This window comes from Rhodococcus sp. PAMC28707 (assembly GCF_004795915.1).
Taxonomy (GTDB): Bacteria; Actinomycetota; Actinomycetes; order Mycobacteriales; family Mycobacteriaceae; genus Rhodococcoides.
This window is the reverse complement of record NZ_CP039253.1, coordinates 1,037,229-1,094,022: the sequence shown is the minus strand read 5'-3', so window position 1 is coordinate 1,094,022 and position 56,794 is coordinate 1,037,229. Positions and strand designations below refer to the sequence as shown.

Below are 56,794 nucleotides of genomic sequence, written 5' to 3'. Positions count from 1 at the left end.
AGCTCCGGCGGCAGCGAGTACGGACACGGGTGACCTTCCCTGGAATGGTACTAAGTTCGGTACGCCTGCCCTTCTGTAGGGTAGGCGACCCTCATCTATTCACTATTACAGCAACATACACCCCGATAGCCGGAGCAAAAACACCGACAAACGAGCTCTTACATAGAGCTTTAGGTTTCTATTACCTTTGATGTGCAGGATGGGTGGTGTGAACCATCGACCCCGCCGAGTCGCGATCTTGCTGTCCACAGCCGTGGCAGTGGCGATCATGGCCAGCGCATGCGGTTCCTCCGAACCTCCGCGAGTCATCCCCGAGGGCATACCGCCCGGCCCAGGGGCTCCGGTTCCGGACATCGACTTCAACGCACCCGGACGCACGGCGGATCTGTTGCTCGCGTGGGCTACCCCGCAGTCGGACGCGCTGAATATCTCCGGACCGGCGCTCGCGGCATACGCGCACGCCGCCGCCGTCATGTCCGCCACGGCACCCGACTGCGGGATCGCCTGGACCACCCTCGCCGGCATCGGATTCATCGAGAGCCGCCACGGGACTTACCAAGGCTCTGCCGTCGCGCAGGATGGCACCGTTGCACCGACCATTCGCGGAATCCCGCTCGACGGTGCTCCCGGCATCGCCGAAATCCCTGATACCGACCGAGGTGTCCTCGACGGCGACGACATTTACGACCGGGCCATGGGACCGATGCAGTTCATTCCCGAGACGTGGAAGAAGTGGGGCGTCGACGCCAACGGCGACGGTGTTCCGAATCCGGACAACCTGGACGACGCGTCCCTGACCGCCGCCCGGTACCTGTGCGCGCGCGGTGGCGACTTGCGCACCGCGGAAGGGTGGGAGCGGGCCTTGATGGCATACAACCAATCGGGCGTCTATCTCCGTGATGTCCGCGATGCTGCCGCGGCCTATTCGGTAGGAGCAGGCGCCTAGCCAAGAGTCGTATGCGGGTGGGTGAGCGAAGCGGCTAGTCTGACACACGGCACAGTCCGCAACTCGGTCGTGGCGTCGTACACAGCGGCGTTGTCGGTCCCCGTTTATAGGAGAAGCATTCGTGGCCATCATTGAGCAGGTCGGAGCGCGCGAGATCCTCGACTCCCGTGGCAACCCCACGGTCGAGGTCGAGGTCGCATTGGACGACGGAACACTTTGCCGTGCGGCAGTTCCCTCCGGTGCATCCACCGGCGAGCACGAGGCCGTCGAGCTTCGTGACGGCGGGGAGCGTTATGGCGGCAAGGGCGTGGAGAAGGCAGTCAACGCTGTGCTCGACGAGATCGCACCGGCCGTCATCGGCCTCGACGCCATCGAGCAGCGCACCATCGATCAGGCCCTGCTGGATCTCGACGGCACCCCGGACAAATCCCGACTCGGCGCGAACTCGCTGCTGGGTGTCTCCCTCGCTGTAGCGAAGGCTGCTGCAGAGTCGGCAGGCCTCGAACTGTTCCGCTACCTCGGCGGACCGAACGCATACATTCTGCCCGTCCCGATGATGAACATCATCAATGGCGGCGCGCATGCGGACAGTGGCGTCGATGTCCAAGAGTTCATGATCGCTCCGATCGGTGCACCGACGTTCAAGGAATCCCTGCGTTGGGGCGCCGAGGTCTACCACGCGCTCAAGTCGGTTCTCAAGGCCAAGGGCCTGTCCACCGGACTTGGTGACGAGGGTGGATTCGCTCCTGACCTCGCCGGCACCAAAGAAGCACTCGATCTCATCCTCGAAGCCATCAAGAAGACCGGACTCGAGCCGGGACGCGATATCGGCTTGGCTCTCGACGTTGCGGCCACCGAGTTCTACACCGCGGGCACCGGCTACGCCTTCGAGCGTGACACCAAGACAGCCGAGCAGCTCTCAGCGTTCTACGGCGAACTCGTCGACGCTTACCCACTCGTGTCCATCGAGGATCCGCTGGACGAGAACGACTGGGACGGTTGGGTTGCACTCACCGAGTCCATCGGCGACAAGGTGCAGCTCGTCGGCGACGATCTCTTCGTCACCAACCCTGAGCGGCTGGAAGACGGCATCGTTCGCGGCGCCGCCAACGCACTGTTGGTCAAGGTCAACCAGATCGGCACCCTCACCGAGACCCTCGACGCAGTCGAGCTGGCCCATCGCAACGGTTACAAGACCATGATGAGCCATCGCAGCGGCGAAACCGAGGACACCACCATCGCTGACCTGGCAGTTGCCGTCGGAAGCGGTCAGATCAAGACAGGCGCCCCCGCTCGAAGCGAGCGAGTCGCCAAGTACAACCAGTTGCTGAGAATCGAAGAAGCTCTTGGCGACGCGGCGCGTTACGCAGGCGAGCTGGCCTTCCCCCGGTTCAATTACGAGGGATAGTTTTCGTACGCAAGCGTTGAAGGTGGGTCATGGCGGCAGGACGAGGTAGACCGGGGACAAGTCCAGGTGGGCGTGATCCTCGGCCTCGCGGCCGCTCGGCTTCGCCTCGTGGCAGGCAGACCGAAGCTGCGCGCGGCGACGCGCGCAGCACCGGCCAGTTGCCGCCCGAGCCGTCCGATCAGGCACGCGACGCCGTCGTGGCGGGTCGGGCAGCACCACGACGCGTCGGCGTCCAGGCTTCGACGCGTCCGGATCGAAGTTTTTTCGGACTCTCCACCGGTCGCGCTGTGATTTTGGCGATCGTGGTGTGTGCGTTGGCGTTGACGCTCGCGATGCCGCTGCGGACGTACTTTTCGCAGCGGACCGAGCTCGCTTCGGTCCTTGCGGATCGTAAGGGGCTCGAAGACGACGTAAAAAATCTCGAACGTGAGAAGTCGCAACTGAACGAACCAGCACGCATCGATGCCGAGGCACGCAGTCGGCTGCGGTGGGTGATGCCGGGGGAGACGCCCTATCAGGTGCAGCTTCCCGGTGACATGGCAAAGTCCGATGCAGAAGCGAAATCGATCCAACAATCCGAGGGCCCGTGGTATCGGGATCTTTGGGAATCAGCAGTGCAGCCGCAGCAGAGCGACGAGCCGGAGCAGCAACCACTGCCCGCACTCGCGCCTGCGCCTGTGCCGGAACTAGAAGGAGGACCTGTCGGGTGACCGGTGCAGGAGAATCGGCAGTCTCGCCGGAGGATCTCGAGGCGGTTGCGACCCAGCTGGGGCGTGAGCCTCGCGGGGTTCTCGAGATCGCCTACCGATCCCCGGACGGCAGGCCCGGTGTGGTGAAAACTGCACCCAAACTTCCCGACGGCACGCCCTTCCCGACCCTGTATTACCTGACTGATCCGCGGCTCACCGCGGAGGCGAGCAGGCAAGAATCTGCAGGTGTCATGCGTGAGATGACCGAAAGGCTGGGGACCGATACGGAGTTGGCAGCCGGATATCGGCGGGCCCACGAGTCCTACTTGGCCGAACGCAACGAAATCGAATCGTTGGGAACAGACTTCACCGGCGGAGGCATGCCGGACCGAGTGAAATGCCTGCACGTCCTCATCGCGCATTCGCTCGCCAAGGGCCCAGGTTTCAATCCACTCGGCGACGAGGCAGTTGCCCTCGCCGCCGAAAACCATATGCGCGGCAAGGCCATTCCAGCGGACTGGCCGACCGTCGCAGAACTTCGCGGGGAGACACAATGACCAGAGTTGCCGCCATCGATTGCGGAACCAACTCGATTCGGCTGCTCGTCGCCGACGTCAAGGACGGTGTCCTCACCGACGTCGCCCGTGAAATGCGCATCGTGAGGCTCGGCCAAGGCGTCGACGCGACGGGTGCGTTTGCGCCCGAAGCCATCGAGCGAACCCGAGATGCTTTGCAGGAGTATGCCGGAATCATCCGTGAGAGCGGAGCGTCGGCGCTACGCATGGTGGCCACCTCTGCTACACGCGACGCGTCGAACCGCGAGGATTTCTTCGCGATGACGCGCGAAATACTCGATCCGATCGTCGCTGGCTCGGTCGCCGAGGTCATCACCGGTGACGAGGAAGCCAGACTCTCCTTTGCCGGAGCCGTCGGTGAACTCAACGCTGCCGGTGCACCTTTCCTGGTCGTCGACCTCGGAGGCGGCTCCACCGAGCTGGTACTCGGAGACAACAAAGGCGTCAAGGCTGCGTTCTCGGCGAACATCGGCTGTGTCCGGCTGACCGAACGGTTCCTGCACAGTGATCCGCCCACCGCAGACGAGATCGCCAGTGCCCGTGAATATGTGCGCGCAAAGCTGGAAGAAGCCTTCGAGGAAGTGTCGATCGGAAACGCGACGAGCTGGGTCGGCGTCGCGGGCACCATGACCACCATTGCCGCCATAGCTTCCGGACTCACGGAATACGACGCCGAGAAGGTGCACCTGACCCGGGTGCCGTTCGCGGACCTGTTCGAGGTGTGCGACCGGCTGGTCAACATGACGCGTGCAGAACGAAGCAAGTTGGGCCCCATGCATCCAGGGCGGGTCGACGTCATCGGCGGCGGTTCCATCGTCTGCAGCGTCTTGGCCGAGGAATTCGAGCGACGCGGAGCCGTCAGCACACTGATCGTCAGTGAACACGACATTCTCGACGGGATTGCTCTCTCGGTGAAGGTCTAGGCACGTAGAACTCCCCGGTGGTGCGGGTATATTTCCGTGTTGCTGTTCGATCGGATGAGCTTGCGGTAGTTCATCTTCCATCTTCAGCTGCGAAGAGATCCCGCGATCGTGGCGCCGGTGATTCCAGGGCGGATACAGCCTTATAAGATGATCGACGCGGACCTGCACGTCCGCGGTGGCCCCTATAGCCCAATTGGCAGAGGCAACGGACTTAAAATCCGTACAGTGTCGGTTCGAGTCCGACTGGGGGCACCAGGTTTCCGCAGGTCAGGTTCGTACCTCTAGGGATCGCAAGAAGTTGGAAACGTCGCCGATGATGGGTTTGTCGCCCCTCTCTCATGGGGTCCGTACGAACGGGGAGTGAGCCGGTGCCGAGAGCGATGCAGTTTCGTGGCACGCGATGAATGCAACGCCGGTCGGTCAACTTATGGCGGGCGCCCGTCCGTAACGATCTTGATCGGAGTCGGCCAAAACGGCACGAAGTGCGGCAGTTGCCGTTGATACTGCTCCCGTGACTTCGACCAAACGAACCTGTTTGTCCGCGATCTCTACGGCGCTACTTGTTTTCGCAGCCACACTGGTTGCAGGCCCAGGAAACGGTGCTGCGCAGCCGGCCTCGCGATACACGATGGTGGCGTTCAGCAACGCCAGCGATCGCGATATGGATGTCTACGAGTCGGGAGACGCTACGTCGTTCCAACTCGTCCAACATTCGGCTTATCGGCCACCGTCAGGGCTTGTGCGTGACCCGTCCATCTTCAAGAACACAGACGGGCTGTATTACGTCACCTACACAACGGCCAACGGGGCGAATATCGGCTTCGCTCGCAGTCCTGACCGCATCAACTGGACCTCCATGGGAACGTATCCGGTTCCGTTTTGTTGCGCCTTCATGCCAGGTACGGGAGACGGTGTCGGTTTCGTGAATCTACCGGGCACCGGATCGGCCGGGTCTTCGGACGGCCCGTCGTTGTCGCCGTTCGTCACCAAAGCGTGGGCGCCCGAATGGTTCGTGGACGGCGACCGCGTCAACGTCATCCTTTCGCTGTCGACCGGCGGAGGGTTCGTGCCGTACATGATGACGGCGCTCGATCCGTCGCTCAAGATGTGGAGCATGCCTGTTCCGCTCGCCGGGATCGGCGCAGACCATATCGACACCACTGTGGTGAAGGTCGGATCCACCTATCATGCGTTCACCAAAAACGAGACGAAGAAGGTAATCGAGCACGCGGTCGCCTCGTCGGCGACGGGACCTTATTCCTTTGTCCCATCTGGAGATTGGGGCACGATGCTGGAGGGGCCGGCCCTGGCGCAGTTGCCGAACGGCGCCTGGCGGATATATCTCGATGCATACACCGAAAACAAGTATCTCTATTCCGACAGCACGGATGGCTTACAAACGTGGTCGACCACGCAAGAGCTTCCAGGACTTTCGGGGACGGTGCGCCATCTGGGCGTGATGAGTGAGCCGGCATAGCGATTACATGTTGGACAGCGTCGATATGGCAACGTCGATACCTACCCACACGCAGAAGGGCCAAGTCACGCTCGAGACCGCGAGAGCATGTCGTTCCGCCCCGCCCTGGTGGGTACCGTGAAACTCGTGGCCATCAAACTCGAGAATGTTGGTATCGCAGTCCGTGACCTCGAAGCGGCGATCGAATTCTTCACCGATCTCGGTCTGACCGTCCTCGGCCGCGACACGGTCAGTGGGGAATGGACGGATACGGCGGTGGGTCTCGATGGCAATCACGCCAAGATTGCCATGCTCGCGACCCCCGACGGCAACGGTCGCCTCGAGCTTTTCGAGTACATCTACCCTGACGCGATCGAGACGGAGCCCACCGTCCCGAACGAGATCGGCATGCATCGCGTCGCTTTCTCGGTCGACGATCTCGACGCGGCCCTCGAGATCGCTGCGAGGCATGGCTGCTACCCGCTGCGCGGGGTTGCGAGGTACGAGGACGTTTACAAGCTCACCTATGTTCGTGGCCCCAGCGGCATCATCGTGATGCTCGCCGAGGAGTTGAACAAGACCTGACGCACCTTCTCGGTGGTTGACGGCAGGCCCCTGGTGAAGCCTGCCGTCGCGTAAGTCGTTTCTCGATGGCGCTTGCGCTCTATGTGTCAGACCGGCAACGGCGTTCGCAATTCCCGTCGTGCTGCGTATTGGAGCGCGGTCAGTGCTGCGACGGCGAGTGCCTGGGCCAGAACGAACAGCACACCCCAGCCGGTGAGGCCGCCCCAGCCGCCGATGGCGAAGGTGATGCTCGCGGCAACCCAGACCAAGTTGAGGACAAAGACTTCCCTCACCAGGGCGGGAGTCGGATGGGCCGAGACCCAGGTGACGAACCCGGTCCATGCCAGCAGGCCTAGGCCGACTACGACGGACAGCGTCACGGCCAGTCCCAGTGGGTCTTCCAATACTTCAGCGAGAGCGACCAATACGACTCCGAGGCCGCCCGAAGCCACGGCGTCGAGTCGAAGGAGGGTGCGGATCTGGTTCATGGCTTACTCCTGAAGAATGTCGGGTCGACGGCCGGTCCGACGACCATGACGACAACCGTGCCTCCCGCAATGAGCGGAGTCGATTACCTACGAGGTCATGGTGATTACGTCGATCCGTTGTCAGACTGGTCCGATGACGACCACTACTGCTCCGGTCACGTTCGGCGCTCTGTTGCGGCAGTGGCGATCTCATCGACGAGTGAGTCAGCTCGAACTGTCGAGTAAGGCCGAGGTGTCGACCCGACATCTGAGCTTCGTCGAAACCGGCCGATCTCAACCCAGCCGTGAGATGGTGCTGCGGATGTGTGTGCACCTCGATGTGCCTCTGCGTGAGCGCAACCGGCTTCTGCTCGCCGCTGGATTCGCGCCGGTGTATCCCGAGAACGACTTGGCCTCAACGCAGATGGAGCCGGCTCGCATCGCAGTGCGTGAGGTTCTCGCAGCACACTCGCCCTATCCCGCGGTGGCAGTGGATCGAACCTGGAACATCGTCGACGCGAATGCCGCGGTCGCTGTCCTCACTCAGGTCGTGTCACCGGCCCTGCTTGCCGATCAACCGCTCAACGCGCTGCGGCTTACCCTGCATCCCGACGGCATGGCGCCGCACATCACCAATCTCGGCCAGTGGCGCGCTGCGGTACTAGCTGCGCTGCTGCGTAGTGCCCATGCCCGAGCCGACGCCGAGATGCTCGCGCTGCACGACGAACTTCTCACTTACCCAGGGGGCGAATCGGATAGCGATCACATGGTCACCGACCCGGGTGCCGTGTACGTGCCGCTGAAACTTCGTGTCGGAGATACCGATCTGTCGTTTCTGGCGATCATCGCCACCTTCGGAACCGCATTGGACATCACTTTGTCCGAGCTCGCCATCGAGTCGTTCTTTCCTGGAGACCCCGTCACCTCGGAGTATCTACGCGGGTTCGATCAGCAAAACGACCGGCCCCAGCCAGCGCTGTAGGTAGCGCCGCAGGTCTTCCTCACTGCGGGGCGGGTTTCCCGGGGAGATGAAGAAAGACTGCATGGTTCGAAGTTGATGTTCGACGAGTTCGCGGAGGGCCTGCTCGTCGTAACCGTGGTGTTCCCAATCGACGTCGAAGCGTCTGATCATGGTCATCCCGAAAGCCATGGCCTCGTCCGAGGCGATGCCTTCGGTGTGTGAGTGCGCGCCCGACAGCATGATGGCCAGGTGGGGGGTCCTGGGGACGTCGCCGAGTGCGAACATGACGGCTTCGATGACTGCCTCGGCCGGATCGTCGATGCCGCGCACATGTTCGGTGAGGCGATCGAGGAAGGCGCCGACGGAGGCTATGGCAGCGGCCCGGAAGAGAGCATCGGCGCTGGGGAAGTAGCGGTAGACAGTTTGCCGGATGACACCGAGAGACTCCGCGACGTCGGCGATGGTGACTTCACCCTCCGTGCTGCCGATGAGTTCGACGGCAGTATCGACGATCCGCCGCGCGGCGTCTTCGTCGCTCTCGGGTGGTGCCCCACCCCACCCGCGCCTGCGTGCCACTTTTGGTGTGTCCTCGTTTCGCCTGTCGGGTCGTCAGCGTTCGTTGCCGGATTCCCGAGGGTATCGCGAATGACTGCGCCTCTGTGGCACCTCGTTACTCGTGCCCAACCTGGATTCGGGGGATTCCCCCAACCTCAACATACGTAGCGACACGGTGATGTATGTTCGTCGCACTACGTCAGCAACAGAGAGGTGTCGTACATGACCGACCTTCATCCCCGGAAGATGGATTTCGGATTCGAGGACGCGGACGTCCCATTCGTGTGGAACCCGGAGAACCCGGCATGGTCGAGCATGTCGAACGCGGTGTCGTTCCTGGCAATCGGTTTCGAAAAGATGATCGTGAAAGCAATCATCCAGTCCAAGCCGTTGATGACCGACCCTGTGGTCGCGGAAGAGGCCATGGCGTTCATGCGTCAGGAAGGTCATCACTCGACCGCTCATCGGCAGCACGTGAAGGCCCTGATCAGGCGGTATCCCGGACTGCAGAACACGCTCGATGCAGTACTCGGTGAGTACGACGTACTTACCGAGGCGACCTCGTTGAACTATCGACTCGCCTACACCGCGGACCTCGAGGCGACGTTCACCCCGGTGTTCAAATTGATGCTCGACAACGAAGCCACCTTGTTCGCACCGGGCGACGACCGTGTTGCGTCACTGTTCCTGTGGCACTTCGTAGAGGAAGTCGAGCACCGCAGTTCTGCGCTCATCATCTTCGATGCCCTCGTGGGCAATGAGGGCTATCGCGTGCGGATGGCGCCGTCGATCTTCGCCCACGTGATGAAGGTGATTCGGATTGCCTGCGCTGGGTTCAACCAGCATGTTCCGCTCAAGGATCGGCAGGTCGACTCGTTGTCGATGTTCGCCTCCCACCGCGCGAAGCAGAAAGTGCTCACCCTTTTCGTTCCCTACCTGAGCAAGGGGACGATGCCGCGAGCTTTCGACGGCCTGCCCCTCAAAGAACAGCTCACTGCCCTCGCAGGGGCCGCCCGGAGTCAAATGCCCCGGCACAAGCCTGAACACGAGAAGCTCCCGGCGCTCGCAGACGAGTGGTTCAAACGCTACGACGAGGGTTACGACTGCACACGCTGGTACAGCGCAGCGTCGTCCGCTCAGTCGGTCGGATCGGGGGCCAACTGATGGCAGGTTCATGTTCCCCTACCTTCGATCAGCTCTCCACGGCGTTGGGATTCTCCTGCGGGGAAGCCGGTGGACTGTTCGAGCTTCGCAGTCCATTCGGGTTGGAGAACTGGACTCTGCCGGTGCTCGAGGTGATGATCGTGCTCGGGTCGGTGCTCGCGCTCGTCTACGCGTTCGTGCGACTGCGTCGTCACGGTGATCCCACCAACCTGGTGGTGTGGTTCGGTGCGACGGCCTTCCTGTTCATCATCGAGCCTCCGCTGTATTTTCCGGCAGCGTTTGGGATCGAGGAACATGTCGACACGATGTTCGCGCACAACCTGTTCACCGTCGAATTCATGTGGGGACGACTTCCGCTCTACATCGTCGCCATCTATCCGCTGATGGCGACGCTCGCTTTCGAAATCGTCCGGATGCTCGGCGTGTTCCGAAAGTATGGCGTGATCCTCGGTGCTGTGTGTGTCGGATTCGTCCACCACGCGTTCTACGAGATCTTCGATCACCTCGGCCCCCAGTTGCGGTGGTGGGAATGGTCGACCGAGAACCCGATCAACCAGCCCATGTTCGATGCCGTCCCGATACCGAGTGTCGTGGTGTTCGCCGCGCTGTGGCCGATGTCGCTGGCGCTGTGCGCGCAGTTCTTCGTGGGCCGTCACGTCGATCAGGGTCGACGCTTCACCGGTCTTGAATTGGTTTGGCGCACCGTGGTAATCGGATTGCTGGCATCGGTCGGCACGTTCGTCCTGCCACTTCCGGCGACGGTTTTCGGGATGGGTAGCGATACCGTTCGGGGCATTCTTTACGCGGCCGAGCTTGTAATTTTGGCGCTCGTGGCGATCCCCATCCTGATCCGCCAGTGGCGCGCATTGCGGGTTGGGCAACCTCGCGAGCCGGCGTATTCGAACGGCTTCGTCCGTATCTACAGCCTCGTCTACCTCGGCGTTATGGCAGCACTGTGGGCGAGCGCGCTGCCGGACTACTTCGCCGCCGTCGACGGTGTCACCGCCAATGGCGATCCGGTCGGCAACCTTTGGTACACGCTCGGATGCTTTGTCGTCGCAATAGCATGTGTTGCAGCAATATTCACCATCCCGCGGACAAGCTCGAACGTCCTCAGCGCTGAATTGAACTCCGCAACCCAGCCGCGAATCGACGCGAAGTAGGCCGTGCCCTGCGAAACCACCTATCACGAAGGACTCCCGCTGGCTTTCGATATGCGATTACATGGTGGGTGTACCCGATCGACGTGCCGTTCCCGGCGTCGGTCTCGATGTACTCACAGTTCACGGACGGAGATTCTCGATGAAAATCGTTCGCAGTTCGATCAAGACGGTCAAGGGCCCACAGGAATGGTTCACCGGTGATGTCTACATGGATGCGGTCGCGGCTGCTCCACCGCCGTCGCGAGTATCGGCTAATATGGTGCACTTCATGCCGGGCGCGCGTACACATTGGCATCGGCACTCGCTCGGTCAGACCGTGTTCGTCACCGAGGGTGTCGGACTGTGCCAACGCCGCGGCGGCCCGGTAGAAGTGATCAGGCCAGGCGATCGGGTGCTGTTCGAGGCAGATGAAGAGCATTGGCACGGTGCGTCGCCGGATCGTCTGATGGTGCATCTGGCAATCAACGAGGGTGACGACAACCACGATGCAGTTCAGTGGCTGACCCCGGTATCCGACGACGAATACGCAGCGGCCGGCAGTGCCGAGTGATCTCGGATCGGCAGGCGAAGGGGAGACTCTCCAATATCGTCGGTGGATAGGGACTTTCAGGGCCTCGTGGGAATCCATGAGGCGATACCCGTCGGCGATGTCGCCGACGGGTAGTTCCGGACCGAAGACGGCTGTACACCCCTCGTACTCGATCACCCGCGTGTGCAGGCGGTCGGGCTCTCAGCCTCCCTTCCGATAGTGAGACGGCTGCGAGATGTACGGGTACGGCAGGTCCGTGTCGACGTTGTCGTCGACGACCAGGGGGCGTCCCAACTGGGGGAACGCGCGTTGGGCGCACGAGGTGCGTTCGCACACTTTGCATCCCGGACCGATCGGGGTCGACGCGCTGGGGGAGTCCAGTGGGAGGCCGTCGGCGTAGACGAGTTCGTTCGCGTAGGCGATATCGCATCCGAGGCCGATGGCGAAACTCTTTCGTGGTGACCGGTATCCGAGCCCACCGCTGTCGGTCGTGCGCGCTATCCAGAGGTAGGACCGGTCATCGGGCATCGTCGCGATCTGGGTGAGAATGCGGCCCGAAGCGGCGAAAGCATCGTGTACCACCCACAGCGGACAGCTGCCGCCCACGCGTGAGAAGTGAAATGCGGTGGCGGACTGTCGTTTCGAGATGTTGCCGGCGCGGTCGGTGCGGACGAAGAAGAAGGGGACACCTTTGGCGCCCGGCCGTTGCAGGGTGGAGAGCCGATGGCATACGGTTTCGAAACCGACCTCGAACGTCAACGACAGCATCTCGATGTCGTAGCGCAGTGATTCCGCTGCCGCCAGAAACTGTCGGTACGGCAGCAGTAATGCGCCGGCGAAGTAGTTGGCCAGGCCCACGCGGGCCAATTCGCGTGACTGGGTACTCATCGCCGTATCGGAATCCACTACTGCGGCGATCGTCGACGAATGCGAGACGAAGGCCAACTGTGTAGCTATCTGATACGCGCGCTGTCCCGCCGTCAACCGTCGCGCAAGGGTCAGTGTTCGTGTCGATTCGTCGAAGACTCGTTTGGGTCCGAGAGCGCCGGGATCGTCGTCGCGGATCGCAACCGCAATGCCGTGATCCTCGTAAATAAGCTGTGCGAGTTGCAGATCCAGTGCGCCGATGGTCAATCGGGCACGGAAGAACAACTCTTCTGCGGCTAAGTCGAGTTCCGGGATGTGGTTGCGGCGGTCGTAGAAGAAGTCTCGGACCTCCTCGTAGGGCATCGGTGCTCGGCTGTCCAAAGCAATGTCGGGCCCGCTGCCATCGAGTCCCGCTGACAATCGCTCCACCTGGTCTGTCGCAGCATGCAGGCGCCGATGCAGCGCGACAAGAGTTCGGCCGATATCGGGCATACGCGAGACGAGTTCGTGTACTTCGGACATCGAGACTTCACCGCGATCGGAGGTCTCGGTGAGAACATCGTGAAGGTCCGCGACCAGTCGAGCATCGGTGTCGGTAGCGAAGAACGCTGGATCGAGGTCGAACATCGTGTTCAACTTCAGCAGTACCTGGACCGTGAGCGGACGCTGATCGTTCTCGAGCTGATTGAGATAGCTCGGCGATAGTTCGAGCGTCTTCGCCAATGCCAACTGTGTCAGATTTCGACTCTCTCGCAGGCGACGCAGACGACTGCCGGCGTAAATTTTCCGCACCTCGATCACTTCCTCTCGACGAGAGCACACTGTACTCGGACCGCATTCGCAAGATTCGCTGATTTGCAACAAAAGCCTCGCAAAAATAGGCAATTGCAAGACCTTCTGCAGCTCCGAGCGTGTACGTAAGGTTGCGAATCAAGCGTAGTCACCACCAGCACGGAGGATTTTGTGAAGACTCATCTCGTTCGTACCCATCGATCCGCCGAGGATTTTCCGCAGTCCGGTCACCTCGCATGGAAGATCGCCGAGGTAGCTACCGATGCGGTCGAGGTCCCCGCCTCCACCTCCGAGATGATCGTCAACCGCATCATCGACAACGCCTCCGTCGCGGCCGCCTCACTGGTGCGACGCCCGGTGACGAGCGCCCGCGCACAGGCGATGTCGCATCCATACAGCCCCGGTGCGACGGTGTTCGGTGTCGATGGAAAGTACTCGCCGGAGTGGGCAGCGTGGGCCAACGGCGTGGCAGTGCGTGAACTCGACTTCCACGACACCTTCCTCGCTGCCGAATACTCTCACCCTGGCGACAACATTCCGCCGATCCTCGCTGTCGCGCAGCATGCGGGCCGTAGCGGGCGCGATCTGATTCGCGGCCTCGCCACCGGCTATGAAGTTCAGATCGATCTGGTACGCGCAATCTCGTTGCACGAGCACAAGATCGACCACGTGGCCCATCTGGGGCCGTCGGCGGCTGCCGGAATCGGAACGCTGCTCGGTCTCGACACCGAGACCATCTACCAGGCGATCGGCCAAGCACTTCACACCACCACTGCTACACGCCAGTCACGCAAGGGGCAGATCTCGAGCTGGAAGGCCTATGCCCCAGCACTCGCGGGCAAAGTAGCAGTCGAAGCAGTCGACCGTGCCCTGCGCGGCGAAGGTGCACCGTCGCCGATCTGGGAAGGCGAGGATGGCGTCATCGCCTGGCTGCTCGGCGGGCCCGACGCGGAATACCATGTGTCACTGCCCGGACCTGGCGAGTCCAAGCGCGCGATCCTCGACAGTTACACCAAAGAGCATTCCGCCGAGTACCAGAGTCAGGCGCCGATCGACCTCGCGCGCCGGATGCGCGAGAAGATCTCCGATTTCGAACAGATCGAGAAGATCGTCCTGCACACCAGCCACCACACGCACTACGTCATCGGCACGGGATCGAACGATCCGCAGAAGTTCGATCCGACGGCATCACGCGAGACTCTCGATCACTCGGTCATGTACATCTTCGCTGTCGCGCTCGAGGACGGAGATTGGCACCACGAGTATTCGTACGCCCCCGAGCGTGCGCAACGACCTGACACGATTGCACTGTGGAACAAGATCTCCACGGCCGAGGACCCGGAGTGGACACGTCGTTATCACTCGACCGACCCCGATGAGAAGGCCTTCGGAGCGCGTGCCGAGATCACTTTGAAGGATGGCACTGTGATCACCGACGAACTCGCCGTCGCCGACGCACATCCGTTGGGAGCGCGGCCGTTTGCTCGCGAGCAGTACATCGCCAAGTTCCGGACTCTCGCCGACGGAGTCATCGAGCCGGCCGAGCAAGACCGCTTTCTTGCTGCTGTTGAAAACACACCGAATCTCGCTGCCGGAGAACTCGACCAGCTGACCTTCACCGTCACCGACGATGTCCTCTCGCGAGCACCGAAAACCCCGAAGGGGATCTTCTGATGGCGGGCTTGATCGCAGCGTCGACACCGGCGGTCGACAAACGCGTCGCTTTCCGGGCGAGCCTGATATCGGACAAGATCACCCGGCTCCCCGGCGCGATCAACCCGTTGACCGCCAAACTGATTCAAGAAATCGGTTTCGAGGGTGTGTACATATCGGGCGGCGCGTTCTCGGCCGGACTCGGTCTGCCGGATATCGGGCTCACCACCTTGACAGAGGTTGTTTCGCACAGTGCGCAGATTGCCGGCGTCACCGATCTTCCGGTCTTCATCGACGCCGACACCGGATTCGGTGAGCCGATGTCCGCGGCACGCACGGTCCTAGCGGCCGAGGACGCAGGCGTCGCCGGTCTTCACCTCGAAGACCAGGTCAACCCGAAGAGATGTGGGCACCTCGACGGTAAGTCGATCATCCCGACCGAGGAGATGGTGCGACGACTTCGTGCAGCCGTCGCCGCTCGTCGTGACCCAAATTTTGTAATCTGTGCTCGGACCGATGCCGCGGGAATCGATGGCATCGATGCCGCGATCGAGCGCGCGAAAGCATATGCCGACGCCGGTGCCGACTTGATCTTCACCGAGGCTCTGCACACCGAGGAAGACTTCACCAACTTCCGGGCAGCCGTGCAGACGCCGCTGCTCGCGAACATGACCGAGTTCGGGAAGTCGAATCTGATTCCGGCGCAGACGTTGCAAGATATCGGTTACAACGCCGTGATCTACCCGGTCACCATCCTGCGGCTTGCCATGGGTGCGATCGAGTCCGGTCTGCGAGAGATCCACGCGAAAGGTACTCAGGAAGCCTTGCTCGACCAAATGCAGACGCGGTCGCGACTGTACGAGCTGCTCGAATACGAGAAGTACAACGAGTTCGACACCGGTATCTTCAACTTCAGCCTGGGAGCGCAATCATGACCGATTCGATTCCTGATTCCCGACCGGCCTCCGGCCTGCCCACAGCGATCTACAAGGGTCTTGCCGGTGTCGTCGTCGACACCACAGCGATCTCCAAGGTTGTGCCCGAGACGAATTCGCTGACCTACCGCGGATACGCCGTTCAGGATCTGGCCGCGCACTGCAGTTTCGAACAGGTGGCTTACCTGTTGTGGAACGGAGAGATCCCCTCGGTGCAGCAACTCGAGTCGTTCACCCAACGTGAACGAGCGCTGCGCCGGGCGGACCGGTCTCTGTTGTCCCTGGTGACGAAGATGCCCGACAACTGCCATCCGATGGATGTCGTCCGCACAGCGATCAGCTACCTCGGTGCCGAGGATCCAGCCGAGGACGACAGCAGTCCGCTGGCCAACCTTCAAAAGGCATTGCGGATGACCGCGGTACTGCCGACGATCGTGGCTGCCGATCATCGCAGGCGCCACGGCCTCGATCCGATTGCACCGCACTCACATCTCGGATTCGCCGAGAACTTTCTGAACATGTGTTTCGGGAAGGTTCCTGAGCCGGAGATAGTGAAAGCGTTCGAAGTCTCGCTGATTCTGTACGCGGAACACAGCTTCAACGCGTCCACGTTCGCAGCCAGGGTCGTCACCTCGACACTGTCGGACATCTACAGTGCCGTGACCGCTGCCATCGGAGCGTTGAAGGGGCCGTTGCACGGTGGCGCGAACGAGGCTGTCATGCGAGACATGCTCGAGATCGACGACCCGGATCTCGCGGAAGCGTGGCTGAAGAACAAGCTCGCCGCGAAGGACAAGGTCATGGGATTCGGCCACCGTGTCTACAAGCACGGTGACTCCCGCGTCCCGACGATGAATGCGGCGTTCCGCGATGTAGCTGCTGTCACCGGTGGCGAGAAGTGGGTCCGCATGTACGACGTCCTCGAGAAGACGATGGGCGACGCAACCGGAATCAAGCCCAACCTCGACTTCCCGACTGGCCCTGCCTACTACCTGATGGGCTTCGACATCGACGTCTTCACACCGATTTTCGTGATGAGCCGGATCACGGGGTGGACCGCCCACATCATCGAACAAGGCGCATCGAATGCACTGATCCGTCCGCTCAGCGAATATTCGGGAGTGCCGCAGCGCGCTGTCGTGGTGTGACTCTCGGCAGGGCAAGTGAAGGTCGACGGACATCGTTGGCCCTCGTTGCGGTCGAGAGTCCCGACGGCGTGGTTAGGCTCTAGTGCGTGACGCCCCCCGCCGACGACCCCCCTGAGAAGCGTCGATGGTTCGTAGACGCCGCGAAGTTGACTCCGGTTCGTTTCGTTTCACTGGGATTTGCGGTTGCTATCGCGGTCGGGACGGGTCTTCTCAGCATCCCTTGGGCCAGTCAGCCAGGATCGGGCGCAAGTCCACTGCAGGCATTGTTCACCGCGACGTCGGCGATGTGCCTTACCGGTCTCGTCGTAGTGGACACACCGACGCAGTGGTCGGGTTTCGGGCAAGGCATCATTCTGGCGCTGATCCAACTGGGCGGGCTCGGCATCATGACCATGGCCTCGTTGGTGGGGTTGATTCTCGCCGATCGAATCGGTCTGCGGAGTCGGCTCAACACGGCCGTGGAATTGCGCGCTACGGGACTGACCGACATCCGCAGTGTCGTGACCGGAGTCGTACGCACCAGCTTCGTCATCGAAGCCGTCATAGCCGTATGTCTCGGACTACGTTTCTGGTCGGGATACGACGAACCACCGCTTCGTGCGGTGTGGTTGGGCGTTTTTCATTCGATATCGTCGTTCAACAATGCTGGGTTCGTCCTCTTCGAGGGCAATATCATCGGCTTCGCCACCGACCCTTGGATTTGTATACCCCTGATAGTCGCCGTCGTGCTGGGAGGACTGGGCTTCCCGGTGCTCTTCGAGGTGATCCGGCAGATTCGTCGCCGCCCGTCACAATTGCCGCGTCGTTGGTCCCTGCATTCTCGACTGACACTGTCGGTCACCGGAGTGCTTCTGATTGTCGGACCCGCGCTGGTACTGGTACTCGAATGGTCTCGGACCCTCGCGCCCTTCGGAGTCGCTGACAAAGTACTGGTCGGCAGTTTCCAAGGAATCATGTCGAGATCTGCGGGCTTGAACAGCATCGACTGGGCAGAGGCCGACCAGGCGACTCTCCTTGTCACCGATGTGCTGATGTTCATCGGCGGCGGAAGCGGCGGCACGGCCGGCGGAATCAAGGTCACGACGTTCGCAGTGCTGTTGTTCGTCATCATCGCCGAAATCCGTGGAGATCGGACAGTGACGGCCTTCGATCGACAGATCAATACACGGGTGCAGCGGCAGGCCTTGACCGTCGCATTGTTCGGTATCGCATTGGTGGTGGTTCCGACCGTGGTCCTCTTGGCAGGCACACCTTTCGGCCTCGACGCGCTGTTGTTCGAGGTCGTCTCGGCTTCGGCGACTGTCGGACTGTCGACCGGGATCACCGGCCAGCTTCCGCCTTGGGGGCAGTTGATCCTGATTCTGCTCATGTACGTCGGCCGTATCGGATCGATCACCTTGGTCAGTGCACTTGCAGCGCGTGATCGTGGGCGCCGCTACACTCTCCCCGAAGAAAGGCCGTTCATTGGTTAAGAAACCTTCCTCCAACGTGGTCGTCGTCCTCGGGCTCGGTCGATTCGGCAATTCCCTTGCACTCGAGCTCATGTCGCAAGGTACCGAAGTCCTCGGAATCGACTCCGACGAAACACTCGTACAGCGGATGTCGGATCGCCTGACTCACGCAGCCGTTGCCGACACCACCGACGAGCAGGCTCTCCGGCAGCTCTCGGTGCACGAGTTCGACCGCGCGGTCGTGGCCATCGGTTCGAAACTCGAAGCGAGTCTGCTCACCGCGTCGGCCCTGATCAATTTGTCGGTCACCAACATCTGGGCCAAAGCCACCACCAACGCGCACGCAAAGATCTTGACGCAGATCGGTGTCCACCACGTGGTTCGACCCGAACACGACATGGGCAAGCGGGTAGCGCACCTCGTTCGTGGACGAATGATGGACTACATCGAGTTCGACGACGAATTTGCCATGGCCAAGACCTCGCCACCGAAATTCGTCATCGGAATTCAATTGGGTGACAGTGCTGTTCGTACCAAACACAAGGTGACAGTGGTGGCGATCAAACGGCAGGGCGAGGGTTTCACCTACGCTGCCGCTGACACGATCGTCGCCGCGGGCGACACCATCATCGTCTCGGGCAAGGTCCGCGACATCGAGCGATTCAGTGAGTTGCTCTGAAAGCGCGCCGACATACTGTGGACCAGTCCAGTAGAGGTGTCGTGGATCGAAGGAGTCGCGGATGAGTACAACTAGTTTTCCCGGTGAGAGTCCGTGGTGAGCGCTCTACGTGTCCGGCTCCTCCGGGCACGCGAATCGTTCTGGTTTCTTCCCACGCTCCTCGGTATCGTGGCTATTGTTCTGGCGCAACTTCTGATCACGCTCGACCGTCGTCTCGACGGTACAGATTTCGGAGCCTGGGGTTTTCTGCTCTACCGGGTCGGAGCCAGCGGAAGCCGGGACATCCTCGGTGCCATCGGTGGCTCGATGCTGGCGGTGGCTGCGACATCATTTTCCATCACCATCTCGGTACTTGCGACCGCAAGCTCAACCTATGGTCCGCGGCTCGTGCGAAATTTCATGTCCGACAGAGGGAATCAGTTCGTACTCGGAATTTTCGGAGCGACTTTCCTATACGCGTTGATGGTGTTGCGTTCGATCCGTTCCGAATCGAACGACGGGGTTTCCTTTGTTCCCGATATCGCCGTCAATGTCGCAGTCCTACTGGCGGTACTCGACGTCGCGGTATTGGTGTATTTCATTCACCATATCGCGAATTCGATTCAGGTCTCCACACTCTCCGCACGGGTTCGCGGTGAGTTGGTTGCGGTGGTCGATTCGTTGTATCCGCAGGCCTTGCCCGAGGACGCGGTCGCCGCACGTTCTCTGCCCGAGCCTTCGGTGAACGTGCTGGCGCAGTCCTCGGGTTTCGTGGTCGGCGTCGACGAACAGGCATTGCTCTCAGCGGCCTGCAACGGTGATTGCGTCATCGAACTGCGGATCGGACCGGGCGACCACCTGATCGCGGGCGAGCCTATCGCTGTGATGAGTCGTGGCACGGATTCGGATACCGAAGATGCGGTCAGGGCAGCAGTGAACCTGGGGGACACCCGAACCCCGAATCAAGACATCCAGTTCGCGGTACAGCAGCTTACGGAGATGGCGGTGCGGGCAATGTCGCCGAGCACCAACGATCCTTACACTGCCCGGAACGCGCTAGCCGAACTCGCCGTTGGACTGGTTCCGCTCAGCACGCGGCCAACACCCCTTCTAGGACGCGTCGACGGCGCGGGGAACTATCGAGCCACCGTGACTCGCTCGACAGCGACGGATCTGATCGACCAAGTCTTCGACGCCATGCGCCACTACAGTCTCGGTAATCCGCTTGCAGTGATTGCAACTGCGGAGTTGGGTCAGCGAATCGGGACCACCACAGTGCATTCCGACATCCGAGAGACGATTCTGCGTCAGTTGGCGGCCCTCAACCGCGCCTACAGCGGCAGTGACAGCGACCCGATCGATATCGAGGCCGCTCGAACACGCATCGTCGCGGCAACCACCGCGATCACCGCCCAGCGTTGATCTCCTCCGGTGGCAGCAAATACGCTGGTGAAGAATTCGGTCACGAAAGAAAGAGATACATGTCGACACGCGCATTTGTCATCGCAGGGTCTGAGGCCACGGGTGGCGCCGGGCTGCAGGCCGATCTCAAAACTTTCGAAAAGCTCGGTGTTTACGGCGTCGGGACCATTACCTGCATCGTGTCGTTCGATCCCGCGTCGGGTTGGGGGCACCGATTCGTTCCGATTGCAGGCTCGGTCATTGCCGATCAGATCGAAGCAGCAACCGCCGCACACGACCTCGACGTCGTCAAGATCGGCATGCTGGGCACACCGGAGACCGTTGCCACCGTCGCGAAGTCCCTCAGCAGACAGCCTTGGCGTCACGTCGTCGTAGATCCGGTTCTGATCTGCAAGGGTCAGGAACCGGGTGCTGCCCTGGACACGGACACCGCGCTGCGTACCGACATACTGCCGCTGGCCACTGTCGTTACTCCCAACCTGTTCGAAGCCCGAACACTCGCCGGGATGGATGCTGTCGAGACTGCCGAAGACCTAGCCGAGGCGGCAAAGAGAATTGCCGACCTAGGGCCTCGGTATGTCGTCGTCAAAGGTGGTACCGGCCTGCCCGGTGACGACGCTGTGGACGTGCTCTACGACGGGCAGGACATCACCTTCTTTCGGGCGCCGAAGATCGGAAACGAGCGAGTATCCGGTGCGGGATGCGTCTTCGCGGCCGCCATTACCGCTGAGCTTGCCAAAGGCGCGAGTGTCCTCGAAGCAGTGTCTACGGCGAAGGACTTCGCGCATGCGGGCATCGTCGGCCGAATCACGACGAATGCTCCGTTCGACGCTGTCGGTTGGCATGACTGAGGACGGCCGAAAAGCTTCTTTCAACCACTCGTGATTGCCGAGTCGACCGGATCGGGGTGGATTGCGAAGTAGGGTCGGACAAACGCCAGGCGGCTCAGGGCAAGTTCAGGCGATGGGTGGGGACGATGAGTTTGGAGTCATCCGATCAGCGGGCGCTCGACGGAGCGCTGAGTCGAGGGATGTCGGAGATGGCGCGTGTCTTGCAGCAGAACTACGCGAGTATCGAAGACACGCTGGTCTCGATCACCACCATGGCAGTCGGGATGGTCCCAGGTACTGATCACGCTGGAATTACTCTGGTCACCGGACGCCTCACGGTCGAGTCGAGGGCCGCGACGGGTGAGTTACCGCGTCGACTCGACTCCCTGCAACAGCAATGTGGACAGGGGCCATGCCTGGACGCCGTGTGGGAGCAGCGGACGGTCCATGTCGAAGACATGAGATCGGAACATCGTTGGCCGCAGTTCGCTTCTGAGGCGTGGGAAATGGGTGTGCGTTCGATGCTGGCATTTCAGCTCTACACCGGACGTGACAATTTGGGAGCCCTCAATCTGTACTCCGAGAGGGCCAACGGGTTCGATTCTGCAAGCGAGGAACTCGGCTTGTTGTTGGCCACTCAAGCTGCCGTTGCTTTGATCGCTGCTCAACACGAGGATCAGATGCAGTCCGCGCTGGCCTCGCGTGACCTTATCGGCCAGGCCAAGGGCATGATCATGGAAAGATACGGCATCGACGCGGTCCAGGCGTTCGACCTACTCAGCAGGCTCTCGCAGGACTGGAATACCAGTGTCGCCGAACTGGCCGGCCGAGTGACGCAGCGGCGGTGAACGTCGAGATTGCGCCGTGAATTTTCGGTAGTGGCCGCCGTGCTTCGTTCGAGAACCAGGGTGCGCTCGATGCCTCCGCGGCCCAGTGTCAGAATGTGCTGGTGAACGTGCGCGTGAAGAACAATGTGAGGATCGTCGGAGCTTCGGACGGTCCGGTAGTGATGCTCGCGCACGGCTTCGGTTGCGATCAAAATTTGTGGGGGTCGGTCACTGAGCGCTTAGTGGCTTCCTTCAAGGTAGTTCTGTTCGATCACGTGGGTGCCGGCGGATCGAACCTGGACGCATGGGATGCTTCCAAGTACGCTGACCTCGAACAATATGCCCGCGACGTACTCGACATCGTCGAGGAACTCGATCTACGTGATGTCGTGTTCGTCGGTCACTCGGTCGCGTCGATGATCGGGGTACTGGCTGTCGCCGAGGCGCCCGAACGATTCGCGAAGTTGATTTTGTTGACGCCGTCGCCGTGCTATATCGACGATGGCGATTACCGAGGTGGGTTCACCAAGGCAGACATCGACGAGTTGCTCGATTCCCTCGACAGCAACTATCTGGGTTGGTCAGCGGTGATGGCTCCGACCGTCATGGGTACACCGGATCGACCCGAACTCGAGGAGCAACTGACCGATAGCTTCTGTCGAACGGATCCGGCGGCTGCCAAAGTGTTCGCGATGGCGACGTTTCTTTCGGACAATCGCGCCGATCTGAAGCGCGTGACCGTGCCGACGCTGGTGGTCGACTGCGCACGCGACACCCTTGCTCCGCCCGAAGTCGGCCGATACGTGCACGAGAACATCGCCGGCAGTACGTTGCAGACACTCGACGTCAGCGGACACTGTCCGCAGGTCAGTGCTCCCGAACTAACTTCCGCCGCGATAGCTGGGTTTGCGGCGCGGTCATGAGCGCGCCGAAGGAACCCGCTTCTGGCGATGCACTCGAAGAGAGCCTGCTCGATCTGTACGAGAACGCGCCGTGCGGGTACCTCTCATTGTGGCCGGACGGCACCATCGCGAAGCTGAATTCGACGATCGCCGGATGGCTGGGGCGTCAACAGGACTCGATGATCGGGACGTCGTTCACGCGACTGCTCACTGCGGGCGGTCGCATTCACTACGAGACCCATTTCGCGCCGATTCTGCACATGAACGGTCACATCGACGGCGTCACGGTAGATCTCGTCACTGCGGACGGTGGCCGGTTGCCGGTGTTCTTGACCGCGAACGTCAAGACCGACGATTGCGGTGAACCAGTGTTGATTCGGATCACTGCTCTCGACGCGCGCCATCGGCGGGCTTACGAGCGTGAGCTGCTCGAGGCTCGTAAGCGTGCAGACGACAGTCGAGCGCGAGTTGAACTGTTGGCCAAGACATTACAGCGATCGCTACTGCCGTCCTCGCTGTCTCCGCCTGTGGGATTGGACGCGCAGGCCTCCTATCACTACGCGTCGACGGAGGACGTAGGTGGCGACTTCTACGACCTCTTCCCGCTCGCGACCGACCAATGGGGGTTCTTTCTCGGTGACGTCTGCGGAAAGGGTGCGGGTGCGGCGGCGGTGACGTCGTTGACGAGATACACGCTCCGCGCGGCTGCGGTGTACGACCGGGACCCAATTGCGGTGCTGCACAATCTCGATACCGTATTCGAGCAGGAATTCCACGCGACCGAACCGCAGTTCTGCACTGTGATATTCGGCGTCCTCACAGTCGTCGACGACGGCTTCGACGTGGAGTTGGCCGGCGGCGGGCATCCTCCGGCGTTACTTCTTCGCGCAGACGGAAGTGCGAGTTTCGTGGAGACGACAGGAGGCCAATTGGTCGGCATTCTTCCCAATGCCAGATTCGTCTCGACCCGACTGTCCCTGCGGCCGGGAGATACTCTCGTTCTCTACACCGACGGATTGACAGAAGCGCGCGTCGGGCCCGGTCGCGAACGTTATGACGATACCGGGGCGCTACTCGACTTCGCGCGGTCACATTCGCCGACAACCGCCGAGGCGATCATCGATGACATTCGCGCACTGCTGGACAGCTTCGGGGCGGGCCTCGAGGACGACGCCGCTGTGCTGGCGCTCGGTGTGCCCGCCGGACCCGATACTCAGCTCGGTGAGTCGATTGCTGCCAGCGCGGTGGGTAGATCTTCGTAGAGAGAGAAGACCTGATCCAGGCCCATCAGCCGGATCGGACGGCTGGTGGCCGGACCGTCGGCAACCACGGCGAACTGTAATGTTTCGCCGAGCTTGTTTTGAGCAACAGTGAGCACCGTCATCGCGGCCGAGGCAACGAAAGTCACCTCGGACAAATCCACCACAAGGGCGGTCGGTGCAGTGAGTACACCTTCGGAGATTGCCTCATCCAGGGCGGGCGAGGTCCGCATGTCCAGCTCGCCGGACACGGTGAGCACGAGCGTCGACCCGTTGTAGTGACGCGCAATGTCGAACTGCGCGGCCTGGGTCCCGTCGACCGGCATGGGCACTCCTCGCTCAGAAGCGGTCCGAAGGTGGACGCTTACCGGTCGATTAAACCAGGCCCTCGTTGCCGCCCCGGCGAGCACCGATGGCTGAGTGATTCGTCCGGTACTCGATTGCGGTCAGAGGCGACCTTTCAAGGTCGAATTCCAGTAAACCCGAGGTAGTGCGTACCGATCGAAAGCCCAAGCAATTCGGTGTGGTCTTTCACGTGGGGTCTTCATGGGCCAATGCGCGATAGCCGTGGGCGCCTGCGCGATCGATCGCAGCTTTGACCAACCCGAATACGGCGCCGTGCACTGCTGCAGCAATCAACACCTCCTGTGCAGAGCGTCCGAGATCCTTCGGGTCCGGGGCCTTGTCGTCTTCGTCCCCGATGCGCTTCCATACCTGTTTGAACACCATTCCGGCTACAACTCCGCCGAGCACACTCATCGCCAGCGACAGCGGCTTGTACATTGTCTTGGACACCGTGCTCATCGGAGGACTCCTCGCCTCGACTTGCGGCGACGGACCACGACGTATGCAATCACTGCGCCGATCGCGGCCGCTGCCAGCGCTGCGACGATCCCCGGATTCGATTCGGCGGTGGACTTGGCCTTCTCGACGCTTGCCGACGCGCTGTCGTGGACGCGGGTCGGGACATCGGCCTTCGCTGCGAGCGCTGCCACGGTCTCGGAAAGTTCGGCACGTAGTTCGTCGACGCTGGGTGTCTGGTCGTTCGATGGCTGGGCTTCGTTGGAGTGTTTTCCGGTCATCGGATGCCTTCTTTGATTGCGGTGATGTCTTTGTCGACGCTGGCGACAGTGTTTTCGGGAACGGGGGGGAGTGCATTCTTCGCGCGCTTGGCTCCGACGAGGGCAAGAATCGCACCGACAAGGGTCACCGCCGCCGCGATGATCAACGCGGCGAGCCAGGGATCCAGCACGGTCGACAGACCGAGAACAGCCGTTGCAATGAAGGTGGCGAGCCCGAAGAACAGCAGTAACGCGCCGGCGCCGGAAATCCCGATTCCGATTCCCAGGCGGGTGCCTTTGGTTTTCACCTCATCCAGACCGGCCGAGATTTCGGTGCGTACCAGGGTCGAGACTTGCTGGGTGAGCCGCTCGACGAGTTGGACGGTGGACAGATCTGCAACCTCGCTCCTACTTGCCTGCCGTAGGTGGTCGGGTCTGGTGTCGGGTCGGTCTGTCACGGTTGCTCCTTTCGTGCCGATGGGAGAGTCGGCGTCCTCTGACTGGTCGGGATTGTGTTGTGTGCGCAACAGGCGGCCCTGTTCGATCGCTTCGGCATCTTTTTCGGCGTTCTTGTCCGAGACTCGCGTATCGCGTGGCGGCAACTGAAGCTGCTCCTCGGCGATCATTCCTGCCTGTAGCTGACGGCCTCGCTCCAATTCGGAATCGAGTTCTGCTCCGAACAGCAACGCCAGGTTGGTGATCCACAGCCACAGCAGAAATATGATCGCGCCCGCGAGCGACCCGTAGGTTTTGTTGTAACTGCTGAAGTTGGCGACGTAGAACCCGAAACCTGCCGATGCCAGAATCCACGCGAGGATGCCGACTCCAGCGCCTGCGCTGATCCAGCGAAACTTCGGCTGCTGGACATTCGGGGTTGCGTAGTAGAGAACGGCTACGGCGAGAACGACAAGTATTAGGACGATCGGGAAACGGGCGATGTTCCAGACAGTCAACGCGGTTTCGCCGAGCCCCACGGTCTCGCCCACTGCTTTGGCGACCGGGCCGCTCAATGCCAACATCACAGCAGCACATGCCAACAGCGCGAGGGCAACCAACGTCACCACAAGCATGATCGGACGCAGCTTCCAGACGGGCCGCCCCTCGTCGACCTCGTACATCCGATTCATCGCCCGCCCGAAAGCTCCCACGTAACCTGAGGCCGACCACAATGCGCCCAACAGGCCGGTGACAAGCGCAAACCCGGCAGCCGGCGCCTGAACCAACTGCTCGATAGGTCCCCGCAACGTGTCCACCGCAGACGACGGACCGAGATCGCCGACGACCTGAAGCACGCCGTCCACCGTTGCCTGCCCCTGGCCGAACACTCCCAGTAGCGACACGACAGCAAGCATTGCCGGAAACAGTGACAGCACAGCGTAATAGGTGAGAGCCGCGGCGAGATCGGTACACTGATCGCGCGAAAACTCTCTTGCGGTCTTACGGACGACGAACATCCATGACGGCTTGGTCAGCTCTGCCGGTGATTGCGGCTTGCGAGGGTCGTCGGGGTCGGCTTCGACCGGGGCTGTTGAATCGTTACGTACGTGCACAATGCGGACATACCCGTCCGTCGATTTCGGAAACTGTGGCGACTCACCAATAGTGGAAGCATCACCGATCAGCGAGTCGTGACAACTTCCTTGGCGATTGCAGCAAGTCGTGTCTGGGCCGCTGATACGACCCCGTGACGATTCTTGTGCGCTTCTTCGAAGGCGAGCACGACGCGAACGCCCGACGGATCATCCAATTCAACCTCGGCAGCTTCCGGAGCTGCGTCGCGGCTGGCGGCGAGTGTCTTCGCTGCAACTTCACCTGCATGTGCCCCTCTGCCGAGTAGCTCGCTCACCCTGTTGGGTGTGCCGCGGGCTGCGTCGAGTGCTCGATCGAGACTGCGGGCGAACCACGTCGCGGGCGCATTGACCAACTTGACGGCGCTTCCCGCTGCGGCCTGCAGCGGCGACCGACGCAATGCTGCGGGGCCGCCCAGTGCGTCTTCGGCGAGGACGGTTTCGACCATTCCACGGTAGCGCTATGTGCGGTGATCAATCGGTCGGCCAGGGCAATCACCTTCGGCTCGTGGGCGGCTGTCGCGAGAGCCTTGATGTACTTTGCGCGGCCTGCTGAGTGCGTTGCCCGTCGATATCGGCAGCAAACACCGAAAGCTCGAGAGTGATGCGCATCACTTGGCGCTCTCGGGTGGTCTCTCGACGTCGGCGAGGGGGGTCTTCGACTGGACGAAGGGTGGTTGGTTCGGTGTATTCCACTGCGCTGCAATGAGATACAGCCCAATCTGTGACACGCTCGGTTCGGTCGATTCGCGAATCCAGCACATAACATGCGTGACCAGGGTTAACGTGTACATCGTGGCAGAGCGCGGGGCCAGACCCCAGGTTTCGATAGTTCGCAGGACGATGCTGAGAGCCGTCCGATTACTGTTCAATCCGCTGAGACCGGACGACTATCTCTCGATGATCAATCCGCTCTGGACCACCCGTGAGCTGCGCGGCAAGGTCGAGCGAGTCTCCCCTGAGGGGTCGGAGGCAGTGTCGGTCTACATCCGGCCAGGCTTCGAATGGGCCGGTCACACCCCGGGGCAATATGTGCGTCTGGGAGTGCTCATCGACGGTCGATATCACTGGCGAGCGTATTCGATCACCTCGGATCCCAACCCGATCGACGGCTTGGTGAGTGTCAGCCCCAAGCTTGTTCCGGAGGGCACGGTGTCGCCCTATCTGGTCGGCACCATCAGGGCCGGCGACATAGTCCGACTCAGTGAGGTCGAAGGCGAGTTCACGCTGCCCTATCCCTTGCCGGCGAAAATGGTGTTCATCAGTGCGGGGAGCGGCATCACACCGATCATCAGCATGCTTCGTAGTGTGGACCACCACGACCAAATGAAGGACATCGTCGTCGTCCACTCGGTTCACAACCGTGAGCAGTTGATGTTCGCCGACACCCTTGCCGAACTGGAAGCGAAGCATCCTGGTTTTCGTTTCGAACTGCGCATCACCAGCGACGAAGGTCGAATGAAAGCCACCGAGCTCGACAAGCTCGTTCCGGACTGGCGTGAGCGTGAGGCGTTCTGTTCCGGTCCGGGGGAGCATCTGGACGACCTGCGGTCCTACTGGAAGGACGAGGGCGACTACGAGCGGTTCCATCATGAAAGCTTTCAGCCAGTCATCGGTGGCAATGCCGACGACGGCGAGGGTGGCACTATCCGGTTCGTCAACAGTGACAAGGACGTGGAGTGCGACGGCGGAACGACGATATTGGTAGCCGGTGAAGACGCAGGCCTCGACCTGACATTCGGATGTCGCATCGGGATTTGCCACACCTGTATCGGAACGCTGAGGTCCGGGCGTTTACGCGACTTGCGCAACGGGGATGTATCGGAACCAACGGGACAAGCCGTGCGAATTTGTGTGAACACGGCCGAGGGCGACATCGAAATCGAGCTATGAGATCTCCGGAGGGATTTTTATGACCATCGACCACTCGACTCGCACGGAGCCGGTCAATCCGCTGGCACACCTGAGCGAGGAGACCATCGCGGAGTTGGCCAAAGAGTTCGACGCCATTCACGACGAGGTGTACGCGAGCCTGGGGGCAAAGGATCGGAAATACATCACCTCGGTGATCGCGGCACAACGCCAACTTCTGGTCGCTGGGCGTGTACTTCTGCTCGGCTCGACGAGCAAGCCGGCTTGGCTGGCGGGCACGGCGTGCCTCGGAGTTGCGAAGATCCTCGAAAACATGGAGATCGGCCACAACGTCATGCACGGGCAGTGGGACTGGATGAACGATCCGGAGATCCACTCTTCGGTGTGGGACTGGGACACTGCGTCGACGGCGAAATCGTGGAAGCATTCACACAATTACGTGCATCACACGTACACGAACATTCGCGGCAAGGACAAAGACCTCGGATACGAGATCATGCGTATCGACCCGCGGCAGAAATGGCACCCGGTCTATCTGGCACAGCCCTTCTACAACGTTCTCCTCATGGCGTTCTTCGAATGGGGTGTGGCGCTGCACGATCTGGACCTCGATGCGTTGCGACACGGCGACAAGTCGCCGAAGGAACTGCTGGCAGATCTCAGGGGCATTGCAGGTAAAGCACGTCGGCAGTTCGTCAAGGACTATATCGGCTGGCCGGTTATCAGTGCGGGCGCATTCGGCTTGGCGCAGCTGATGTCCGGAGGGCATCTGCGCGAGAGCAAGAAGTCGAGAGTGGCTGCGCGGTTGCGTAAGTCGACACGATTCGGGAAGAACAACGCCATATCCGATGTGCTCGATGATCGCTTCAGCGGCGTCGAAAGCACTTTCGTCGCAACGTTTGCCGCGAACTTTTTCGCGAATATCATTCGCAACGTCTGGTCGCACGGCATTATTTTCTGCGGGCATTTTCCGGATCAGGCCTACACGTTCAGTGAAGAAGAAGTGGAGAACGAAACCCGCGGCGGCTGGTACGTTCGCCAACTCGTCGGCGCTGCCAACATCGATGGCGGGCCATTTTTCCATCTGATGAGCGGGAACTTGAGTTACCAAGTGGAGCACCATCTGTACCCGGATATGCCGAGTACGAGGTATTCCGAAGTGTCTCCGAAAATCAAAGACATCTGCGAGCGCTACCAGTTGCCGTACAACAGTGGACCGCTGATGCAGCAGTGGGGAATGGTGCACCGCACGATCGCCCGACTCGCCTTGCCCGGTGGCAAGCTTCGGCCGAAGCCCGGCCCCTATCGGCCCGAGGAAGCCTGGCGTAGGAAGTTCAACGAAAGTGAAGCCGCCAATTCGCGCAGCCGTCTTCCGGCGAGCCATCCTGACGCGGGACCCGAGCATCGGGGCGGAGGCGTGGATGTCGAGCCGCCACCGCGCGGAGACGACTGATCTCACTGGCGGTGCGGTACCCGATCCAATAGAACGGGTACCGCACGATTCGGCCTATCCGAGGTGAGAGTGCCTCGCGCGAGTCAGCTTTCGGCCACCCGATCGCTTTCCGACATGCCTGTGGCGGAGAGAGCCGATTCGAGGTCGGTATGACGGAAGATCGACGTGACGTGGTCGTGGACGACTCGGAAGCTGGCGGCCTCCATGGTGGTCCCCGCCGACTCGTCATCGCTGGTTGCCGATTCTTCGACCACCACGACGCCGTCCCGGTAGAACATCGCACCTGGAGTGAGCGTCACCCCTGGAGTGCGCACCCACTCCTGCAGGTGCTCGAGCCCCTGCGCGGCGCCATCGGCCGAGCCCACCTCGATATCGTCACTCGACAGGGCCAATACCGTGTCCACGTCGTTCCCGTTGAGTGCGTCGTGCCAGGCCAATACAGTCGCGATCTCAGAAGTACTCACCGATCGAGTATAACGGCGTCCTCGCGAGTTTTCGATGATGCAGACAGTCCTCGGTGCCAGTCGCGGGTGCGTCGTGGACTGCGTGCTGCGACGTCCTCGACGAGCGCGTCCACAGTCAGTTCGGCGTCGACCTTGTTGTCGCCGATTCCGCCCGTGGCGCCACGCTTGGCCCAACCGACCACGTAGCAACCGGCTACGAGTGTTCCGTCGTGGTCGGACACTCTGCCGTCGATATTGTTGATGGTCCCCGATTTCTCGTCGAAAGGAACTCCCGCAGAGGGCGTTCCGCGGTATCCGATCGCGAGCAGCACAAGCTCGGTAGGGATAGATCGGGCGTCGTCCTCGGTGCCGACAAGGACCGACTCGACACACCTCTCGCCGTGAACGGCCAGTGGTGCCCGCCCGAACGCGAAGACGATCCGGCGCGAAGAATACGGTGAACCGAGTTCGACGACGTCCGCGCCACGCAGCGCCGACGCTGGAGCCGAGGCGGGAAGCGCGTCGATCACCGACAGAGTCTCCGGCGATCCGGCCACCACCACATCGACGTGTGGGCGGTCGAGAAGCGCCTTGCACTCGGAACGGGTGAATGCGGCGAACTCCGGACCGCGACGAGCGAGAACGACCACTTCCTCGACCCGGTGCTGTCGGAGCGCCGCGAGGGCATGGGGTGAGATGGAGGTGGATGCGAGATCGTCCGGGTCGGCGGTCAGGATGCGCGCCGCATCGAGGGCCACGTTGCCGTTGCCGATGATCGTGACGCTCCGAACGCCGGTCAGGTCGACGGCATCGGCGGCGACGTCGGGATGGCCGTTGTACCAACCGACTACGGTGCGAGCGCTGATCGAACCGGGCAGGTCGAGGCCGGGAATATCGAGGGGACGATCGTTCTCCGCACCCACGGCGTAGACGACGGCGTCGTAGCGTTCGGTGAGCGTCTGCTGGTCGATGTCGACTCCGACCTCGACGCCGAGCTTCATGCCGACGCGGGGGTGCGCGAAGATGCTGCGAAAATGCTCGTTGATTCGACGGGTTCCGAGGTGGTCGGGCGCCACCCCGTAGCGGGCCAGTCCACCTGCTGTCTCGAGGCGGTCGTAGAACGTAACCCGGCTGCTCGGAAGCCGAAGGAGTGCCTGCGCGGTGTAGCAGGCAGCTGGGCCGGTCCCGATGATCGCGACATCGATTTTTCGAAGTTCGTTCACCGCCGTGGCTGGGAACCGCGGAGGTGCCCAAGCCGGATCGGTCGGTTTGTCCTTGTAATAGTCGGCATTGATATCCGCGTAGATCGACTGCTCCGGTGTCAGACGCGAGACGGGGGTAATCGCGTCGACCGGACATGCATCGGCGCATGCCCCACAGTCGATGCAGGAGCGTGGGTCGATGTACAGCAATTCGGTCTTGCCGAAATCCGGCTCATCAGGTGTCGGATGAATGCAGTTGACGGGGCAGACAGACAGGCAGGACGCGTCGTTGCAGCAGTTCTGGGTGATGGCGAAGGCCATATCAGCTATTCCTTCTTCACAGCATGTGCAGCCGACGGTAGATTGCCTCCGCCGGCTTGGTGATCAGACCGCAGTCCAGCAGGAATGCCATCAGGTGTTCGCTGCTGGTTCGCATCATGGTGTGGTGGTGGGCGTTGTTCTTGGCCTCTTTGATTGCACGATCTGCGTCGAGGCCTGCAGCCTCGTACACCCCTTTGTTGACCATGTTCGAGACGATGATGCGAGCGGCGATGGCAACGACCAGTGCACTCGACTTACGCCGCGCGACGCTCTTGCCTTGAATCCGTTCACGCATCTGCGCACGCGCAAAGGTCATGTGTCGCGATTCTTCGACTACATGGATCTTGCTGGTGGTGCGCACCAGGGGGAGGACGTTCTCGCCGCGCATCCAATCGCGTTGCATCACGTCGAGAACTTCTTCGGCCACCAGTATTCCGCCGTAGGCGGCTTCGGCAGATGCCATCGCTTTGAAGCCGCGGCCGAGTTCGATGCTCATCCGGCGCGGTAAGTATGCCTTGATGCCCATGGTCGTACACGCACGAGCGAACATGATGGAGTGTCGGCACTCGTCGGCGATCTCGGTCAACGCGAACTGGAAGTCGGAGTTGGACGAGTCCTTGCAGTACTGGTCGCGAAGAACCATCTGTTGCAGGATCATCTCGAACCAGATGCCGGTGCTCATGATCGAGCACACCTCGTGGCGGGTGAGCAAGATGCGCTGTTCCTGCGTCATTTCCTCCCACATCGATGTGCCGTAGAGAGTGCTCCATTCCGGATTGAGGCCGAACAGGGTGGGGTCGAGGGGTTCGTCCCAGGCGACTTCCTCGGCCGGGTCGTACGACAATTGCGCGGCAGAATCGAGCAGCCGTGCTGAGACATCCTCGGCTTCGATGGTGTCGATCGAGCTGACGGTGCTGGTCATCGCGGGTGCGTCCTTTCGTCTTTCGTTCTCTCAATGTAACTGTTACGGAGATTACCAGTTACTTGAAGAAACGGGTAGAGCTCAACTGGATCATCGACGGCTGCGGCATCGCGGGCTTACACTGCCCGACGTGACGACACCGCCCGCACGGCCATCCCACCTCGACTCACCGATCGTTCCCTCGGTGATGAAATACGGCGCCAAGGCGCAGGTCTGGTTGTACCGACGCACCGGCGGCCGGATCGGTGGGAAATGGCGTATCGGCAGCGGATTCCGCAAGCCGGTGCCAGTGCTCCTGCTAGGGCATCGAGGCCGAAAGTCGGCCACCGAGTACACGACTCCGCTCATTTACCTGCTCGACGGCGACAACGTGATCGTGGTGGCCTCGCAGGGCGGAATGCCGAAAAACCCGCAGTGGTATTCGAATCTGATGGCGAGCCCCGATACCTGGCTACAAATCGGCTCCGAGCGACGTGACGTGCGTGCATGCACAGTCGACTCCGCCGAGCGCGCACGGTTGTGGCCGTTGCTGGTGAAGAGATACGCAGATTTCGCGAACTACCAGGCGTGGACCGAGCGCGAGATTCCGGTGGTCGTTCTCTCCCGCCGCTAGCGCACGCGCGGTCTCCGGTTCGATAGATTTCTCGGTATGACATCGCGTCCCGACAAAGAAGACCCATCGACATTGGCGTTCCCCACACAAGCGGTACATGCAGGCAATCGAACAGACGGTGGTTCGGGAGCGATCAGGCAACCCATCGTCATGGCCAACTCTTATGCACTACCCGAGGATCCGTCGTCGTTGAGTTGGTCGGCCACCGACGTGCCGCTCTACACGCGCAATTCCGGTGCGAATCAGATTGCTTTGCAGGAGAAGTTGGCAGCACTCGACAACGGCGAGGACGCCGTCGTTCTTGCATCCGGAGTGGCCGCGCTGCATGCGGTGTTCTTCACGTTTCTCTCGTCCGGTGACCACGTGGTCGTCGGCGATGTCACGTACGAAGCGACCTTTCGATTGTTCTCGGAACTACTGCCGCAGAAGTATGGAATCGAAGCAACGTTCGTCGACAGCTCGAACGTCGCCGCGGTCGCGGCTGCTGTGCGAGAGAACACCGTTCTGGTGCATGTCGAGGCGATCGCGAATCCGACGACCAAGGTCACGGACATCGCGGCAATCGCGCGGGTAGCACACGAGGCAGGTGTCCTGTTGTCGGTGGACTCGACGTTCACCCCGCCTCCGATGTACCGCCCGCTCGCCGATGGGGCAGATCTGGTCGTGCACTCGCTGACCAAGTACATCAACGGGCACGGTGACGCAATGGGTGGTGCGGTCATCGGATCGAGCGCGCTCATCGGTCGGATCAAGAACGACGCAATGGTCGATGTCGGCGGTGTCATCTCGCCGTTCAACGCCTGGCTGATCAGTCGCGGCTCGATCACGCTGCCGCTTCGGCTCAACCAGCAGACGAGCTCTGCCGCGACCATCGCCAAGTTTCTCGACAATGATCCGAGGGTGGCGTTCGTTGCCTATCCGGGATTGCAATCGCATCCTCAGCACGAGGTCGCTGCCCGCCAGTTCGACGGTCGGTTCGGCGCGATGATGGCTTTTGCGATCGACGCCGACTCCGGTACCCACAACGCGTTCGTCGCGAATCTTCGAGTGATCACCTCGGCGGTATCACTCGGTCACGACGAGTCGTTGATCGTGCACGTAGGAACCGAGGGTGCGCGGGTCGCCCGATATCCGGATTCCTTCCGGACCCTCGGCCATTTGCGATTCTCCGTCGGGTTGGAGGATCCGGCCGATCTGATCGCCGATCTCTCGGCGGCTCTGGATCTCACATTTCCGTCGAGTTCTCGAGCGACCAAGGCTCGATCGGTGTCCGGGAGTAAGAACGACCGGGAGGCTGTGTGCTCAACCTGCCCGGGCGCTCCGGCGAGGTGAACCAACACGGCCCCGCCTGCGTATCGCTCTACCCGTTCTGCCGGTCACTACAAACATCGAACTTTTCCGGCCACGCGTGGTGTGGTCCTGGAGAGTGGAATGAAAGAAGAACGCGCCGACCGGCGCCGAAATGTTTCGATTGTGGCGGGGTCTGGGAACATGATGGTATGGATCGGATAGCTTGCGCGCCCCTCACCTCATCCGCCGGCAGTGCCCGATGCTGACCGAGGAGGTCGTACTCGTAGACGACGCCGGTCGGAAATTGGGAACGCAGGCGAAGTCGACGGTGCATACGACGACGACTCCGCTGCACCTGGCGTTCTCGTGCTACGTATTCAACAGCAGGGACGAGGTACTGGTTACCGAGCGCGCCCACCACAAGTCGACCTGGCCGGGGGTGACCACCAACAGTTGCTGCGGGCATCCGGGCCCGGGGGAGAATTTGGGCGATGCGGTCCTGCGCAGGTTGAGTCAGGAGTTGGGAATCGAGGCAGGAGGCGTGCGGCTGCTGCTGCCCGATTTCCGGTATCGAGCCGTCATGGCAAACGGAATCGTCGAAAACGAACTGTGTCCGGTGTTCGGTGTCGTCTACGACGGGCCCGCTCCGAAACCGAATCCCGAAGAGGTGTCACGCGCAGATTGGGTTCCCTGGCGACAGTTTTCGAAGTTCGTTGCCGAGGGTGGTGCGGTATCACCGTGGTGCCGTGAGCAAATGGAACGCTTGCACGAGCTCGGTGGATCTCCAGCACGGTGGCCCGCAGGTGACCCGGACTCACTACCGATCGTCGTGCGGGACCCACACCAATGGCAACCTACGCTGCCATCGGAGTGAGTCGATCGCTGTCCGGACTATGGACGAGTCGGATTGCCGTCGAAATTATGTCGGTGGTGCGCCGACCATCCGAAGCGCCAGTTCCACATAGCGCGAGGCCAGGACGTCCGGGTCCGAAAACGACTTACTCGGAAACCACCGGCTGACGTCGATTCCGAGCGAGGTGATCGCCAAAGTGGCAGCGTCGGTGTCGACGATCGAAAAATCTCCGGTGATCACGCCCGCGTCGATGATGTCGGTGAACACCTTGGAGGTCGCCCGTCGAACAGCGGCGATCGTGCGAAAGTGCTCGGGCGTGAGCGACCGCAGTTCGTATTGGATGACCCGGGCCAACGCGTGATGACGGGCATGGAACTGGACGTACGCTCGGACCGTGGATGCGAGTCGAGCCTGCGGCGGGTCGGTTTCGGCATCGGCTTGCTTCGTTTCGGCGAGCGCACGTCGGTGTCCGTCGAGGCTCGCGTCGAACAGTAGCGACTCTTTGGTTTTGTAGTGCGGATACATGGCCCCGGGACTGAGATCGAGGCTTGCGGCGATTTCGCGCGTCGACGTCGCGCCGTACCCTTTGGCAGCGAAAATCTCGATGGCGGCGCTTCTGATTCGGGCGGCGGCTTTGGAGGTGCTCACCTCGTCGTCACTCATGGTTGGTCGATCCCTCCTCTCGGGTCCCAGGGTTGACACGATCGGGTGTCGGGTCGAGTATAGGCAAGCGCATAGAAAATATGCACCTGCATAGTTCCCACCGCGACTTCCGACACGAGGCATGCCATGACCGACGTACTCTCTCGCCGCGATCTCGACTTTCTGCTCTACGAGTGGCTCGATGTCGTATCGCTGACGGACCGCACACGGTTCGCCGAACACTCGAAGGAGACGTTCGACGCGGTACTGGACCTATGTGCCGATATCGCGCACAAGCACTTCGAACCGCACAACAAGAAGTCCGACGCGAACGAGCCGACCATGCGTCCCGACGGCTCGGTGGACATGATCGATGAGGTCAAGGCCGCACTGGACGTCTATTCCTCTGCCGGGCTCATCGCAAGTCAGTTCGACGAGAGCGTCGGCGGGATGCAACTGCCGACGACGGTCGCTCGCGCATCGATGGCATACTTCCAGGCGGCCAATGCCTCGACGGCGTCGTACCCGTTTCTGACCGTCGCCAATGCCAATCTGATCTCGACGTACGGAACTGCCGAGCAGATCGACGAGTACGTGCGTCCGATGTTGGAGGGTAAGTACTTCGGCACGATGTGCCTCTCCGAGCCGCAGGCAGGTTCCTCGCTCGCAGACATCACGACCCGGGCCGAGAAGCAGGACGACGGCAGCTACCGGATCACCGGAACCAAGATGTGGATCTCGGCAGGCGATCACGAACTCACCGAAAACATCATCCACCTCGTGCTGGCCAAAATCCCGGGTGGGGGAGCGGGAGTCAAGGGCATCTCGCTGTTCATCGTGCCCAAGCTTCTGCCGAACGCGGAGCGCAACGAGGTGACTCTCGTCGGTTTGAACCACAAGATGGGTAACCGCGGGACAACCAACACCCTTCTCGCTTTCGACGGATCGGTCGGCTACCTCGTCGGCGAGGAGCATCGCGGTCTCTCCTACATGTTCCACATGATGAACGAGGCCCGAATCGGGGTCGGGTTCCTGGCAATTGCGTTGGGCTACGTCGGATACCTGAAGTCGCTCGAGTATGCGAAGGTTCGCACTCAAGGTCGGCCGCTGGGGTCCAAGGATCCGTCATCTCCTGCGGTGCCGCTTGTCGAGCACGCCGATGTCAGGCGGATGCTGTTGGCACAGAAGTCATATGTGGAGGGAGCGCTTGCGCTCGGTCTCTATTGCTCCAGGCTCGTCGACGAGCAGGACTCGACGACCGATGACACCATCAAGGCGGAGTCGACGCTACTGCTCGATGTGTTGACGCCGATCGCGAAGAGCTGGCCGTCACAGTGGTGCCTCGAGGCCAACAGCCTGGCGATCCAGATTCACGGCGGGTACGGCTACACCCGTGACTACGACGTCGAGCAGTACTACCGGGACAATCGACTCAATTTGATTCACGAGGGGACGCACGGCATTCAGGGGCTCGATCTGCTGGGCCGAAAAGTAACCATGCAGTCGGGGGCAGGGGTGGCGGTCCTCGGTTCCAAAATTTCGGCCACCGTCGAACGGGCCCGGCCGCTGAGCGTCGACACCGCTCGGTTCGCCGGTGAACTGGAAGCGGCATGGAACCGCACGGTCGAGGTCACCGCAGCGCTGTGGTCGGAGGGTGATCCTACTGTGGCGCTGGCGAATTCGACCGTGTATCTCGAAGCGGTCGGGCATGTGGTGATTGCCTGGATGTGGCTCGAGCAGCTCACCGCCGTCGAAGGCAAGACCGGAGCCTTCTACGACGGCAAGCGTCAAGCCGCACGGTACTTCTTCGGTTACGAACTACCGAAGACAGGCCCACAATTCGACCTTTTGGCGTCCCTGGACCGTACGACCCTGGATATGAATCCCGAGTGGTTCTAGATCCCGCCTTCTAGTCTTCTGCTGCCAGGAGGGTGAACGAATGCTCACGAATCAAGATTGTCGGGCCTTCGCTTTCGTAGGCCTGGTCGGGGTCGCTCGATAGACTCTGCGCCCACCTTCCCTCCGGCAGTGAGAAGTCCACTGGGCCGGAGGAAGAGTTGACGATCCAGGCGAAGGTGGTGTCGTCCTCGGGCGCCGTCATGCGCACGAGCATGGACAGTGCGGTGCCGTCCTCCCAATCCTCCGCGCCGAGCTTGGCGCCATCCGCTCGGTAGAAGTCCACCGAGTTTTCGGCATCGCTGTCACTGTCGTGCCGAAACCACTTCGGACGCAGTGCCGGATGCTCCCGACGCATGCGTAGGAGTTCGCGGGTGAAGTTGCGAAGATCGAGATCGGCGTTCGCCCAGTCGAACCACGACAGCTCGTTGTCCTGGCAATAGGCGTTGTTGTTGCCCTGCTGCGACCTGCCGATTTCGTCGCCACCGAGGATCATCGGCACGCCGGCAGACAGCAACAACGTCGCTAGTTGATTTCGTTGTTGCCGCGCGCGTAGGGCGAGGATGCCCTCGTCCTCGGTCGGGCCTTCCACTCCGCAACCCCACGACCGATTGTCGGACTCGCCATCCTCGTTGTTTTCGCCGTTGGCGTCGTTGTGCTTGTCGTCGTAGCTGTTCAGGTCGGCGAGGGTGAAGCCGTCGTGCGCCGTGATGAAGTTGATACTCGCCAATGTCGGCCGACGGCTGGCCTCGTAGACGTCGGGGCTACCGGTGATGCGCTGCGCGAAGGCACCCAACGATCCGGGCTCACCGCGCCAGAAGTCTCGAACGTCGTCGCGGAACTGGCCATTCCATTCGGACCAGCGAGCGGGAAATCCGCCCACCTGATAACCATGGGTGTCCCAAGGCTCAGCGATGAGCTTGACCGGCGCCAGCGTCGGATCCTGGTGAACCAGATCGAGGAACGCGCTGTGCTTGTCCAGATCGGAATCCTGCCGGGTCAGGGTGCTCGCAAGATCGAATCGAAACCCGTCGACGTGCATCTCGGTAACCCAATAACGCAAGGAGTCCATGATGAGAGCCAGCGCGGCTGGGTGGCCGACGTTGAGGCTGTTGCCCGTTCCAGTGGTATCGAAGTAGGACGCTCGGTCGTCCTCGACCAACCGGTAGTACGATCTGTTGTCTATTCCCTTGAGCGACAACGTCGGTCCCAGGTGGTTTCCCTCGGCCGTGTGGTTGTACACCACATCGAGGATCACTTCGATTCCGGCGTTGTGGAGAGCTTTGACCATGGCCTTGAATTCATCGACCTGGCCGCCGGTGTCTCCGGCACTGCTGTACTCGTTGTGCGGGGCGAAGAAGCCGATCGAGTTGTATCCCCAATAGTTTCGACGTCCCGACTCCAGGAGATGGGAGTCCTGGACGAATTGATGAACGGGGAGCAGTTCGACGGTAGTCACGCCCAATTCGACAAGCTCGGCGATCGCTGCGGGATGGGCCAACCCTGCATATGTTCCACGGATGGACTCCTCCACACCGGGATGGTTTGCGGTGAACCCTTTGACGTGGACTTCGTAGACGACTGTGCGGTCCAACGGAATTCGAGGTGCGGTATCGCTGCCCCAGTCGAATTCGGACGCCGTGACCACCGACAGCGGCATCGACGCCGCGGAATTGTCGTCGTTGCGAGTTTCGGGTTCGTCGTGGTGGTGGCCGAATACCGACTCGTTCCACTCGACTCCACCGGCGATCGCACTCGCGTAGGGGTCGAGAAGGAGCTTGTGTGAATTGTGGCGTAGACCGGACTCGGGATCCCACGGTCCTTCTACCCGCAGTCCGTACCGTGAACCTGCTGTCAGATCTTCGACGATCCCGTGGAATACATGGCCGGTTCGGATTCCGAGCGTGGTCGAGGAAATTTCGGTGCCGTTCTCGTCCACCACAACGACGGCGATCGAGTCGGCGGTTTCGGAGTACACGGCCACATCGGCCCCGCCCGTGGAGAGTAGGGATGCACCGAGTGGGTACGGCCTGCTGATGGTCGTGGGGCTGGCGTCGTTCATTGCTCTGATTTACCCCGGACCTCGGGTGACAAACCACGTTTGAACTCGAGCGAATCGCGGGTACATGCTGATATGGCAAATTACAGAGTTCTGAATCCCAAAGGTGAAGTCGTCGAAACCAAAGACATAGACAGCGCGGACGACGCACACGCCTGGTTCATCGATCAGAAGGCCGACAACTCCGAACTGGGTTGGCGCCTCGAGGTCGACCACGACGGGGAGTGGGCATTCGTCAGCGACACCGAAGGAAGCTGACTCCATATCAGCGAAACAGCACCGCGGTTGAGTATTGCCGCGGTGCTGTTTCGTTCTGTCCTTGTCCCGGGGGTGGGACACTCACTCGACGTAGGGCGCGGCAAGCGGATCGGAGCAGTGTATGAATGTCGTCTTCTCAGCGGGGTCCGTGGAGGTCTTCGGCGTCACTCTCGTCGGCATCAGTACCACCACCGGTGTCAAACTGCTCGTCACTGCCGTATTCGTAGTGGCAGTGCTGGCGCTACGAGGGCTCGCGCTGGCGGTGACGCGTCGAACACTCGGTGGTGAAGTGGGAGATTCTCGCCGATTCTGGGCACGTCAAGGGGTGCACGTGGGCGTCGCGGGTGTCCTTGTGCTGGGGTTGGTGTCGATCTGGGTGACGCCGAGTACCGATATCACCACCGGTGTCGGATTGATCAGTGCTGGACTGGCATTTGCTCTGCAGCAGGTCATCACCTCCTTCGCCGCGTACTTCGTGATTTTGCGTGGTGACACATTCGGGATCGGCGATCGGATCACTCTCGGGGGCGTCCGCGGTGATGTGGTGCGGCTCGGTTTCCTCAAGACGACCATCATGGAGATGGGCCAGCCACCTTCGGTGTCGGACTCCGATCCAGCTATCTGGGTTAATTCACGCCAGTACACCGGACGCTTGGTCACGGTCACCAACGGTGTCATCTTCACCGATCCGGTGTACAACTACACTCGCGAGTTTCCGTACCTGTGGGAGGAAATGATGCTTCCTATCACCTACACAGACGACCGCGCCCGTGTGGAACAGATACTTCTCGATGCCGCTTGTGCTCACGCCGTCGTCGACAACCGGGAGGCCGAAAATGCGTTCGCGTCCATGCGTGCGCGATACGCACTGTCGGAGACATCTCTTGCCCCTGCCGTCTACTGGCGAATCACCGACAACTGGGTCGAACTGTCTCTACGGTTCCTGGTGCCGCATCGCGGCGTACGAGCGATCAAGGACCGAATGAGTCGAGATATCTTGACCGGCCTCGACGCCGCGGGTATTGGTATCGCCTCGGCTACCTATGACATCGTCGGGATTCCCACGATCACCATCACTGATCCTGATGATCGATAATTACCGCGTACGACCCGACCCCGATGAGGGCGCGTCCTTCGATCTGCTGGGCGCCGACGATGAGCGAGGTGATCGCTCCCGTCTCAGGATCGAAATCGACGTCGTCGACTTTTCCGAGCTCGACACCACCGGTGCTGAGTACGCGCTTTCCGACGACGTTGTGCGTCTTTCCTTCCAGCGCCGAGAGTGAGGCCTCGTCGTCGGCATCGACGATCGCATCCGAGGATCCGACGGTGACGGCATCGATTCCGAATGCGGAAATTCCCGACCACGCGAGCGCATTCCCGGACTTGGCCTTCTTGATATGAACCCCGGCGACGGTGCGGTTGTGGGGATCGATGAAGAACCCGGCAATGGTTCCTACGGTGTCGGCGGTGCTCGTGCTGACCACCTTGCGGCCGGTGGACTCGGAGAACAACATCAGTTTTTACCCCCCAATTGCGCGCGGAATGCGTCGACGGCGGCACCGAACCCGGCGAGATCATCACGCACGAAGTCGGTGGCGCTGGCGGGCACCATCAGATGCTCCCCGGATGCGGCGAGTGTGTCGGGCAGCGGGATGAGCACCGTAGTGCCCTTGTTCTTCATCGCCTCCGAGGACTTGATCTCGTAGCCCACTACTTCGCACTTTCCGCCGTAGCGGCCGCTTACCTCGATGATGACATCGACAACGGCGCCCAATTCAATACCAGAGTCGGTGAGAACGGTGGAGCCGAGGATGTCGCCACGCCGCTCATGCGACGGTTGTGGAGTGTCGTCGCCGGCGTCTGGAGCGGTGAACATCTCACCTGCCGGGGAGAGCATGTCCTCGCGGAGAATCATCACGGCATCGGGCCCCAGCGCCGCGACGGACCGCCACGGAAGCACCTCTTTCCGCGGACCGGAGAACAGTCCACGACCGGCGAGAGTGAAACCGGCGACTGCTCCGCCGTCGGGCGCGTAGATGATGTCCTTGATCTGCGAGATATCTTCACCGGTGAAAGTCACGACCGGACGCTTGGCGATCTCACTGGACCGCATCAACTGTTCGATCATGGATTTCTCGACCTTCCGGTCTTGCCCGGCCGGCCAGTGATGATCACACCGCCGGATCGGCGCTTGGCCTGAACAGCCAGCACGAGCGCCACGAGCGCCACGATCACGACCAGGGCCACGATAACCCATCCCCACCACTGCATGTTGTTCTCGACTCTCTCGCGTCCAGATCCTTCAGGGGTACAGCATCAATATCGCCGGGAAGCGGACTTCACCAGTTCGCTACTGCGCGTACGAGTCCAATCTACCCGGTCGAGCAGCGCCCACTGGGCGTAGTTCGACCGAAACTTCCACATTCACTTGGATTCTCGCACCAAGGGGATGACAGGGACTCCGTTGTCGAGGACCTCGTCTCCGCATGGCACGAATCCATGCCCGGTATAAATGTCCACGAGGTAGCTCGGCGAGTCGATTCGGCATCTGGCCGAGCCGACATCGGCCAAGGCGGCTTGGAGTAGACGGGTAGTGTGACCTTTCCCGCGTTCGGAGCGTCGGGTACACAGGTGGCCTATACGCAACACCCGATCGGGTCCATTTCCCTCTTCGGTCAGTCGTAACGTGCACAGCACTTCATCGTCACGCTCGAGCCAAAAATGCCTGGTCAGCGAGCGTAAATCCTCGCCATCGAGCTCGGGATAGAAATAAGCCTGTTCCACCACGAACACCTCTACGCGCAGCTTGAGCAGCGCGTACAACCGTTGGGTACTCAGGTCTGCTGCCCATTCCCGCTTGGTTGTCACAGCTCGCGGGGCTCGTGCCGACGCGCCGGTGTCGATTTTTTGGTTCATCGGTACGAACTTCGCATTCTGTGTGGGCACCTGCGTTCACAGCAGAGCACTCACGGCTTACCCCGTACTCGAGTGGTTCATGCAATGCGATCGATGGATCCGTCGGGACTGCGCACGATGCGGCCCGCACGCTCGAACTCGTCCAGCCACCCTGCCATCGGCCACCGTCCCCAACGGCGATGGAACAGAGCCGCATTGCGGACGATGTCGTCGAGGTGTTCGACCGGGGGTGAGGAGACGCGGTGATGTTGGTGGTAAGCATGCGCGCCGCCGACCCAACGCAACCCGACTCCGATCGAGCGAGCCACAGCAGCGAAATCGGTGTCCTCGCCGCCGTACCCGACATACTCGTCGTGAAATCCGCCGATACGGTTCCAGGTATCGGTCGACAGAGCAAAGGACAGTGACCAGAAGAGATCAAAATTCTTTCCTATCTCGACCACTCCCGCAACCGGATTCGGACGCGCCGGATGCGGGTCGGTGTGGGCTTGCAACTCCTCGACCGCCCACGCTGAGCTTCGAGCCGGTAAGTAAGTAACCGGTCCGCAGAGTAAAGCCGCGCGGTGCGCAGGCAGTGTTGCGCAATCGTGATAGCGCGTAAGCAGTTCGGGTGACGGAATGCAGTCGACGTCGAGAAAAACGAGAAGATCGGCGCCGCCGTTCGACGCCACTCTGGCGCCCTCGTTTCGAGCCTGCCCGATCGGAAGCCGGCCTTGGGGTGCGGCGAGGTCGACCACCTGCGCCGTGCTTTCGGTGTCCGCGACGACACGAGCGATTTCGGCGTCGTCGATGGCGACGATGATGTGTTGTTCGGGCGCGAGCATCGAACGCGCCAGGCCTCGTAGCTGTCCCCGAAGGTGCTCGTGCCGCCCTGACACGACGGTGATCACGGATGTCTTCATCCGACGGCGGTCTCGGACAGCAGTCGTGCTGCGCGACGGGCGGCACCGGACGCTTCGACGCGATGCCAGCCCGACGACCCCAGGCGCACCGCGTCGGCCAACAAGGTTCGCCAACGATCGGGGGAAGGCCACGACGGCGCGACTACGGCCACTCCTGCCCCGGCGAGTGCGTCGGCGGTGGCGTCCTGTTCACCATAGGGCCGATCCTGGGGCACGACGACTGCCGGCACCGCCGCAGATGCCACGTCGGCGAGTGCATTCTGTCCGGCATGCGTGATCACCACCGATGCCGCACACAAGTGCGGCCAGACATCGTCGATCCATGTTTGTGCATCGAGTCCCGCTGCCGTCCAGGTGTATTCGGAGTTGAGTTCGGCCGCTTCGTCGACATCCTTCTTCGTCAGTGACGTCCCGCCTGCGCCCCCGAGAACGAAGACAATCGGTTCGGTTGTCGCGTTGGAAGTGCGCGGTCGCCCGTCGAATCGGCTGATCGATCCTACGTAGGTGGTCTTGGTGGAAAACGCATGAAGCGAGGCCGGGTCGTACACGTTGTTGGACCACGGCGCGATGATTGCTGTTGCGATCCGATAGACCAGCTGATGTTGCTCGTCCGTTCGATCACCGGGCATAGCGACCGTGACCACAGGAACTCCCAGCAATCGAACGAACAGGGCTACCTCGACGGACACGTCGACGACGATGAGCCGTGGGCGTGTTCGTGCGACCCACTCGGCAATCATCGCCATGCGCTCGGTGAGCCCGCGGACACCGATCGGTGCCCAGTGCACCACCCCCGATGCAGTCGGGTCGAGATCGGACGCTCGATCGCCCATCGCTGTCGAGTCCAGGTCGAGAGGCAGCGTCAGCCAGTCGAGGTGAGCGTGTTCGGAAGATCGCGTGCGCGAGGACAGTACGGTCATCGGTTCGTCGAGTTCAGCGGCGATCGACGCCGCACGAGCCACGTGCCCCGATCCATGATGATGCGCGTAGTACCCGATCATGCCGCACCTCGCCGACCCGTCGTCTCACGAATCATGTGCTCGTAAAGCTCCGAATAGTGGTCAACCATCACAGTTTCCGAGGATGCCGTCTCGGCACGGGCCCTGGCGTCGCTTCGGGAGAGTGCTGCGGCGTGGACGAGGGCAGTTGCCAGGCCTTCCACCGAATCCGCGGTGGCGAGACGGCCGCAGGCGGGGGTGAGGATCTCCGGAATCCCACCGCGTTCGAAAGCGGCGACCGGGGTTCCACACGCCAGAGCTTCGGCGACGACCAGGCCGTAGGGCTCCTCCCAGACGGGCGTGACCAGAGCGACAGACGCGCCACCGACGAGTGTCGCGAGCTCCCGCTGACGAAGATGGCCGGCGTAGGTCACCGAGTCGTCGAGTCGCGGCTCGATGTGGTCCCGAAAGTACTCGGTATTCGAGACAGGTCCGGCGAGGCGAAGTGGAACTCCGGCCATCCGCGCGGCATCGATGGCAAGATGGGGCGCCTTCTCCGGCACCATACGACCGGACCAGACGGCATAGTCTCCGCCGGGTCCTTCCGGCCACCGCTGCGTCGAGATGCCGTTGGGGACGACATGAACCTCGCCGAGCACGGGTGCCCACTGGCGAGCTGCATGCTCACTGACCGCGACGAACGACGACGCAGGACTCGCCGACACAGCGATGGCCGACTCCAGCCAGGCGAACGGGGGAGTGTGCAGTGTGGTGAGCATCGGCGTCTGCACTGTCGGAGACATGGCAATGGGAAGGTAATGCAGGCTGTGATTGTGGATGATGTCGAAGGAGTCTCGCAGGTCGCCCGCCAGATCCATCATCACCGACAGGTACGCGTGATGCTCGCTCACTGCCAGCGCGGGTGTGGTGATGTCGGCTTTGGAAATCGCACTCAGTTCCAGTCGTGCGACGCGAAGATTCCCGCCGGTGACCTCGACCGAAGACCCCTCTGCGGCGAAAAGCGTCACGATGTGGCCGCGTTCGGTCAGGGTGTGGGCGAGTTGCCAGATGTGCGCCTCCATACCGCCGGCAAACGGTTCGGCGATAGGGAAATTCGATGAACCGAGCAGCGCAATGCGTAGTGGTCGCATCAGCGGGCCTCGGTCAGGATGCGGCTACTTCGCGACAGTGCGCGTTCGTAGATTTCGTAGTGTCTTCGGGAGAGCATGGTGCGTTCGCGTTCCCGTTCGGATCTGGACGCGGCCGGAGTCCGGCTGCGGGCGGCGTGGACATCTCGCAGTGCCTGCGCAAGGGTGTCCGGTTCGAATCGGTCTATCCCGAATTCGTATGTGGTACAGGGTTTCTGATCGCTGTAGTATCCGCAGTCCGGGGCGACGACGGCGGTTCCGAGGTCGTAGCATGCTTCGAGCCAGCCCGAGTGTGTGCCGAATCGATACGGTAGTACCGACACGTCGATCCCTTTCAGATAGCGCCACAATTCGGTGTCGTCGAAGCGGCGATGCACCCGAACGTCGACGCTGCGGAATCGGTTGTACGCAGTCAACGCTGCACCGATTGCTCCCCGCTGATCACGGTGGGCGAATACCTCATCGTCGATGTCGAGTTGTACTCGTGCGTTTCCGAGTTCTGCTGCGGTGCAGACTACGACGTCCATGACCGCGAGCGGATCGAGATTTGCTCGAAGGCTCTTCGCGTGAATCCCGATGACGAACTCCCGCTCGTGGCCCGCCCGCACCTGCCCGATCAGGTCGAGCGGTGCGACATGGGGATGTGGCAGCACCGTGGCAGGGGTGTTCCATCGTGCAGTGATCTCCGCGGCGGCGGCGTGAGTAAGAGTGATGACCTCGTCCGCGGCGGTCACGAGAATGCCGAGCTGTGCCAGGTGCATGGAGTTGTTCGCAAAGTGCGGATTGTGCAGATCGTGCACGGTGAGCACGAAAGGCTTGTCGTGCGCGCGCAGAATTCCGACGATTGCGGCCAGCCTTGCAGGCTCGACCGCGTCGAACCCGAAGTGAAGATGGAACACGTCGAACGTATCGATGTGCTCGGTCAACCATCGAGGTTCGAGCCACCGGGGAGGCCACCACCGGTTCTCTGTCTCCTCGGCGTCGACCGGTCGAGGGTCGGGAAGTCGGAAGAATGCCGGCTCACCCATGTCCACGGTGTCCGGTGCGAGATTGGTGATATATCGGTGGTCAGTGGGCACCGAGGCGATCGTGATCAAAATAAAGGGTTCCTCTGTCGGCAGAGTGGATATACGGGGGAGTGTCGAACCCGGCCCGGCTGCTCGAGAGGGAGTGTATTTGCGTGACAAACGAATACTACAGCGCGTGACCGCGGACGGCCGAACCCGGCATTACGGCAGCTTCTACGGCGTCGATGACGACACCTCGGACACCCGTCCGGTGCTGCTCGTCTGGGGTAACTGTCAGGCGGAAGCGCTGCGTATCGTGCTGGCGTCTTCGGCGAGCAGCCCATTCCGCACCGTCCGCGTGCCGCCCGTTCACGAGCTGACCGCCACTGATATTCCGCATGTCGAACGTCTCCTGCAGCAGACTCGGATCTTGATCGCACAACCTGTCCGGGCCGGTTACCGTGGGCTGCCCATCGGTACCGCAGACCTCACGGACATGGCCCCATCCATCACGATCCGGCTCATCTGGCCGGTCATTCGGTACGCCGGGTTGTACCCGTGGCAGATCATCGTCCGGCATCCCAGCGACCCCTCGGCGGTGCCTCCTGGTGTGCCCTACCACGATCTTCGGACCGTACTGGCGGCCCGCGACGGGCGAATGCGGTTCGACGAGTGGGATCTCGAAATCTCGTCGGCGGGAATTGTCGATGCCGCGCAGGCGAGCGTTGCCGAACTGGACCGACGCGAGCGGCGTGACTGCGACATCGCGATCTCCGATGTTCTTCGCCCCCTCGGCAGCGCGGCCGCGCACACCATCAACCACCCGGGCAACGCGGTCCTGATCGAGCTCGGAAGTCGTATCCTCGACGCTCTCGGTCTGCCAGGTCCGTCTTCGTTCGATCGCGAACTGCTCGGTGTCGTCCGAGCACCGCTGGAGCGACGGGTGATCGATGCGCTCGGTCTCGACGCCGTGGTGCGGTCCTCATGGACTGTCGATGGAGAAGTGCTGGAAGAGGAGACTGTTCACGATCAGCAGATGTCCTGGTATGCACAGCATCCGGAGTTCGTAGGCGCTGCGCTGAGCCGATACAGCGGTCTGATCGACATCCTCGGCTTGCCGACATGATGGGCACTGTGTGTCATCTGGTCGTCGGTCCTGAAACACACGGCGTCGTCCGGTACGGCCTTGCCGTGTACGACGCCGCGCGGGCCGAAGATCTCGAACACCGTCTGATTCGGTCTTACAGTGCAGAGGCAACCGACGTACTCGAGTGCGTTCTGGTCCACATCCATGTCACCGACAGACTGTTCGGCAGTAGTCCTCGACAAGCGCTGGCCGATCTTCGAGCACTGATCGCAGCAGTCGGAAGGCCCGTTTCGGTTACGTTGCACGACCTTCCACAACCCTCGGATGGACCGTCGATGTCGGACCGCGTCGAATTCTATCGATCTGTTCTCGATCTCGCTGTGGGAGTGGTGGTGTCGAGCGAACACGAGGCGGAGTTGCTGCGCGAGTTCGTACATCCCGATGCGGACTCACTCGTCGAGGTCGCGGTCGTACCGCTGATGATTGCCGGCCCGACGCGACCGAAGCGAGTACCGCCGACGGTTGGGCAGACTGTCGGAGTGCTCGGGTTCCTCTATCCAGGCAAAGGCCACATCGAGACAATACGAGCAATGCATGCGCTGCCTGCTTCCGTGGGGTTCACGGCTCTGGGAATGCCGTCCCCCGGGCACGAGTATCTGGCCGAGGAATTGCATGCCGAAGCAGCAGTATCGGGGCGGGAGTGTCTCGTGACAGGGTTTGTAGACGACGACGAACTTCGGCAACGTATGTGGGAGGTCACGGTTCCAGTTGCCCATCATCGACACCTCTCGGCATCGGGTTCGATCAATACCTGGATCTCGGCAGGGCGGCGCCCACTCGTACCGCGGACCAGGTACATCGAAGAGTTGAACCGTCGGTCACCGGGAGTGCTCACCATGTACGAGAACGTCGACGGTGCACTCTGTGCGGCGCTTGCGGCTGCTACGGAGAACCCCGCCGACACGTGGACGGACCAGTCCGTCGTTCCATCACCGTCGCCTGCCGAGGTGGCGAACGCGTACGACGCGATTCTCCGACGTTGGTCCGCATGACCGGCACGGTAGATATCGGTGATGGCCGAATGCTGTTGCCCGACAACGAATGGGACCGTGTGCGCGGACCGTCGCGAACTCCCGTCGTCAGCGTGATCATTCCCTATTACAACCAACCGAGTCAGTTGTCCCTCGTCTTGGCCGCGTTGGCCGAGCAGACATACCCGGCAGATCGACTCGAAGTCGTCGTTGCCGACGATGGATCCTCGCAGCCACCGCCCATCGATCGATGGGGCGCACAGCTGAACATCGTGACCGTCCGACAGGAAGACAGGGGTTTTCGAGCGGCTGCTGCACGGAATCTCGGGGTGTCCGTCTCGCGCGGTTCGGTTCTGTGTTTCCTGGATGCAGACACCGTGCCGACGCCCGATTACGTGCGCGCGGCAATACGCTTGCCCTCGATTCTTCCCGATGCACTGGTGGTCGGGAGGCGTAAACATTTGTCGGCCGCGGTGACCGAACCAGTCTGGCTGGTCGACGCTTACGAGCGGACGAAGGATCTCCTGCACCCAGGATGGGACGCGTACAAGTACATGATCAGCGCGGTGATGACCTGCGGGCGTTCACTGTTCGATGCCATCGGCGGTTTCGACGAGTCGTTCGTGCAGTACGGAGGGGAGGACTGGGAGTTCGCCAACCGCGCCTTCATGGCCGGCGCCGTATTCGCCTACGAACGCACGGCCCTTGCTTGGCACGACGGCCCGGACTGGGCTGAGCGATCCGTGTCGGAACGAACGGACTCCAAGAATGCCGAGGCCTTGAAACTTGCGCCGTTGATCACCGACCCTGCTGCCAGAAGTTCGGGGCTTCGATACCGCGTTCCGGACTGTGTCGTGATCGTAGCCTCGGAGTTGCACAGCGCGGCGTCGTTGTCGGTGACGATCGCGTCCGCGGTCGGTGCTGCGGACGACTGTGGGGTCTGGATCGTCGGCGAGAGCGCTTCGGACCTTTATCGCGAACTGGGACTGGATGATTCGCGGATTCACCTCGGTGAACCCGACGGTTGGATACGTGCGCGGTGCCGATTTCTCGTCGAGGTGACCGGCCGGGTGATATTCGGCGAGGACTCGTTGCGGCGGTTGTGTGCCGAGGTGGGACCAGGCGCTGCAGGCGGTATGAAAGTCGACTTCGCCGGCGACAGTGGTAGTGGAATTGGTGATGCAGCAGTGGCGGTATGGACGTCGCGAGCTCTCCATCGGAGCCGCCGTTGGGTCGCCGAATCCGGACGGAGTGAATCGGAGTTGATGAACGCGTTGTTCGGGGTGCGCCGAGCCGCCGCTGCGACCGTAGGTGTGCAGGTAGCCCAATCGGAGCCGTGGTTGTCCTGGTGAAGTTCAGTGCGGCTCGCAAGCCCCAGCTGGACCGTCGAATCTATGCAGAATGGCCTTGGCGCAGCGAACCACCGTGCAGCGATCGTGCGAGATGACGTAGTCGAACTCCCGATCCAGTCCCAAGTCTCCAGAGTTCATCTCTCGCGCGGACAATACGCAGCAGAAGTGAGCCCCCAGAACCACGACATTCCATTCCTCGGTCATACCGTCGGCCGGATCGAGGGGTGCTCGGTGGATGTGGGTATCGGACGTATCGGCCATCCCGACGCCGCACACGCCGGTGTACGCACTGTGTTCGGCCATCGCCTGCCAGCGAGCCTTCGTGCTGCCTCGGAAATGTCGATCGTGTTGAAAAGTTCCGAGCACCAAGGTCTCCGGACCGGCCACCGATGCCTGCCATTCGATGTGTGTGCTCATTTCCACGAGCAGGTTCTTGCGGCTTCGGGTCGCAACACGACCGGCAGATGCGATGGCGAACGGCGACGTCGAGTCGGCATCGGGGGTACTCCAGGTGCGCGACGCGAGGACTACACGAGACGCGCTCTCCGACAGTGACTTGGGTGAGGACATGGGTGGATACAGCAGACCGATTCCGAAGGTTGCGCCCAATTCGAGTGCTCTGACGCGATGCGCTTCGGAATCGACCCCGCTGGCGACTATGACTGCGCCGGTCCGTTCGGCTTGGACCGCGAGAACATGCGTGGCCCTGGCCACATACGGGTCGGGATCGGAAGCGCTCATCGCGGGTGCCAGAACGATGATGTCGGGTTCGATCAGAGAAAGTATGCCGAAGGATGCGAACTGTCCGCCGACGTCGTCGACTGCAATTATGCTGTTTCGTGCTCTGGCCTTCTCGACCGCGAGCAAGGTCTTCGCCGGGTTGTCGACCATCGAACTCTCGCGCACGACGAACGCCCCGCAAGTGCCCGACGCTACTCCGCTGCCGATCAGCAACGGCGTCATCCATCCGGTGCTGTCGAGTGCCGCGCTCGATACGCTGTGCAGAGCATCGCCGAACTCGTCCGTTCCGTCGTTGCGCTCGTCCAGATCGATCTTCACACCGCCGATGGCGTCGTCGTCGAGTCTGCAGATGGGGGAGTAGTGAAGTGTCATGATGTGTCGCTCGCGGGGGCCGGGGGAGATCAGAGGGTGGCGGCGAGGAGACCGACGATGCCGAGTACGAGAGCACCTATCATCAGTGTGACGGCGTGTCCGCCCACCGACAATGCGATCGCGGCGGCCACGATCGCTCCGAAGGTGGAACCGAGGACAAGGCGATGATGCACCTGAGGGATCAGGGTCATGCGTTGAGAATCTTCGTCGAGCGTTGCGTAGTTCATGCCCACTCCTCGTTGCAGATCGTGCTGAGGTAAGCATGAAGCAAGGAAGTCGCCGTCCTGCAACCCATTGGGTAACAGATTAATCACAAAAGTAACGAACGGGTAACGTGGCGCTGGAATCGAAAGTCGTAATGTGTTGTCACACAGGGCTATCACCGTTCGAATTGGCGGTCATCCTCGGTCGAGTTCGATCTCCTCGTTCACCGGGTTTCGCCAATGGGCACGCGCATCAGCAGGCACCGAGCCCCCTGCCGAGACCATCCAGATCCCCGGCGGTATGCCATGGCACACTAGCAACCATGAACAACGCCGAGCTGCCAAGCGCCATAGTCACACTCGCGCGTAGTGCATCGCGGGTGACGGTGCTGACGGGTGCTGGTATGTCGGCCGAATCCGGGATACCGACCTTCCGTGATGCGCAGACGGGACTGTGGTCCAACTTCGAACCCGCTGCTCTGGCGAGCCCGGAGGGTTGGGCGCGCGACAGCGATCTGGTGTGGGGTTGGTACCAGTGGCGCACAGAGCTGGTTCGCCGGGCGCAGCCGAATGCCGGTCATATCGCACTGACCGCGTGGCAACAGCGGTCGCATCTCGACATCGCTACCCAGAACGTCGACGATTTACACGAGCGCGCAGGCTCGAAGGTCATATCGCACGTGCACGGTAGTTTGTTCGATCCACGCTGTTCCGAATGCGGGGTTCACTCCGAGCCTGCAGAGGAACCGAGGGATGAGCAGTCGGATCGAGTTCCACCGCCGCCGTGTCCGGAGTGCGGGGGACCCATGCGTCCGGGCGCAGTGTGGTTCGGCGAACCGCTGCCGGAGTCCGAATGGACGTCAGCGGTGAACGCCGTCGAAGGCGCTGATCTCGTGTTGGTCGTCGGGACGTCCGGCGCAGTCTTCCCGTTCGCCGGGTTGCCGGCAATGGCACGCGGCTGCGGGGCAACTGTGGTCGAGATCAACCCCGTGGAGACAGAAATATCCGATATCGCCGATCACCGCTGGCGAACCACTGCGGCAGTCGGATTGCCGGCATTGGTGCAGGCGCTCTAGGTGCCTGCGTAACTCTGTCCGCTGATCCTGAGCGTATCCGCGGCACGCGTCCCGGATGGTCGCGGACCCGCTATGCCATGAGCGCAGCGTCGGCCATCTCTTTGAGCACTTCTCGCGATCGGCTGGACATGCTTCGTCCGATGCTGTGCGGGGTCGAATTCAACAAGCCGAACACGGCGTGCGCTTTGGTGCGGGCATCGTCTTCGTGCAGTTTCGGGTCGTATCCGCGGAGTGCGAGGACCCAGACTTCGACGTACTCGCGCTGCTTGCGCCGGACATTGCGTCGTGCGGACGTCGGCAGATTCGCCAGATCGCGGTCCTGAATTCGAATCAGCGCCGGCTTACTCAGCGCGAAATCGAGGTGGAAGTCGACAAGTTCGGAGATTGTCCCGGAGGCGTTCGCGGCGTTCCGCACGACCCGTCGGCCACCGGTCAGTAGGTAGTCGGAAATGTCCACCAGTAGCTCGACGAGAACTGCTTCCTTGTTGGGGAAGTGGCGATACACCGCAGGTCCACTGATCCCGACTGCGGCGCCGAGATCCTCGAGCCGTACGGCTGCGTAGCCGCGCTCGGCGAACAGTTCGGCCGCGGCATCGAGGAGCTCGAGGCGTCGCGCGGCCTTACGTTGCTCGCGGATGGTCGGTTTCGACTCGGCAGGCGGCGACACTGTGCTCATGGTGAAATCCCCGACCTCGGTTCGATACTGGACAACTCGGTTAATGAAAGTTTACTATTGATTTCAGTTACTGATGATTAACCGAAGTTTCGGTCAGGAAGTGGCACCACTATGGCTATCGATATCGAGGCCAACAGGCTCGAACATATGAGGCTCGTCGCGGAACTGGGCGAGAAGCTCGACCGCGCTGCACTCGGAGGCAGCGTGAAGTCACGCGCCCGGCACATTGCCAGAGGCAAGCTACTACCGCGCGATCGTGTGAACGAGTTGCTCGATCCCGGCAGCCCCTTTCTCGAGATCGCCGCGCTGGCAGCCGACGGAATCTACGACGACGAGTGCCCCGGCGCCGGAATGATCGCGGGAATCGGCAGAGTGTCCGGCCGCGAGTGCGTCATCGTCGCCAACGATGCGACCGTCAAGGGCGGCACCTACTATCCGCTCACAGTGAAGAAGCATCTGCGCGCACAGGAAATCGCTGCGCAGAATCGACTGCCCTGCATCTACCTCGTCGATTCAGGCGGTGCGTTCCTTCCGCGGCAGGATGAGGTGTTTCCCGACCGCGAGCACTTCGGGCGGATCTTCTTCAATCAAGCGACGATGAGCGCGGCAGGGATTGCGCAGATCGCGGCTGTAATGGGCTCGTGCACAGCAGGCGGCGCCTACGTTCCCGCGATGAGCGACGAAGCGATCATCGTCAGAGACCAGGGCACGATTTTCCTCGGGGGACCGCCTCTGGTCAAGGCAGCGACAGGTGAGGTTGTCACCGCCGAGGAACTCGGGGGCGGTGACCTACATTCGAAGGTATCCGGGGTGACCGACTACCTTGCCGACGACGACCGGGACGCGCTGCGCCGAGTCCGTCGAATCGTCGCCACACTCGGACCGATCCCTGCGGCGCAGTGGCCGATACTGCAGGATCGCGATGCCACCGTCGATCAGCAAGACCTCTACGACGTAGTGCCGATCGACTCGCGCATTCCGTACGACGTTCGCGAGGTCATCATCCGCATCGTCGACGGCGGGGAGTTCGACGAGTTCAAGTCCGAGTACGGCAAGACTCTCGTCACCGGGTTCGCGCATCTGCACGGACATCCGGTCGGCATCGTCGCCAACAACGGCGTGCTGTTCGCAGAATCGGCGATGAAGGGCGCGCACTTCATCGAACTGTGCGACAAACGCAGCATTCCACTCGTGTTCCTGCAGAACATCGCCGGCTTCATGGTCGGCAGGGACTACGAAGCAGGCGGCATCGCCAAACACGGCGCCAAAATGGTGACCGCGGTCGCGTGCGCTCGGGTCCCGAAGTTCACCGTCGTCATCGGCGGTTCCTACGGCGCGGGCAACTATTCGATGTGTGGCCGCGCCTATTCGCCGCGCTTCCTGTGGATGTGGCCGAACGCTCGCATCTCCGTCATGGGCGGTGAACAGGCAGCCTCGGTACTGTCCACGGTCCGCAGTGAACAACTCGATGCGGCCGGCAAGCCATGGTCGGGCGAAGAGCAGGAAACGTTCAAAGCGCCGATTCGCGAGCAATACGAATCGCAGGGCAACCCTTACTACTCGACCGCGCGATTGTGGGACGACGGAATCATCGACCCTGCGGACACCAGAACTGTTCTCGGACTTGCTCTGTCGGTGAGTGCTCACGCGCCGCTCGAGCCGGTCTCCTACGGCGTTTTTCGGATGTGAGTTGTGATGACGAGACAGATCGACACAGTGCTGGTAGCCAATCGTGGCGAGATTGCGGTTCGCGTCATTCGAACGTTGCGGCGTATGGGTATTCGATCCGTTGCGGTGTTCAGTGACGCCGACGTGGATGCACGTCATGTCCGTGAAGCCGACACCGCGGTTCGCCTCGGCCCAGCCCCCGCACGTGAGAGCTACCTCGCGATCGACAAGGTCGTCGAAGCCGCGCACCGCACCGGAGCACAGGGCGTCCATCCGGGCTACGGATTTCTCTCGGAGAACGCCGAATTCGCTGCGGCCTGCGAGGCTGCCGGACTGGCATTCCTGGGCCCACCCGTTGCAGCAATCGAGGTGATGGGTGACAAGATCACGGCCAAGAATGCAGTGGCGGAGTTCGGTGTCCCGGTAGTGCCCGGTATCGCTCGCCCAGGACTCTCCGACGCGGACCTCCTCGATGCCGCCCAGGACATCGGCTATCCGATCCTGGTCAAGCCGTCGGCAGGCGGAGGCGGCAAGGGCATGCGACTGGTCGAGGAGGCAGGAGCGCTTGCCGATGCGTTGGCGAGTGCACGACGCGAAGCGGCCTCCTCGTTCGGTGACGACACACTGTTCCTCGAACGGTTCGTTCTGCGGCCTCGGCACATCGAAGTGCAGATACTCGCCGATCAGTTCGGACACGTCGTGCACCTCGGTGAGCGCGAGTGCAGTCTGCAGCGCAGGCACCAGAAGGTCGTGGAGGAAGCGCCTTCGCCGCTTCTGGACGAGGCAACACGAGAACGCATAGGGAAGGCGGCGTGCGACACCGCCCGCAGCGTCGACTACACGGGCGCGGGCACCGTGGAGTTCATCGTCTCGGCGGATCGCCCCGAAGAATTCTTCTTCATGGAGATGAATACCAGACTTCAAGTCGAGCATCCGGTGACGGAAATGGTCACCGGGCTGGATCTGGTCGAATGGCAGGTTCGAATCGCACGCGGTGAACCGCTTGCGATTCGGCAGGACGAGGTGACACTGACCGGTCATGCGATCGAAGCCCGCGTCTACGCCGAGGATCCCGGT

59 protein-coding genes, 1 tRNA gene and 1 pseudogene (2 of these 61 only partly in view) are annotated in these 56,794 nt (G+C 61.6%); 36 read left to right on the top strand and 25 right to left on the bottom strand.

The window, feature by feature from the left end; genetic code table 11:
- Positions 1-27 carry the 5' end (the start) of an iron uptake transporter permease EfeU gene (gene efeU / locus E5720_RS04845; RefSeq protein WP_136169695.1) on the bottom strand. The gene continues 864 nt to the left of window position 1, outside the view, so only the first 27 of its 891 coding nucleotides appear in the window; it begins with the start codon at positions 25-27; its stop codon lies off the left edge, out of view.
- A 241-nt stretch (positions 28-268) separates the two neighbouring features.
- Between efeU and E5720_RS04840 the strand changes: the two genes are divergently transcribed.
- The 8 genes from E5720_RS04840 (at position 269) to E5720_RS04805 (ending at position 6,582) form a co-directional block, all read left to right on the top strand.
- Positions 269-946, top strand: a complete 678-nt coding sequence (locus E5720_RS04840) for a lytic murein transglycosylase (RefSeq protein WP_247596290.1) — start codon at positions 269-271, stop codon at positions 944-946.
- Between the two features lie 121 nt (positions 947-1,067).
- Positions 1,068-2,354, top strand: a complete 1,287-nt coding sequence (eno, locus tag E5720_RS04835) for a phosphopyruvate hydratase (RefSeq protein ID WP_136169693.1) — start codon at positions 1,068-1,070, stop codon at positions 2,352-2,354.
- Between the two features lie 29 nt (positions 2,355-2,383).
- Positions 2,384-3,064: a septum formation initiator family protein gene (locus tag E5720_RS04830; RefSeq protein WP_136169692.1), complete on the top strand. Its 681-nt coding sequence runs from the start codon at positions 2,384-2,386 to the stop codon at positions 3,062-3,064.
- A complete protein-coding gene (locus tag E5720_RS04825; protein ID WP_136169691.1) occupies positions 3,061-3,600 on the top strand; it encodes a DUF501 domain-containing protein in 540 nt (179 codons plus the stop codon). The genes E5720_RS04830 and E5720_RS04825 overlap by 4 nt, the downstream gene beginning before the upstream one ends.
- The gene (locus E5720_RS04820) at positions 3,597-4,541 is read left to right on the top strand and encodes a Ppx/GppA phosphatase family protein (RefSeq protein WP_136169690.1); all 945 of its coding nucleotides are present in this window, start codon (positions 3,597-3,599) and stop codon (positions 4,539-4,541) included. The genes E5720_RS04825 and E5720_RS04820 overlap by 4 nt, the downstream gene beginning before the upstream one ends.
- A gap of 178 nt (positions 4,542-4,719) precedes the next feature.
- A tRNA-Leu gene (locus E5720_RS04815) sits at positions 4,720-4,796 on the top strand.
- 373 nt (positions 4,797-5,169) lie between these two features.
- On the top strand, positions 5,170-6,018 hold the full coding sequence (locus E5720_RS04810; protein ID WP_348769856.1) for an arabinofuranosidase: 849 nt from the start codon (positions 5,170-5,172) through the stop codon (positions 6,016-6,018).
- Between the two features lie 126 nt (positions 6,019-6,144).
- On the top strand, positions 6,145-6,582 hold the full coding sequence (locus tag E5720_RS04805) for a VOC family protein (RefSeq protein WP_136169689.1): 438 nt from the start codon (positions 6,145-6,147) through the stop codon (positions 6,580-6,582).
- An 86-nt stretch (positions 6,583-6,668) separates the two neighbouring features.
- On the opposite strand, the gene E5720_RS04800 is transcribed toward E5720_RS04805, so the two are convergent.
- The gene (locus tag E5720_RS04800; RefSeq protein ID WP_136169688.1) at positions 6,669-7,049 is read right to left on the bottom strand and encodes a hypothetical protein; all 381 of its coding nucleotides are present in this window, start codon (positions 7,047-7,049) and stop codon (positions 6,669-6,671) included.
- Between the two features lie 133 nt (positions 7,050-7,182).
- Between E5720_RS04800 and E5720_RS04795 the strand changes: the two genes are divergently transcribed.
- Entirely contained in the window at positions 7,183-8,010 is an 828-nt protein-coding gene (locus tag E5720_RS04795; RefSeq protein WP_136169687.1) for a helix-turn-helix transcriptional regulator, read from the top strand.
- Here E5720_RS04795 and E5720_RS04790 read toward each other — a convergent pair.
- Positions 7,963-8,565, bottom strand: a complete 603-nt coding sequence (locus tag E5720_RS04790; RefSeq protein WP_136169686.1) for a TetR/AcrR family transcriptional regulator — start codon at positions 8,563-8,565, stop codon at positions 7,963-7,965. The genes E5720_RS04795 and E5720_RS04790 overlap by 48 nt on opposite strands.
- A gap of 201 nt (positions 8,566-8,766) precedes the next feature.
- Here E5720_RS04790 and E5720_RS04785 point away from each other — a divergent pair, with 201 nt between their 5' ends.
- The 3 genes from E5720_RS04785 (at position 8,767) to E5720_RS04775 (ending at position 11,421) form a co-directional block, all read left to right on the top strand.
- The gene (locus E5720_RS04785) at positions 8,767-9,708 is read left to right on the top strand and encodes a metal-dependent hydrolase (RefSeq protein WP_136169685.1); all 942 of its coding nucleotides are present in this window, start codon (positions 8,767-8,769) and stop codon (positions 9,706-9,708) included.
- The gene (locus E5720_RS04780; RefSeq protein WP_136169684.1) at positions 9,708-10,871 is read left to right on the top strand and encodes a hypothetical protein; all 1,164 of its coding nucleotides are present in this window, start codon (positions 9,708-9,710) and stop codon (positions 10,869-10,871) included. Before E5720_RS04785 ends, E5720_RS04780 begins: the two co-directional genes overlap by 1 nt.
- A 139-nt stretch (positions 10,872-11,010) precedes the next feature.
- On the top strand, positions 11,011-11,421 hold the full coding sequence (locus tag E5720_RS04775) for a cupin domain-containing protein (RefSeq protein ID WP_136169683.1): 411 nt from the start codon (positions 11,011-11,013) through the stop codon (positions 11,419-11,421).
- 180 nt (positions 11,422-11,601) lie between these two features.
- Here the strand turns inward: E5720_RS04775 and E5720_RS04770 are convergent, their stop codons facing one another.
- Entirely contained in the window at positions 11,602-13,059 is a 1,458-nt protein-coding gene (locus E5720_RS04770; RefSeq protein ID WP_136169682.1) for a short-chain fatty acyl-CoA regulator family protein, read from the bottom strand.
- Positions 13,060-13,230: 171 nt separating this feature from the next.
- On the opposite strand from E5720_RS04770, the gene prpD reads away from it, so the two are divergent.
- The 10 genes from prpD to E5720_RS04720 all read left to right on the top strand — a co-directional run bounded on the left by prpD (position 13,231) and on the right by E5720_RS04720 (position 24,147).
- Complete coding sequence (prpD, locus tag E5720_RS04765) at positions 13,231-14,733, top strand: 2-methylcitrate dehydratase PrpD (protein ID WP_136169681.1); 1,503 nt, start codon at positions 13,231-13,233, stop codon at positions 14,731-14,733.
- Entirely contained in the window at positions 14,733-15,647 is a 915-nt protein-coding gene (gene prpB, locus E5720_RS04760; RefSeq protein WP_136169680.1) for a methylisocitrate lyase, read from the top strand. The genes prpD and prpB overlap by 1 nt, the downstream gene beginning before the upstream one ends.
- Positions 15,644-16,795 (top strand): bifunctional 2-methylcitrate synthase/citrate synthase, encoded by a 1,152-nt coding sequence (locus tag E5720_RS04755; RefSeq protein WP_136169679.1) that lies wholly within the window; start codon positions 15,644-15,646, stop codon positions 16,793-16,795. The genes prpB and E5720_RS04755 overlap by 4 nt, the downstream gene beginning before the upstream one ends.
- Positions 16,796-16,881: 86 nt before the next feature.
- Positions 16,882-18,267, top strand: coding sequence for a potassium transporter TrkG (locus tag E5720_RS04750; protein ID WP_136169678.1), 1,386 nt, complete (start codon positions 16,882-16,884; stop codon positions 18,265-18,267).
- Complete coding sequence (locus E5720_RS04745) at positions 18,260-18,925, top strand: TrkA family potassium uptake protein (RefSeq protein ID WP_247596167.1); 666 nt, start codon at positions 18,260-18,262, stop codon at positions 18,923-18,925. Before E5720_RS04750 ends, E5720_RS04745 begins: the two co-directional genes overlap by 8 nt.
- A 96-nt stretch (positions 18,926-19,021) precedes the next feature.
- Positions 19,022-20,326 carry a DUF2254 domain-containing protein gene (locus E5720_RS04740; protein WP_136169677.1) on the top strand — a complete coding sequence of 435 codons (1,305 nt, stop codon included), beginning with the start codon at positions 19,022-19,024 and terminating at the stop codon, positions 20,324-20,326.
- Between the two features lie 59 nt (positions 20,327-20,385).
- Positions 20,386-21,177, top strand: coding sequence for a bifunctional hydroxymethylpyrimidine kinase/phosphomethylpyrimidine kinase (thiD, locus tag E5720_RS04735; RefSeq protein WP_136169676.1), 792 nt, complete (start codon positions 20,386-20,388; stop codon positions 21,175-21,177).
- 125 nt (positions 21,178-21,302) lie between these two features.
- Positions 21,303-22,004 carry a GAF and ANTAR domain-containing protein gene (locus tag E5720_RS04730; protein ID WP_136169675.1) on the top strand — a complete coding sequence of 234 codons (702 nt, stop codon included), beginning with the start codon at positions 21,303-21,305 and terminating at the stop codon, positions 22,002-22,004.
- A 101-nt stretch (positions 22,005-22,105) separates the two neighbouring features.
- On the top strand, positions 22,106-22,906 hold the full coding sequence (locus E5720_RS04725; RefSeq protein ID WP_136169674.1) for an alpha/beta hydrolase: 801 nt from the start codon (positions 22,106-22,108) through the stop codon (positions 22,904-22,906).
- The gene (locus tag E5720_RS04720; protein WP_136169673.1) at positions 22,903-24,147 is read left to right on the top strand and encodes a SpoIIE family protein phosphatase; all 1,245 of its coding nucleotides are present in this window, start codon (positions 22,903-22,905) and stop codon (positions 24,145-24,147) included. Before E5720_RS04725 ends, E5720_RS04720 begins: the two co-directional genes overlap by 4 nt.
- Here the strand turns inward: E5720_RS04720 and E5720_RS04715 are convergent.
- From E5720_RS04715 to E5720_RS04695, 5 genes and pseudogenes are all read right to left on the bottom strand, one after another.
- Positions 24,099-24,470, bottom strand: a complete 372-nt coding sequence (locus E5720_RS04715; protein WP_136169672.1) for an STAS domain-containing protein — start codon at positions 24,468-24,470, stop codon at positions 24,099-24,101. The two genes, E5720_RS04720 and E5720_RS04715, sit on opposite strands and share 49 nt — an antisense overlap.
- A 205-nt stretch (positions 24,471-24,675) precedes the next feature.
- On the bottom strand, positions 24,676-24,948 hold the full coding sequence (locus E5720_RS04710; protein WP_136169671.1) for a DUF4235 domain-containing protein: 273 nt from the start codon (positions 24,946-24,948) through the stop codon (positions 24,676-24,678).
- A complete protein-coding gene (locus E5720_RS04705) occupies positions 24,945-25,226 on the bottom strand; it encodes a DUF3618 domain-containing protein (RefSeq protein WP_136169670.1) in 282 nt (93 codons plus the stop codon). The genes E5720_RS04710 and E5720_RS04705 overlap by 4 nt, the downstream gene beginning before the upstream one ends.
- Positions 25,223-26,755 (bottom strand): YhjD/YihY/BrkB family envelope integrity protein, encoded by a 1,533-nt coding sequence (locus E5720_RS04700; RefSeq protein WP_136169669.1) that lies wholly within the window; start codon positions 26,753-26,755, stop codon positions 25,223-25,225. The genes E5720_RS04705 and E5720_RS04700 overlap by 4 nt, the downstream gene beginning before the upstream one ends.
- A gap of 68 nt (positions 26,756-26,823) precedes the next feature.
- Positions 26,824-27,320: pseudogene (locus E5720_RS04695) on the bottom strand (ferritin-like domain-containing protein); the annotation flags it as partial.
- A gap of 248 nt (positions 27,321-27,568) precedes the next feature.
- On the opposite strand from E5720_RS04695, the gene E5720_RS04690 reads away from it, so the two are divergent.
- Both E5720_RS04690 and E5720_RS04685 read left to right on the top strand, forming a co-directional pair.
- Positions 27,569-28,666 (top strand): ferredoxin reductase, encoded by a 1,098-nt coding sequence (locus E5720_RS04690; protein WP_210729957.1) that lies wholly within the window; start codon positions 27,569-27,571, stop codon positions 28,664-28,666.
- Positions 28,667-28,685: 19 nt separating this feature from the next.
- Positions 28,686-30,098, top strand: a complete 1,413-nt coding sequence (locus E5720_RS04685) for an acyl-CoA desaturase (RefSeq protein ID WP_136169668.1) — start codon at positions 28,686-28,688, stop codon at positions 30,096-30,098.
- Between the two features lie 83 nt (positions 30,099-30,181).
- Here the strand turns inward: E5720_RS04685 and E5720_RS04680 are convergent, their stop codons facing one another.
- From E5720_RS04680 to E5720_RS04670, 3 genes are read right to left on the bottom strand one after another with little or no spacing between them, the layout of a single operon-like run.
- Positions 30,182-30,562, bottom strand: coding sequence for a nuclear transport factor 2 family protein (locus E5720_RS04680; protein ID WP_136169667.1), 381 nt, complete (start codon positions 30,560-30,562; stop codon positions 30,182-30,184).
- Positions 30,559-32,064, bottom strand: a complete 1,506-nt coding sequence (locus tag E5720_RS04675; RefSeq protein WP_136169666.1) for an FAD-dependent oxidoreductase — start codon at positions 32,062-32,064, stop codon at positions 30,559-30,561. Before E5720_RS04675 ends, E5720_RS04680 begins: the two co-directional genes overlap by 4 nt.
- Positions 32,065-32,080: 16 nt before the next feature.
- Entirely contained in the window at positions 32,081-32,986 is a 906-nt protein-coding gene (locus E5720_RS04670; protein WP_136169665.1) for a diiron oxygenase, read from the bottom strand.
- Positions 32,987-33,173: 187 nt separating this feature from the next.
- On the opposite strand from E5720_RS04670, the gene E5720_RS04665 reads away from it, so the two are divergent.
- The 3 genes from E5720_RS04665 to idi all read left to right on the top strand — a co-directional run bounded on the left by E5720_RS04665 (position 33,174) and on the right by idi (position 35,763).
- Positions 33,174-33,599 carry a nitroreductase family deazaflavin-dependent oxidoreductase gene (locus E5720_RS04665; protein WP_136172446.1) on the top strand — a complete coding sequence of 142 codons (426 nt, stop codon included), beginning with the start codon at positions 33,174-33,176 and terminating at the stop codon, positions 33,597-33,599.
- 36 nt (positions 33,600-33,635) lie between these two features.
- Positions 33,636-34,931 carry an aminotransferase class V-fold PLP-dependent enzyme gene (locus E5720_RS04660; protein WP_136169664.1) on the top strand — a complete coding sequence of 432 codons (1,296 nt, stop codon included), beginning with the start codon at positions 33,636-33,638 and terminating at the stop codon, positions 34,929-34,931.
- Between the two features lie 217 nt (positions 34,932-35,148).
- Positions 35,149-35,763, top strand: a complete 615-nt coding sequence (idi, locus tag E5720_RS04655) for an isopentenyl-diphosphate Delta-isomerase (RefSeq protein ID WP_136172445.1) — start codon at positions 35,149-35,151, stop codon at positions 35,761-35,763.
- 45 nt (positions 35,764-35,808) lie between these two features.
- Here idi and E5720_RS04650 read toward each other — a convergent pair whose 3' ends face one another.
- Positions 35,809-36,405: a TetR/AcrR family transcriptional regulator gene (locus E5720_RS04650; RefSeq protein ID WP_136169663.1), complete on the bottom strand. Its 597-nt coding sequence runs from the start codon at positions 36,403-36,405 to the stop codon at positions 35,809-35,811.
- A 126-nt stretch (positions 36,406-36,531) separates the two neighbouring features.
- Between E5720_RS04650 and E5720_RS04645 the strand changes: the two genes are divergently transcribed.
- The gene (locus tag E5720_RS04645) at positions 36,532-38,283 is read left to right on the top strand and encodes an acyl-CoA dehydrogenase (RefSeq protein WP_136169662.1); all 1,752 of its coding nucleotides are present in this window, start codon (positions 36,532-36,534) and stop codon (positions 38,281-38,283) included.
- Positions 38,284-38,293: 10 nt separating this feature from the next.
- On the opposite strand, the gene glgX is transcribed toward E5720_RS04645, so the two are convergent.
- Positions 38,294-40,342: a glycogen debranching protein GlgX gene (gene glgX, locus E5720_RS04640; RefSeq protein WP_136169661.1), complete on the bottom strand. Its 2,049-nt coding sequence runs from the start codon at positions 40,340-40,342 to the stop codon at positions 38,294-38,296.
- Between the two features lie 72 nt (positions 40,343-40,414).
- Here glgX and E5720_RS04635 point away from each other — a divergent pair, with 72 nt between their 5' ends.
- A complete protein-coding gene (locus tag E5720_RS04635) occupies positions 40,415-40,597 on the top strand; it encodes a hypothetical protein (protein ID WP_136169660.1) in 183 nt (60 codons plus the stop codon).
- Positions 40,598-40,718: 121 nt separating this feature from the next.
- Positions 40,719-41,693 (top strand): mechanosensitive ion channel domain-containing protein, encoded by a 975-nt coding sequence (locus E5720_RS04630; RefSeq protein ID WP_136169659.1) that lies wholly within the window; start codon positions 40,719-40,721, stop codon positions 41,691-41,693.
- Here the strand turns inward: E5720_RS04630 and E5720_RS04625 are convergent.
- From E5720_RS04625 to E5720_RS04595, 8 genes are all read right to left on the bottom strand, one after another.
- On the bottom strand, positions 41,671-42,114 hold the full coding sequence (locus E5720_RS04625) for a PRC-barrel domain-containing protein (RefSeq protein ID WP_136169658.1): 444 nt from the start codon (positions 42,112-42,114) through the stop codon (positions 41,671-41,673). The two genes, E5720_RS04630 and E5720_RS04625, sit on opposite strands and share 23 nt — an antisense overlap.
- Positions 42,114-42,728: a PRC-barrel domain-containing protein gene (locus E5720_RS04620; RefSeq protein ID WP_136169657.1), complete on the bottom strand. Its 615-nt coding sequence runs from the start codon at positions 42,726-42,728 to the stop codon at positions 42,114-42,116. Before E5720_RS04620 ends, E5720_RS04625 begins: the two co-directional genes overlap by 1 nt.
- Positions 42,725-42,847, bottom strand: a complete 123-nt coding sequence (locus tag E5720_RS22260) for a hypothetical protein (protein ID WP_281727920.1) — start codon at positions 42,845-42,847, stop codon at positions 42,725-42,727. Before E5720_RS22260 ends, E5720_RS04620 begins: the two co-directional genes overlap by 4 nt.
- 177 nt (positions 42,848-43,024) lie before the next feature.
- A complete protein-coding gene (locus tag E5720_RS04615) occupies positions 43,025-43,516 on the bottom strand; it encodes a GNAT family N-acetyltransferase (RefSeq protein WP_136169656.1) in 492 nt (163 codons plus the stop codon).
- Positions 43,517-43,593: 77 nt separating this feature from the next.
- Positions 43,594-44,418 (bottom strand): galactosyltransferase-related protein, encoded by an 825-nt coding sequence (locus tag E5720_RS04610; RefSeq protein ID WP_136169655.1) that lies wholly within the window; start codon positions 44,416-44,418, stop codon positions 43,594-43,596.
- Positions 44,415-45,419 carry a glycosyltransferase gene (locus tag E5720_RS04605; RefSeq protein ID WP_136169654.1) on the bottom strand — a complete coding sequence of 335 codons (1,005 nt, stop codon included), beginning with the start codon at positions 45,417-45,419 and terminating at the stop codon, positions 44,415-44,417. Before E5720_RS04605 ends, E5720_RS04610 begins: the two co-directional genes overlap by 4 nt.
- Positions 45,416-46,510 (bottom strand): glycosyltransferase, encoded by a 1,095-nt coding sequence (locus E5720_RS04600; RefSeq protein ID WP_136169653.1) that lies wholly within the window; start codon positions 46,508-46,510, stop codon positions 45,416-45,418. Before E5720_RS04600 ends, E5720_RS04605 begins: the two co-directional genes overlap by 4 nt.
- Positions 46,507-47,583, bottom strand: a complete 1,077-nt coding sequence (locus tag E5720_RS04595; protein ID WP_247596166.1) for a glycosyltransferase — start codon at positions 47,581-47,583, stop codon at positions 46,507-46,509. Before E5720_RS04595 ends, E5720_RS04600 begins: the two co-directional genes overlap by 4 nt.
- Before the next feature lie 124 nt (positions 47,584-47,707).
- Here E5720_RS04595 and E5720_RS04590 point away from each other — a divergent pair, with 124 nt between their 5' ends.
- The 3 genes from E5720_RS04590 to E5720_RS04580 are packed head-to-tail and all read left to right on the top strand — an operon-like array spanning position 47,708 to position 50,981.
- On the top strand, positions 47,708-48,637 hold the full coding sequence (locus E5720_RS04590) for a WcbI family polysaccharide biosynthesis putative acetyltransferase (RefSeq protein ID WP_247596165.1): 930 nt from the start codon (positions 47,708-47,710) through the stop codon (positions 48,635-48,637).
- Positions 48,634-49,650, top strand: a complete 1,017-nt coding sequence (locus tag E5720_RS04585; RefSeq protein ID WP_136169652.1) for a hypothetical protein — start codon at positions 48,634-48,636, stop codon at positions 49,648-49,650. Before E5720_RS04590 ends, E5720_RS04585 begins: the two co-directional genes overlap by 4 nt.
- Entirely contained in the window at positions 49,647-50,981 is a 1,335-nt protein-coding gene (locus tag E5720_RS04580) for a glycosyltransferase (RefSeq protein WP_136169651.1), read from the top strand. The genes E5720_RS04585 and E5720_RS04580 overlap by 4 nt, the downstream gene beginning before the upstream one ends.
- Positions 50,982-50,984: 3 nt before the next feature.
- On the opposite strand, the gene E5720_RS04575 is transcribed toward E5720_RS04580, so the two are convergent.
- Both E5720_RS04575 and E5720_RS21585 read right to left on the bottom strand, forming a co-directional pair.
- Complete coding sequence (locus E5720_RS04575) at positions 50,985-52,094, bottom strand: DICT sensory domain-containing protein (RefSeq protein WP_168708280.1); 1,110 nt, start codon at positions 52,092-52,094, stop codon at positions 50,985-50,987.
- A gap of 29 nt (positions 52,095-52,123) precedes the next feature.
- On the bottom strand, positions 52,124-52,321 hold the full coding sequence (locus E5720_RS21585) for a hypothetical protein (protein ID WP_168708279.1): 198 nt from the start codon (positions 52,319-52,321) through the stop codon (positions 52,124-52,126).
- Positions 52,322-52,620: 299 nt separating this feature from the next.
- On the opposite strand from E5720_RS21585, the gene E5720_RS04570 reads away from it, so the two are divergent.
- Complete coding sequence (locus E5720_RS04570) at positions 52,621-53,373, top strand: NAD-dependent deacylase (protein WP_136169649.1); 753 nt, start codon at positions 52,621-52,623, stop codon at positions 53,371-53,373.
- Positions 53,374-53,443: 70 nt separating this feature from the next.
- On the opposite strand, the gene E5720_RS04565 is transcribed toward E5720_RS04570, so the two are convergent.
- Positions 53,444-54,049: a TetR/AcrR family transcriptional regulator gene (locus E5720_RS04565; protein WP_136169648.1), complete on the bottom strand. Its 606-nt coding sequence runs from the start codon at positions 54,047-54,049 to the stop codon at positions 53,444-53,446.
- Between the two features lie 111 nt (positions 54,050-54,160).
- On the opposite strand from E5720_RS04565, the gene E5720_RS04560 reads away from it, so the two are divergent.
- On the top strand, positions 54,161-55,738 hold the full coding sequence (locus E5720_RS04560; RefSeq protein WP_136169647.1) for a carboxyl transferase domain-containing protein: 1,578 nt from the start codon (positions 54,161-54,163) through the stop codon (positions 55,736-55,738).
- 6 nt (positions 55,739-55,744) lie between these two features.
- Positions 55,745-56,794, top strand: the 5' portion of a protein-coding gene (locus E5720_RS04555) for a biotin carboxylase N-terminal domain-containing protein (protein ID WP_136169646.1). Its footprint extends 963 nt past the window's final position; the window shows 1,050 of its 2,013 coding nt (coding positions 1-1,050); it begins with the start codon at positions 55,745-55,747; its stop codon lies beyond the right edge, outside the window.

Bases quoted from the DNA above. Each gene is read 5' to 3' on its own strand.
- E5720_RS04800 (WP_136169688.1), bottom strand. From the start codon at position 7,049: ATGAACCAGATCCGCACCCTCCTTCGACTCGACGCCGTGGCTTCGGGC.
- E5720_RS04580 (WP_136169651.1), top strand. From the start codon at position 49,647: ATGACCGGCACGGTAGATATCGGTGATGGCCGAATGCTGTTGCCCGAC.
- E5720_RS04720 (WP_136169673.1), top strand. From the start codon at position 22,903: ATGAGCGCGCCGAAGGAACCCGCTTCTGGCGATGCACTCGAAGAGAGC.
- E5720_RS04795 (WP_136169687.1), top strand. From the start codon at position 7,183: ATGACGACCACTACTGCTCCGGTCACGTTCGGCGCTCTGTTGCGGCAG.
- E5720_RS04685 (WP_136169668.1), top strand. From the start codon at position 28,686: ATGACCATCGACCACTCGACTCGCACGGAGCCGGTCAATCCGCTGGCA.
- E5720_RS04670 (WP_136169665.1), bottom strand. From the start codon at position 32,986: ATGACCAGCACCGTCAGCTCGATCGACACCATCGAAGCCGAGGATGTC.
- E5720_RS04775 (WP_136169683.1), top strand. From the start codon at position 11,011: ATGAAAATCGTTCGCAGTTCGATCAAGACGGTCAAGGGCCCACAGGAA.
- E5720_RS04830 (WP_136169692.1), top strand. From the start codon at position 2,384: ATGGCGGCAGGACGAGGTAGACCGGGGACAAGTCCAGGTGGGCGTGAT.
- E5720_RS04665 (WP_136172446.1), top strand. From the start codon at position 33,174: ATGAAATACGGCGCCAAGGCGCAGGTCTGGTTGTACCGACGCACCGGC.
- E5720_RS04730 (WP_136169675.1), top strand. From the start codon at position 21,303: ATGAGTTTGGAGTCATCCGATCAGCGGGCGCTCGACGGAGCGCTGAGT.
- E5720_RS04575 (WP_168708280.1), bottom strand. From the start codon at position 52,094: ATGACACTTCACTACTCCCCCATCTGCAGACTCGACGACGACGCCATC.
- prpB (WP_136169680.1), top strand. From the start codon at position 14,733: ATGGCGGGCTTGATCGCAGCGTCGACACCGGCGGTCGACAAACGCGTC.
- E5720_RS04675 (WP_136169666.1), bottom strand. From the start codon at position 32,064: ATGGCCTTCGCCATCACCCAGAACTGCTGCAACGACGCGTCCTGCCTG.
- E5720_RS04610 (WP_136169655.1), bottom strand. From the start codon at position 44,418: ATGAAGACATCCGTGATCACCGTCGTGTCAGGGCGGCACGAGCACCTT.
- E5720_RS04625 (WP_136169658.1), bottom strand. From the start codon at position 42,114: ATGTTGTTCTCCGAGTCCACCGGCCGCAAGGTGGTCAGCACGAGCACC.
- idi (WP_136172445.1), top strand. From the start codon at position 35,149: ATGCTGACCGAGGAGGTCGTACTCGTAGACGACGCCGGTCGGAAATTG.
- E5720_RS04565 (WP_136169648.1), bottom strand. From the start codon at position 54,049: ATGAGCACAGTGTCGCCGCCTGCCGAGTCGAAACCGACCATCCGCGAG.
- E5720_RS04645 (WP_136169662.1), top strand. From the start codon at position 36,532: ATGACCGACGTACTCTCTCGCCGCGATCTCGACTTTCTGCTCTACGAG.
- E5720_RS04840 (WP_247596290.1), top strand. From the start codon at position 269: ATGGCCAGCGCATGCGGTTCCTCCGAACCTCCGCGAGTCATCCCCGAG.
- E5720_RS04710 (WP_136169671.1), bottom strand. From the start codon at position 24,948: ATGAGCACGGTGTCCAAGACAATGTACAAGCCGCTGTCGCTGGCGATG.
- E5720_RS04650 (WP_136169663.1), bottom strand. From the start codon at position 36,405: ATGAGTGACGACGAGGTGAGCACCTCCAAAGCCGCCGCCCGAATCAGA.
- E5720_RS04660 (WP_136169664.1), top strand. From the start codon at position 33,636: ATGACATCGCGTCCCGACAAAGAAGACCCATCGACATTGGCGTTCCCC.
- E5720_RS04785 (WP_136169685.1), top strand. From the start codon at position 8,767: ATGACCGACCTTCATCCCCGGAAGATGGATTTCGGATTCGAGGACGCG.
- glgX (WP_136169661.1), bottom strand. From the start codon at position 40,342: ATGAACGACGCCAGCCCCACGACCATCAGCAGGCCGTACCCACTCGGT.
- E5720_RS04705 (WP_136169670.1), bottom strand. From the start codon at position 25,226: ATGACCGGAAAACACTCCAACGAAGCCCAGCCATCGAACGACCAGACA.
- thiD (WP_136169676.1), top strand. From the start codon at position 20,386: ATGTCGACACGCGCATTTGTCATCGCAGGGTCTGAGGCCACGGGTGGC.
- E5720_RS04615 (WP_136169656.1), bottom strand. From the start codon at position 43,516: ATGAACCAAAAAATCGACACCGGCGCGTCGGCACGAGCCCCGCGAGCT.
- E5720_RS04715 (WP_136169672.1), bottom strand. From the start codon at position 24,470: ATGCCGGTCGACGGGACCCAGGCCGCGCAGTTCGACATTGCGCGTCAC.
- E5720_RS04820 (WP_136169690.1), top strand. From the start codon at position 3,597: ATGACCAGAGTTGCCGCCATCGATTGCGGAACCAACTCGATTCGGCTG.
- E5720_RS04780 (WP_136169684.1), top strand. From the start codon at position 9,708: ATGGCAGGTTCATGTTCCCCTACCTTCGATCAGCTCTCCACGGCGTTG.
- E5720_RS04635 (WP_136169660.1), top strand. From the start codon at position 40,415: ATGGCAAATTACAGAGTTCTGAATCCCAAAGGTGAAGTCGTCGAAACC.
- E5720_RS04605 (WP_136169654.1), bottom strand. From the start codon at position 45,419: ATGATCGGGTACTACGCGCATCATCATGGATCGGGGCACGTGGCTCGT.
- E5720_RS04755 (WP_136169679.1), top strand. From the start codon at position 15,644: ATGACCGATTCGATTCCTGATTCCCGACCGGCCTCCGGCCTGCCCACA.
- E5720_RS04560 (WP_136169647.1), top strand. From the start codon at position 54,161: ATGGCTATCGATATCGAGGCCAACAGGCTCGAACATATGAGGCTCGTC.
- E5720_RS04810 (WP_348769856.1), top strand. From the start codon at position 5,170: ATGGTGGCGTTCAGCAACGCCAGCGATCGCGATATGGATGTCTACGAG.
- E5720_RS04570 (WP_136169649.1), top strand. From the start codon at position 52,621: ATGAACAACGCCGAGCTGCCAAGCGCCATAGTCACACTCGCGCGTAGT.
- E5720_RS04620 (WP_136169657.1), bottom strand. From the start codon at position 42,728: ATGATCGAACAGTTGATGCGGTCCAGTGAGATCGCCAAGCGTCCGGTC.
- E5720_RS04585 (WP_136169652.1), top strand. From the start codon at position 48,634: ATGATGGGCACTGTGTGTCATCTGGTCGTCGGTCCTGAAACACACGGC.
- E5720_RS04630 (WP_136169659.1), top strand. From the start codon at position 40,719: ATGAATGTCGTCTTCTCAGCGGGGTCCGTGGAGGTCTTCGGCGTCACT.
- E5720_RS21585 (WP_168708279.1), bottom strand. From the start codon at position 52,321: ATGAACTACGCAACGCTCGACGAAGATTCTCAACGCATGACCCTGATC.